The 50,287-nt window shown below is 71.6% G+C and carries 48 protein-coding genes and 3 tRNA genes (1 of these 51 cut by a window edge); 22 read left to right on the plus strand and 29 right to left on the minus strand.

The genetic code is table 11. The annotated features are described in order from the left end of the window. A protein-coding gene (locus B118_RS0114840) for an HRDC domain-containing protein (protein ID WP_018220511.1) crosses the window boundary here: on the minus strand, nt 1–1,289 show its 5' portion. 67 nt of this gene lie to the left of the window's left edge; 1,289 of the gene's 1,356 nt are visible here — the first part of the coding sequence; it begins with the start codon at nt 1,287–1,289; the stop codon falls past the left edge of the window. Between the two features lie 577 nt (nt 1,290–1,866). Between B118_RS0114840 and B118_RS0114845 the strand changes: the two genes are divergently transcribed. Both B118_RS0114845 and B118_RS0114850 read left to right on the plus strand, forming a co-directional pair. Beyond that, nucleotides 1,867–2,625: a S1C family serine protease gene (locus B118_RS0114845; RefSeq protein WP_028192970.1), complete on the plus strand. Its 759-nt coding sequence runs from the start codon at nt 1,867–1,869 to the stop codon at nt 2,623–2,625. Nucleotides 2,626–2,895: 270 nt separating this feature from the next. Continuing rightward, entirely contained in the window at nt 2,896–3,441 is a 546-nt protein-coding gene (locus B118_RS0114850) for a hypothetical protein (RefSeq protein WP_028192971.1), read from the plus strand. A gap of 18 nt (nt 3,442–3,459) precedes the next feature. On the opposite strand, the gene B118_RS0114855 is transcribed toward B118_RS0114850, so the two are convergent. Further along, complete coding sequence (locus B118_RS0114855; RefSeq protein ID WP_018220507.1) at nt 3,460–4,059, minus strand: DUF3000 domain-containing protein; 600 nt, start codon at nt 4,057–4,059, stop codon at nt 3,460–3,462. Between the two features lie 162 nt (nt 4,060–4,221). On the opposite strand from B118_RS0114855, the gene hemE reads away from it, so the two are divergent. Genes hemE through hemQ form a run of 3 tightly spaced genes read left to right on the plus strand, consistent with a single transcriptional unit; the run spans nt 4,222 to nt 7,432 of the window. Further along, the gene (gene hemE / locus B118_RS0114860; RefSeq protein ID WP_028192972.1) at nt 4,222–5,319 is read left to right on the plus strand and encodes a uroporphyrinogen decarboxylase; all 1,098 of its coding nucleotides are present in this window, start codon (nt 4,222–4,224) and stop codon (nt 5,317–5,319) included. 5 nt (nt 5,320–5,324) lie between these two features. After that, on the plus strand, nt 5,325–6,734 hold the full coding sequence (gene hemG, locus B118_RS0114865; RefSeq protein WP_018220505.1) for a protoporphyrinogen oxidase: 1,410 nt from the start codon (nt 5,325–5,327) through the stop codon (nt 6,732–6,734). Then, nucleotides 6,731–7,432, plus strand: coding sequence for a hydrogen peroxide-dependent heme synthase (gene hemQ, locus B118_RS0114870; protein ID WP_018220504.1), 702 nt, complete (start codon nt 6,731–6,733; stop codon nt 7,430–7,432). The genes hemG and hemQ overlap by 4 nt, the downstream gene beginning before the upstream one ends. A gap of 108 nt (nt 7,433–7,540) precedes the next feature. Here hemQ and B118_RS0114875 read toward each other — a convergent pair whose 3' ends face one another. After that, nucleotides 7,541–7,888: a YybH family protein gene (locus B118_RS0114875; RefSeq protein ID WP_028185103.1), complete on the minus strand. Its 348-nt coding sequence runs from the start codon at nt 7,886–7,888 to the stop codon at nt 7,541–7,543. Nucleotides 7,889–8,036: 148 nt separating this feature from the next. On the opposite strand from B118_RS0114875, the gene B118_RS0114880 reads away from it, so the two are divergent. Beyond that, nucleotides 8,037–8,942, plus strand: coding sequence for a LysR family transcriptional regulator (locus B118_RS0114880; protein WP_027648826.1), 906 nt, complete (start codon nt 8,037–8,039; stop codon nt 8,940–8,942). Nucleotides 8,943–8,956: 14 nt separating this feature from the next. Here B118_RS0114880 and B118_RS0114885 read toward each other — a convergent pair whose 3' ends face one another. The 5 genes from B118_RS0114885 to msrB form a co-directional block, all read right to left on the minus strand. Then, the gene (locus tag B118_RS0114885; RefSeq protein ID WP_018811648.1) at nt 8,957–9,409 is read right to left on the minus strand and encodes a GNAT family N-acetyltransferase; all 453 of its coding nucleotides are present in this window, start codon (nt 9,407–9,409) and stop codon (nt 8,957–8,959) included. Further along, nucleotides 9,393–10,376, minus strand: a complete 984-nt coding sequence (locus B118_RS0114890; RefSeq protein ID WP_028192973.1) for a cytochrome c biogenesis CcdA family protein — start codon at nt 10,374–10,376, stop codon at nt 9,393–9,395. The genes B118_RS0114885 and B118_RS0114890 overlap by 17 nt, the downstream gene beginning before the upstream one ends. 1 nt (nt 10,377) lies before the next feature. After that, complete coding sequence (locus B118_RS0114895; RefSeq protein WP_018811646.1) at nt 10,378–10,959, minus strand: TlpA family protein disulfide reductase; 582 nt, start codon at nt 10,957–10,959, stop codon at nt 10,378–10,380. A gap of 141 nt (nt 10,960–11,100) precedes the next feature. Then, a complete protein-coding gene (locus B118_RS0114900) occupies nt 11,101–11,361 on the minus strand; it encodes a hypothetical protein (RefSeq protein WP_018818109.1) in 261 nt (86 codons plus the stop codon). Nucleotides 11,362–11,528: 167 nt separating this feature from the next. Beyond that, nucleotides 11,529–11,939, minus strand: coding sequence for a peptide-methionine (R)-S-oxide reductase MsrB (msrB, locus tag B118_RS0114905; RefSeq protein ID WP_018811644.1), 411 nt, complete (start codon nt 11,937–11,939; stop codon nt 11,529–11,531). 47 nt (nt 11,940–11,986) lie between these two features. Between msrB and ligD the strand changes: the two genes are divergently transcribed. After that, on the plus strand, nt 11,987–13,012 hold the full coding sequence (ligD, locus tag B118_RS0114910; protein ID WP_018220496.1) for a non-homologous end-joining DNA ligase: 1,026 nt from the start codon (nt 11,987–11,989) through the stop codon (nt 13,010–13,012). A 4-nt stretch (nt 13,013–13,016) separates the two neighbouring features. On the opposite strand, the gene B118_RS0114915 is transcribed toward ligD, so the two are convergent. The 5 genes from B118_RS0114915 to B118_RS0114935 form a co-directional block, all read right to left on the minus strand. Next, the gene (locus B118_RS0114915; protein ID WP_018220495.1) at nt 13,017–13,469 is read right to left on the minus strand and encodes a GNAT family N-acetyltransferase; all 453 of its coding nucleotides are present in this window, start codon (nt 13,467–13,469) and stop codon (nt 13,017–13,019) included. A gap of 45 nt (nt 13,470–13,514) precedes the next feature. Next, on the minus strand, nt 13,515–15,086 hold the full coding sequence (locus B118_RS0114920; protein ID WP_018220494.1) for an alpha/beta hydrolase: 1,572 nt from the start codon (nt 15,084–15,086) through the stop codon (nt 13,515–13,517). A 31-nt stretch (nt 15,087–15,117) separates the two neighbouring features. Further along, nucleotides 15,118–16,227, minus strand: coding sequence for an ATP-dependent DNA ligase (locus tag B118_RS0114925; protein WP_018811643.1), 1,110 nt, complete (start codon nt 16,225–16,227; stop codon nt 15,118–15,120). Nucleotides 16,228–16,343: 116 nt separating this feature from the next. Further along, on the minus strand, nt 16,344–16,826 hold the full coding sequence (locus B118_RS0114930) for a GNAT family N-acetyltransferase (protein ID WP_026270745.1): 483 nt from the start codon (nt 16,824–16,826) through the stop codon (nt 16,344–16,346). Nucleotides 16,827–16,977: 151 nt separating this feature from the next. Continuing rightward, nucleotides 16,978–17,898 carry a DNA-3-methyladenine glycosylase family protein gene (locus tag B118_RS0114935; RefSeq protein WP_028192974.1) on the minus strand — a complete coding sequence of 307 codons (921 nt, stop codon included), beginning with the start codon at nt 17,896–17,898 and terminating at the stop codon, nt 16,978–16,980. Between the two features lie 954 nt (nt 17,899–18,852). On the opposite strand from B118_RS0114935, the gene B118_RS32915 reads away from it, so the two are divergent. Continuing rightward, a complete protein-coding gene (locus B118_RS32915; protein ID WP_238323928.1) occupies nt 18,853–19,107 on the plus strand; it encodes a hypothetical protein in 255 nt (84 codons plus the stop codon). 140 nt (nt 19,108–19,247) lie between these two features. On the opposite strand, the gene B118_RS0114945 is transcribed toward B118_RS32915, so the two are convergent. The 6 genes from B118_RS0114945 to B118_RS0114970 form a co-directional block, all read right to left on the minus strand. Further along, complete coding sequence (locus B118_RS0114945; RefSeq protein ID WP_018220489.1) at nt 19,248–19,640, minus strand: VOC family protein; 393 nt, start codon at nt 19,638–19,640, stop codon at nt 19,248–19,250. A gap of 70 nt (nt 19,641–19,710) precedes the next feature. After that, nucleotides 19,711–20,568, minus strand: a complete 858-nt coding sequence (locus B118_RS0114950) for a spermidine synthase (protein ID WP_027645947.1) — start codon at nt 20,566–20,568, stop codon at nt 19,711–19,713. Further along, nucleotides 20,568–21,554, minus strand: a complete 987-nt coding sequence (locus tag B118_RS0114955) for a hypothetical protein (RefSeq protein ID WP_028192975.1) — start codon at nt 21,552–21,554, stop codon at nt 20,568–20,570. The genes B118_RS0114950 and B118_RS0114955 overlap by 1 nt, the downstream gene beginning before the upstream one ends. Before the next feature lie 28 nt (nt 21,555–21,582). After that, nucleotides 21,583–24,057: an AAA family ATPase gene (locus B118_RS0114960; RefSeq protein ID WP_028192976.1), complete on the minus strand. Its 2,475-nt coding sequence runs from the start codon at nt 24,055–24,057 to the stop codon at nt 21,583–21,585. Then, the gene (locus B118_RS0114965) at nt 24,057–25,205 is read right to left on the minus strand and encodes an exonuclease SbcCD subunit D (protein ID WP_018220486.1); all 1,149 of its coding nucleotides are present in this window, start codon (nt 25,203–25,205) and stop codon (nt 24,057–24,059) included. The genes B118_RS0114960 and B118_RS0114965 overlap by 1 nt, the downstream gene beginning before the upstream one ends. A 13-nt stretch (nt 25,206–25,218) precedes the next feature. Continuing rightward, entirely contained in the window at nt 25,219–26,961 is a 1,743-nt protein-coding gene (locus tag B118_RS0114970) for an ATP-binding protein (protein ID WP_018811635.1), read from the minus strand. A gap of 305 nt (nt 26,962–27,266) precedes the next feature. Between B118_RS0114970 and B118_RS0114975 the strand changes: the two genes are divergently transcribed. Beyond that, nucleotides 27,267–28,952, plus strand: coding sequence for an alpha/beta fold hydrolase (locus B118_RS0114975; protein ID WP_028192977.1), 1,686 nt, complete (start codon nt 27,267–27,269; stop codon nt 28,950–28,952). Between the two features lie 197 nt (nt 28,953–29,149). Here B118_RS0114975 and B118_RS0114980 read toward each other — a convergent pair whose 3' ends face one another. Beyond that, nucleotides 29,150–29,896: a pyrimidine reductase family protein gene (locus B118_RS0114980; RefSeq protein WP_028192978.1), complete on the minus strand. Its 747-nt coding sequence runs from the start codon at nt 29,894–29,896 to the stop codon at nt 29,150–29,152. Between the two features lie 150 nt (nt 29,897–30,046). On the opposite strand from B118_RS0114980, the gene B118_RS0114985 reads away from it, so the two are divergent. The 6 genes from B118_RS0114985 (at nt 30,047) to B118_RS0115010 (ending at nt 36,749) form a co-directional block, all read left to right on the plus strand. Then, nucleotides 30,047–30,592, plus strand: a complete 546-nt coding sequence (locus tag B118_RS0114985) for a plasmid pRiA4b ORF-3 family protein (protein ID WP_018220482.1) — start codon at nt 30,047–30,049, stop codon at nt 30,590–30,592. Between the two features lie 268 nt (nt 30,593–30,860). Next, nucleotides 30,861–32,147 (plus strand): ABC transporter substrate-binding protein, encoded by a 1,287-nt coding sequence (locus B118_RS0114990; RefSeq protein WP_018811632.1) that lies wholly within the window; start codon nt 30,861–30,863, stop codon nt 32,145–32,147. Nucleotides 32,148–32,372: 225 nt separating this feature from the next. Next, nucleotides 32,373–33,341, plus strand: a complete 969-nt coding sequence (locus B118_RS0114995) for a carbohydrate ABC transporter permease (protein WP_028192979.1) — start codon at nt 32,373–32,375, stop codon at nt 33,339–33,341. 10 nt (nt 33,342–33,351) lie between these two features. Then, nucleotides 33,352–34,194, plus strand: coding sequence for a carbohydrate ABC transporter permease (locus tag B118_RS0115000; RefSeq protein ID WP_018220479.1), 843 nt, complete (start codon nt 33,352–33,354; stop codon nt 34,192–34,194). Next, complete coding sequence (locus B118_RS0115005; protein WP_028192980.1) at nt 34,191–35,627, plus strand: GH1 family beta-glucosidase; 1,437 nt, start codon at nt 34,191–34,193, stop codon at nt 35,625–35,627. Before B118_RS0115000 ends, B118_RS0115005 begins: the two co-directional genes overlap by 4 nt. 75 nt (nt 35,628–35,702) lie before the next feature. Further along, on the plus strand, nt 35,703–36,749 hold the full coding sequence (locus tag B118_RS0115010) for a LacI family DNA-binding transcriptional regulator (protein ID WP_018811628.1): 1,047 nt from the start codon (nt 35,703–35,705) through the stop codon (nt 36,747–36,749). A 136-nt stretch (nt 36,750–36,885) separates the two neighbouring features. Here B118_RS0115010 and B118_RS0115015 read toward each other — a convergent pair whose 3' ends face one another. Together B118_RS0115015 and B118_RS0115020 are read right to left on the minus strand one after the other, a co-directional pair. Beyond that, entirely contained in the window at nt 36,886–38,097 is a 1,212-nt protein-coding gene (locus B118_RS0115015) for an acyl-CoA dehydrogenase family protein (protein ID WP_018220476.1), read from the minus strand. Next, the gene (locus tag B118_RS0115020; protein ID WP_018220475.1) at nt 38,097–39,167 is read right to left on the minus strand and encodes a phosphotransferase family protein; all 1,071 of its coding nucleotides are present in this window, start codon (nt 39,165–39,167) and stop codon (nt 38,097–38,099) included. The genes B118_RS0115015 and B118_RS0115020 overlap by 1 nt, the downstream gene beginning before the upstream one ends. Nucleotides 39,168–39,368: 201 nt before the next feature. Here B118_RS0115020 and B118_RS0115025 point away from each other — a divergent pair, with 201 nt between their 5' ends. Both B118_RS0115025 and B118_RS0115030 read left to right on the plus strand, forming a co-directional pair. Continuing rightward, nucleotides 39,369–39,989, plus strand: coding sequence for a GNAT family N-acetyltransferase (locus B118_RS0115025; protein WP_026274444.1), 621 nt, complete (start codon nt 39,369–39,371; stop codon nt 39,987–39,989). A gap of 185 nt (nt 39,990–40,174) precedes the next feature. Then, complete coding sequence (locus B118_RS0115030) at nt 40,175–40,444, plus strand: hypothetical protein (protein ID WP_018220473.1); 270 nt, start codon at nt 40,175–40,177, stop codon at nt 40,442–40,444. Between the two features lie 116 nt (nt 40,445–40,560). Here B118_RS0115030 and B118_RS33665 read toward each other — a convergent pair whose 3' ends face one another. From B118_RS33665 to bioB, 4 genes are all read right to left on the minus strand, one after another. Next, nucleotides 40,561–41,469, minus strand: a complete 909-nt coding sequence (locus tag B118_RS33665; protein ID WP_080678060.1) for a hypothetical protein — start codon at nt 41,467–41,469, stop codon at nt 40,561–40,563. A 498-nt stretch (nt 41,470–41,967) separates the two neighbouring features. After that, nucleotides 41,968–43,539, minus strand: coding sequence for an aldehyde dehydrogenase family protein (locus B118_RS0115040; RefSeq protein WP_018220470.1), 1,572 nt, complete (start codon nt 43,537–43,539; stop codon nt 41,968–41,970). A 257-nt stretch (nt 43,540–43,796) separates the two neighbouring features. After that, entirely contained in the window at nt 43,797–44,048 is a 252-nt protein-coding gene (bsaP, locus tag B118_RS0115045) for a biotin synthase auxiliary protein BsaP (RefSeq protein WP_033669771.1), read from the minus strand. Between the two features lie 11 nt (nt 44,049–44,059). Further along, nucleotides 44,060–45,055, minus strand: a complete 996-nt coding sequence (gene bioB / locus B118_RS0115050) for a biotin synthase BioB (protein ID WP_018220468.1) — start codon at nt 45,053–45,055, stop codon at nt 44,060–44,062. 184 nt (nt 45,056–45,239) lie between these two features. Between bioB and B118_RS0115055 the strand changes: the two genes are divergently transcribed. Beyond that, nucleotides 45,240–46,376, plus strand: a complete 1,137-nt coding sequence (locus tag B118_RS0115055) for an 8-amino-7-oxononanoate synthase (protein ID WP_027645943.1) — start codon at nt 45,240–45,242, stop codon at nt 46,374–46,376. Beyond that, on the plus strand, nt 46,364–47,104 hold the full coding sequence (gene bioD, locus B118_RS0115060) for a dethiobiotin synthase (protein WP_018828360.1): 741 nt from the start codon (nt 46,364–46,366) through the stop codon (nt 47,102–47,104). The genes B118_RS0115055 and bioD overlap by 13 nt, the downstream gene beginning before the upstream one ends. A gap of 60 nt (nt 47,105–47,164) precedes the next feature. Here bioD and B118_RS0115065 read toward each other — a convergent pair whose 3' ends face one another. From B118_RS0115065 to B118_RS0115075, 3 genes are all read right to left on the minus strand, one after another. Further along, a complete protein-coding gene (locus B118_RS0115065) occupies nt 47,165–48,358 on the minus strand; it encodes a cytochrome P450 (RefSeq protein ID WP_028192981.1) in 1,194 nt (397 codons plus the stop codon). A 1-nt stretch (nt 48,359) separates the two neighbouring features. Further along, nucleotides 48,360–49,028 (minus strand): class I SAM-dependent methyltransferase, encoded by a 669-nt coding sequence (locus B118_RS0115070; RefSeq protein WP_018828362.1) that lies wholly within the window; start codon nt 49,026–49,028, stop codon nt 48,360–48,362. A 101-nt stretch (nt 49,029–49,129) separates the two neighbouring features. Beyond that, nucleotides 49,130–49,732 (minus strand): TetR/AcrR family transcriptional regulator, encoded by a 603-nt coding sequence (locus B118_RS0115075; protein ID WP_018220463.1) that lies wholly within the window; start codon nt 49,730–49,732, stop codon nt 49,130–49,132. Between the two features lie 271 nt (nt 49,733–50,003). Between B118_RS0115075 and B118_RS0115080 the strand changes: the two genes are divergently transcribed. The 3 genes from B118_RS0115080 to B118_RS0115090 all read left to right on the plus strand — a co-directional run bounded on the left by B118_RS0115080 (nt 50,004) and on the right by B118_RS0115090 (nt 50,268). Beyond that, nucleotides 50,004–50,076: transfer RNA gene (locus B118_RS0115080), tRNA-Gly, on the plus strand. 34 nt (nt 50,077–50,110) lie between these two features. Beyond that, nucleotides 50,111–50,181 (plus strand) — tRNA-Cys (locus B118_RS0115085). Nucleotides 50,182–50,193: 12 nt separating this feature from the next. Continuing rightward, nucleotides 50,194–50,268: transfer RNA gene (locus B118_RS0115090), tRNA-Val, on the plus strand. Nucleotides 50,269–50,287: the final 19 nt, after the last annotated feature.

The following is a 50,287-nucleotide window of genomic DNA, read 5'->3' on the forward strand; positions in this document are numbered from 1 at the left end:
CACTCGCGCGCACCCAGGCCGCGTAGGGTCTCCGCCACGGCGCCCTCGGTGATCTCCTCGGGCGGGACCCAGGCGAGGCGGCGAATCGAGTCCGGGGCGATCAGGTTCTCCGGTGGCAGGGTGTGCGCGCCGGCGGTTCCGACGACCACCTCCCGGCACCGGCTCAGCCGGGCCGCGGCGACCGGGTCCCGCTCGGCCCACCGGTGCGGCGGCGGCGGACCCTCGACCGCCGGCGCGACCGGTAGCGCCTCCGCTGGCAACTCCCGGGCATCGTCCAACGCCGCCAACCAGGTACGGGCCAGCCGGCGTACCGAGCGACCGCCGAAACCCGGCAGGGTCAGTAGCGTCTTCTCGTCCCGTGGATCCAGCTCGGCGGCGGCGACAATCGCCGAGTCCGGCAACACCCGTCCCGGCGCCGCGTCGCGGCGCGCCGCGATCTGGTCCCGGGCGTACCACAGGGACCGTACCCGGGCCTGCGCCCGCGCCCCGCGGACCCGATGGATGCCCGAGGTGCGGCGCCAGGGGTCGGCGCGGACCCGGGGCGCGCGGGCACCATTGCGGACCAGCGCGGCGAACTCCTCGGCCGCCCACTCGGCCTTGCCCTGCCGAGTCAACTCGGCGTCGAGCGCGTCCCGGAGCTCGACCAGCAGCTCCACGTCCAGGGCGGCGTAGGTCAGCCAGGACTCCGGCAGCGGCCGGCTCGACCAGTCCGCCGCCGAGTGGTGTTTCTCCAGGCTGAAGCCGAGCAGGTTCTCGGTCAGCGCGGCGAGCCCGACCCGCTCGAAGCCGGCGAGCCGGGCGGCCAGTTCGGTGTCGAAGAGGCGCCGTGGCCGCAGGCCCAGCTCGGCCAGGCAGGGCAGATCCTGGCTGGCCGCGTGGAGCACCCACTCGGCCGCGCCGATGGCCTCGTCCAGACTGGTCAGTTCCGGCAGCGGCAGCGGGTCGATCAGGGCGGTGCCGGCGCCGGCGCGGCGCAGCTGCACCAGGTACGCCCGCTGGCTGTACCGGTAGCCGGAGGCGCGTTCGGCGTCCAGCGCCACCGGCCCGGTGCCCTGGGCGAAGCGGGCCACGACCTCGGCCAACTCCGCCGGGGTGGTCACCGGCTGAGGGGTGCCCTCGCCGGGCGCGGTCAGCGGGGTGGGGCCGCCCTCGGCGTCGCGCCGGGTGGTAGCTGGGCCACCAGCGGTCGGGTCAACGTCCGTGTCCCCCGACCGGATCGTCGGCGGGTACGGTGTGTCTCCCGTACGGTTTGCGGCAGCCCGACGGGGTAGGGGTGGTTCGTCGGTCATCCGACAACCCTATTGCGCTACCCGATCGGGCGGGGACAGCCGGTCCAGTGCGTGTCGGGAGTCAGCCGTTTCGGTTGAGCAGACCGAGCAGACAAAGGATGCGCGTGCCGGATACGGTCGTAGACCGCGACATTCGTAGCGGTCGAACATTTAGCGGTCAAGGCCGGCGGTTGCCACCACGCGGCAACGGCATCGGCACGGGGAGGGCATGGCAATCATGAATACGGGTGAGGGATTATCCGAGGTGGGAGGCGAGTCTACGCCTGGACCCACCTGGTCCCCGCCGCTCCAGCCCGGCCCGTCCAGCGCGGCATTCGGGGCCCCGGTTCCTCCGGCGGCCCCGGTTCCTCAAACGACCCCGGCTCCTCCGGCTCCTCCGGCTCCTTCAGCGGTCCCGCCTTCTCCGGCGGCTCCGCCGTACGGCGGCTCGGTCGCGTCTGGCCCCACCCAACCGTCGGCTTTCGGGCCGGGCGTTCCACCGCCGTTCGTGCCCCCTCCGGGCGGTCCAACCGGGCGCTGGCCCAGTGCCCAGCCGGCTCCCGCCCCGGCGTCTCGGCGGCTTGTCCTGTTCGGGCGGGTGGCCGTGGTGCTGGTTGTCGCGGCGCTGCTTTCGGTGACCGGTGTTCAGGCCTACCAGATCCATCAGCTCACCGGCCAACTCGCCGACACCGATCGGCGGCTGGGCGCCGAGCAGCAGGAGAGCCAGGCTCGGCTCGATGGGTTGGAGGCGCGGGCGCGGGAACTGGAGTCGGCGATCGGTGCTGCGTTCGATCCGGAGGCGATCGCCGCTGCCGCGTTGCCCAGCGTGTTTCGGATCCGCGCCGGGCAGTACACCGGCAGCGCGTTCGCCGTCGGTGAGCCGGCCGCCGATGGCGGCACCAATCTCTTCACCAACTTCCACGTGGTCGAAGAGGTCTGGGAGGACGGGGACCGGCAGGTCTTCCTGGAACGCACCGACCAGCGCTACCCGGCCACCATCGTCGAGGTTGACGAGGCCAACGACCTCGCCCAGCTTCGCACCACCAGCACCTTTACCGGGCTGGTCGCCGCCCCGTCCGCGGTCAAGTCCGGTCAGCCGGTCGTCGTTGTGGGCGCGCCCCTCGGCCTGGAAGACAGCGTCACCACCGGTGTGGTGAGCGCGTTTCGTGAGGCCAAGGGGGGTGATCCGCCATTCATTCAGTTTGATGCGCCGATCAACCCGGGTAACTCGGGTGGCCCTGTAATCAACGACGAACAGCAGGTGGTCGGGATCGCCACCGCCAAGGCGTGGGACGCCGAGGGGATCAGTCTCGCCGTGCCGATCGCCACCGCCTGCGACGGTTTCGAGATCTGCTAACCCAGTTCCGGTGCCTCGTTTCATATCAGTTCGCTCTGCCCTGACCCGCGGGTGAACTGCCCGAACTGCTCCACAGGAGGAGTCATGTCCCATCCCCCGATCGAGCCGTCTGGAGCTGCGTCGCAGCCCACCGTGCCGGGGCAGCCGAGTTCGGCGCCCACCGTGCCGGGGCAGCCGGTTCCAGCTGCGTCGCAGCCTGCTGTGCCCGGGCAGCCAACCGGCGATCCTGCCCCCGCGCCAGCCCCGTCGGCCGCGCCCTTGGACAGCACCATGCCGCTCCCGACCGTCAACCCCCCGGTCGAGCAGCCGATGGCGGCCCCGCCGTCGATGTCGGGTCCGCCGATGTCGGCCCCGCCGCCGATGTCAGGTCCGCCGATGTCGGGTCCGCCGTTTGGTACGACTGCTGGCAGCGTCCGGCCGGCTCGGGCGACGGTGATTCTGGCCGTGGTGGCGGGACTGCTGTTCCTCGTTGGTGGGGTGATGACCGGTCTGTTCCTGAATACCACCAGTGAGCTGAACCGGGCGGAGGAGCGGATCAGCGAGCAGCACTCGACCATCGAGGCGACCAGTGCCGAGTTGGAGCAGGTCAAGGTCGACCTGCAACGGGCTCAGGAGACGCTGGCGCGTACCCAACAGGATCTCACCGGTACCCAGAACGACCGGGACGAGCAGGCCCGGCAGAAGGAGGTTATCGCCAGCTGCCTGGACAAGCTCAACACCGCGCTCACCGCGGCGGCGTTCGGCGATGCGGAGGCGTTCGAGGAGGCCAACGAGGGCCTGGAAGAGGTGTGCGCAGAGGCCGACGACTATCTCTGACCGGGCGCGCCCCGGCGCTCAGGGTCGTGCCGGCGGTGCGGCGCTCAGGGTCGTGCCGGCGGTGCGGCGCTCAGGGAGCGCCGTCACCCCGGGCGGCGGTAGGCCGGCGGTCGAGGCGAGCAGGGTGCACCAGGCGTGCAGATGCGGCACGAGCGCGTCATCCACCGGCGTCCAGGACGCCCGGATCTCGACATCGCCGGCCGCGGGTGGCCCAGCCAGATCACCGAACCGGGTGGACATGGTCTGCGTGACGGTCCCCCCGATCGCCCGGTGTCGGGCGTTCCGCACCCTGAGGGCGTCGGTCAGCCAGGCCCAGCCCACCTCTGGCAGGAGCGGATCGGCGGCCAGATCCACCTCAAGCTCGGCGGTGACGTAGGTAACCAGTCGGAGCGTGCCCTGCCACGCCTCGTGCCCGGCGGGGTCGTGGAGGAGGATCAGTCGTCCGTTCGCCACCTCGTCGTCGTCCCGGAGGACGGTCGCGGCGAGGGCGAAGGCGAAGGGGGCCAGCCGTTGGGGCGCGCCGACCTCCTCCAACTGGATCTCGGACCGGGTGGCGGCCGATCGCAGCCCGTCAACCGCGCGGGCGAACGTCTCCGGGTGCGCGGTCGGGGGGGTCATTACTGAAGCGTAAGGGTCTTCGGGCCAGCCGATTCGGCGGCACGCCGGGAACCGGGGCGGCTGGCGACCGCGTCCGGACCCGAATGCCGTTTTGTCGGCGCGGATCACACGATGTGACGGTGCCGGCGGGACGGGGCGGGCGGCGTGGCACGATGGGCCACGATGAGCACCGAGACCACGGGCGCCGCCGCCCGAGACGAGGGGCCGCGCCCCGGCGATCCGGCCGATTCTCCCTTCGTTCGCGCGTGCCGGCGCGAGCCCGGCCCGCACACTCCGGTCTGGTTCATGCGGCAGGCGGGCCGCTCACTGCCGGAGTACCGGAAGATCCGCGCGAACGTGGCGATGTTGGAGTCCTGTCGCCGGCCGGAACTGATTACCGAGATCACTCTCCAGCCGGTGCGTCGGCACGGGGTTGACGCGGCGATCCTCTTCAGTGACATCGTGGTGCCGGTCGCCGCCGCCGGGGTGGCGTTGGACATCGTCCCAGGCACCGGCCCGGTGGTGACCGATCCCGTCACCGCCGCGGCGGATGTGGAGCGGATCCGGCCGATCACCCGCGACGATGTTCACTATGTGGACGAAGCGGTCCGGATGCTGGTCGGAGAGCTGGGTGCGACCCCGCTGATCGGCTTCGCCGGCGCACCGTTCACCCTCGCCAGCTACCTCGTCGAGGGGGGCCCGTCGCGTAACCACACGAGGACCAAGGCCCTGATGTACGGCGACCCGGACCTGTGGCACGCCCTGGCCGGCCGGCTCGCCGAGGTGGCGCTGGCGTTCCTGAAGGTGCAGATCGACGCCGGCGTCTCCGCCGTGCAGCTCTTCGACTCCTGGGCTGGCGCCCTCTCCGAGGCCGACTACCGCCGGTACGTGCTGCCGCACTCAGAGACGGTCCTCGCCGGCCTCGCCGACGCCGGCGTTCCGCGGATCCACTTCGGGGTGGGCACCGGGGAACTGCTAGTCGCGATGGGCGAGGCCGGCGCCGACGTGGTCGGCGTTGACTGGCGTACGCCGTTGGATGTCGCCGCCCGCCGGGTCGGCCCGCAGCGGGCGGTGCAGGGAAACCTGGATCCGTGTCTGCTGTTCGCCCCGTGGCCGGTGCTTGAGGCCGAGGTCCGACGGGTGCTGGCGCAGGGGCGTGCCGCCCCCGGACACATCTTCAACCTCGGCCACGGGGTGCTACCGGAGACCGACCCCGACGTCCTGACCCGGCTGGTGGCCCTGGTCCACGACTTGACCGCTCGGGAAAGCGGAAGGAGCTGAGTGGCATGGCGACACCGTGGCGGATCGCGGTGGTCGGCGGTGGCATCGCCGGCCTCGCCGCCGCCGTCCAGTTGAGGGACCACGTTCCCACCGACACCGAGGTGACGGTTTACGAGCGTAGCGACTCCCTCGGTGGCAAGCTGCGCACCGGCGAACTCGCCGGCGCTCCGGTGGAGTTCGGCGCGGAAGCGTTCCTGATGCGCGACGGCGCCGGTGGGGAGTCGGCGGCGGTGACCCTGATCCGCCGGGTGGGGTTGGCCGACAACATCGTCCATCCCACCGTCGGGCAGGCGGCGCTCCTGGTCGGCGGTGAGCTGCACCCGCTGCCCCGGGGCACGCTGATCGGCGTACCCGGGGACCTCGCGGCGGTCGCGGCGGTGGCCCGCCCGACCGCGGAGGCCGATGTGGACACCGGTCGGCCGTTGCTCGCCCCCGACGCCGATGTCACGGTCGGCGAGCTGGTTCGGGCCAGACTGGGGGACGAGGTCGTCGACCGGTTGGTGGAGCCGATGCTCGGGGGCGTCTACGCCGGCCGCGCCGACGACCTCTCCCTGGCCGCCACCATGCCCGCGCTGACCCGAACCGCCCGGATCGAACACACCCTGGTCGGCGCGGTCCGCGCGGCGCAGGCGGCGGCGCCGCGGTCACCCGGTACGCCATTCTTCGGCACCCTGGCCGGTGGTCTCAGCACCCTGGTCGAGGCCGCCGCGTCGACCAGCGGCGCCACGATCCGGCGGAACGCGACGGTCCGGGCGCTGACCCCGGCCGGCGCGGGCTGGCGCCTGACCATCGGCCCGAACGGCGACGCGGAGCAGGTCCACGCCGACGCCGTGGTGCTGGCGGTGCCGGCCCGGCCGGCGGGGCGGCTGCTCGCCGATGTCGCCCCGGCCGCCGCCGAGAACGTCGGTGACCTGGCCTACGCCAGCATCGCCCTGGTCACCCTCGCGTTGCCGGCGACGGAGCTGCCCGGGCTCTCCGGCCTCCTGGTCCCGGTCGGCGAGGGGCTGCTGATGAAGGCGTCCACCTTCTTCACCACCAAGTGGGGGCACCTGCGCCGGCCCGACGGGTTGACCCTGGTCCGGGCCTCGATCGGCCGGTACGGGGACGAGGCGCAGCTGCAGCGCCCCGACGGGGAGCTCGTCGACACCGTGTACCGGGAACTGTCGGCGGTGCTCGGTGCCGAGCTGCCCACCCCCATCGCCACCCACGTGCAGCGCTGGGGTGGGTCACTGCCGCAGTACGCGCCAGGCCACCTGGAGCGGGTGGCGTCGGCGCGGGCGACGCTGCGGGCGCAGCGGCCAACCCTCGCGTTGGCGGGAGCCGGCTACGACGGCGTCGGGATTCCGGTCTGTATCCGTTCCGGCGCGGCGGCGGCCGACGAGATCATCACTGCACTGAAGGGTTCCGGGATATGACCGAGCAGACCAACGCGGCCCGACTGAACGAGCTGAACGCGACGATCCGGTACACCATGTGGTCGGTGTATCGGGCGAACCACGCCCTGCCGTCACTACGCGAGAACGTCACCGCCGAGGCGACCGCCTTCTTCGACGAACTGGCCGGCGAGGACGTGACCATCCGGGGCACGTACGACGTGGCCGGGCTGCGCGCCGACGCCGACCTGATGATCTGGTGGCACTCCTCGTCGAGTGACGCGCTCCAGGACGCGTACCTGCGGTTCCGGCGTACCACGCTGGGGCGGGCGTTGACCCCGGTCTGGTCCCAGCTCGGGCTGCACCGGCCGGCGGAGTTCAACAAGAGCCACGTTCCGGCGTTCCTCGCCGGTGAGCAGGCCCGGGACTACCTCTGCGTGTACCCCTTCGTCCGCTCGTACGAGTGGTATCTGCTGCCGGACGCGGAGCGGCGGGAGCTGCTGGCCGAGCATGGCGGGATGGCCCGCGGCTACCCCGACGTGCGGGCCAACACGGTCTCCTCGTTCGCCCTCGGTGACTACGAGTGGTTGCTCGCCTTCGAAGCCGACGAGTTGCACCGCATCGTTGACCTGATGCGGGACCTGCGGGCGTCCCGCGCCCGCCGGCACGTCCGGGAGGAGATCCCGTTCTACACCGGCCGGCGCCGCGAGATCGCCGACATCATCGCCAGCCTGCCCTGAGCGTGCCGCCCGCCCCACCCGGCGGTACGGCAGCGGCCCGGCCGGCTGCGCCGCTTTGGCAGCCGGGGGGCCTCGGCTGACCGTCGGGTGGGTAGGACGTGCGGGGGGTCAATCCGAGGTGGGCGTGGTGAACTCCGGCTGGTCGAGCACCCGTAGCCAGGACCCGTCGGGTTGGCGGCGGACGACCTGCGCCCGAGCGCCCGCGCCGTCGCTCGGCGGCGTGGAGGTGAGGGCGAGGTCGCCGCAGACCAGCGTGGGCAGCGGCGCTTCCGGGGTGAATTGTGGCCGGTTGGCGAGCACCTCCTCCCACAGGGCCTGGATTGCCGCGCGCCCGACGGTCTGCTGGCCGGGCGGGTAGGCCATGACCGCGTCCGGTTCGTAGAGCGCGGCGACGCCCGCGGCGTCGCCGGCGTTGGAGCGTTCGACGAACAGCCGGGTGAGGTCCTCGGGCTGCATCGCTTTCGTACGGTCCGACATGGTGTTCCTCTCGATGTTTCCGGTGGAGCGAAGCGTTTCGTTCGGCGCTTGCCTCCAGAACCAAGCGTGCCTTCGGTGACATCAGAAGTCCAACAGATAGTTCTTATGCGAGCTAGAATCTCTCGTTATGGAACTGAGGCAGCTGGAATACTTCGTCGCAGTCGCCGAGGAGGCCAGCTTCACCCGTGCCGCCGAGCGGGTGCGGATCAGCCAACCCGGAGTGAGTGCTCAGATCCGCGAGCTCGAACGCGAAGTCGGCGCCACCCTCATCGACCGCTCCACCCGAAGGGCGAGCCTCACCGATGCCGGCCGGGCCGCACTCGAACACGCCCGGGCCGCGCTCGCCTGTTCTGACGCGATGAAGCAGGCGGTCGGCGACGTGGTCGGACTCATCCGCGGTCGGCTCACCGTCGGCATGGTCATCGGGTGCACCATCACCCCGTTCTTCGACGCCCTGGCGGCGTTCCACCACGCGCACCCCGGCGTGGAGATCACCCTGCTCGAGCACCACTCGGCCCGGCTCCTCCAGGACGTCCAGGCCGGTGCTGTCGACCTCGCTCTCATCGGCACCGCCGATCCCACGCCGGCCGGGTCGAACTCCCTCACGATCATCAGCGAGCCACTCGTCGCCCTCGTCCCACCCGGGCATCTCCTCGCCCAGAAAGCGGCCGTGACCGTGGCCGAACTCGCCGACCACCCACTGGTGTGCATGCCCGAGGGCACCGGCATCCGTACCGTCCTCGACCGGGCCTGCACCCAACACCGCGTCCGACCGGCCATCAGCGTCCAGGCCAGCGCCGCGGACGCCATCGCCGACCTCGCCGCCCGCGGGCTGGGCGTGGCCGTCCTCGCCGAGTCCATGTCGTGGGACCACCACGGCCGCCTGATCGCGCTGCCGATCGTCGACATCGACGAGCCAGCCCTGCTGGCCCTGGTCTGGAGCGGCACGCAGAGCCCAGCCCTCGATCGACTGGTCCGACACTGCCGCGACACCTTCGCTACCGGGCCGGGATCCCGGGCGCTGGCCCGGTAGCGATCCGCGGTGTGCTACGCCGCCGGGGCGTTCCGGCGCATCGGCGTGTGTCGAATGCCGTCCTCGAGGTACTCCGGCCCGGTGACCGTGAACCCGTGTCGGGTGTAGAAGTCGACCAGCTGTGACTGCGCTTCGAGGGTGCACGGGCTCTCGCCGACCTCCACGAGGGCCGCGGTCATCAGCTGGCCCGCGTACCCCGCGCCGCGTACCTCCTTCGCCACCACCACCCGGCCGATCTGTCGCTGACCGTCCGGACCGGCCAAGATCCGCAGGTACGCCACCGGCGCCCCGGCCTGCTCCAGCCAGAGATGGCGGGTGCCCGGCTCCACGTCCCGGCCGTCCAGCTCCGGGTACGGGCACTCCTGCTCCACCACGAACACGTCCACGCGTAGCCGGAGCAGGTCATGGAAGGCGCGGGCGGACAGGTCGGCGAAGGAAGCGGTCCGGAGCTCAGTGGTGGGCAGCATCCTGCGATGGTAGATCGCTGCCCGATGCCGATGCCGATGCCGATGCCGATGCCGATGCCGATGCCGATGCCGATGCCGATGCCGATGCCGATGCCGATGCCGGCTGCCGGGCGGCGGAGCGCCGCCGGCGAAGCAGCGTGCCGGCGACCGCCACCGCGAGCAGCGCGGCGACCGCGGCCCCGATCGTCCACGGGCCCAGACCGTCCACCCACCCGCTGATCGTGGCCTGCACCCGACCGGCCGCGTCGATCACCGGGTCGTTGACGTCGCCGCCGGCGAAGAGTCGGATCTCGTACCAGCCGTACCAGGCGACGTAGCCGCCGGTCAGCACCAGGAGCAGGCCGGCGACCCGGCCGAGCAGCGGCCCGGCCCGCCGGGTGCGCCGGACCAGAGACTCCCGGGCCAGCGCGACCGCGAGCGCGGCGGCGCCGACCATCAGCCCCATCCCGACCGCGTACGCGACGAAGAGCCCGGCCCCGGCGAGCGGGCTACCCGCCCGGAATCCAGCGACCACCACGGCCAGGAACGGTCCGATGGTGCAGCCGAGGGAGGCGATCGCGTAGGCCGCACCGAAGAGAACCATCGATCCAAAGCTGCGCCGAACCTCGGGACCGTTGGCGATCCGGGGGGCGAAGGTCGGTAGCGCCCGGCCCGCGGCGAGCCAGCCGCCGGTGGCGACCAGGGCGAGCCCGATCGCGACCGACACCCAGGGCAGGCGGCTGGCCAGGGCGTCGGCGGCGGGGCCGGCGAGGAGCCCGAACCCACCGAAGACGGCGACGAAGCCGAGGGTCATGGCGGCCGTCAGGGCCAACGCCCGACCCACCGGCGCGAGCGGCCCGCGACCGTCCGCCGGGCTGTCCCCCAGCACCAGCATCGACAGGTACGCCGGCAGCAGCGCGAAGCCGCACGGGTTGACGGCGGCGAGCAGCCCGGCGCCGAGCGCGAGACCGTAGGGGGCGTCAACCATCTCAGGTCAGCTCCGCGACCCGCTCGCGTAGGTCGGCCTGGGAGAGCGAACCCTTGTGGACGACCTTGCCGGTGGAGTCCAGCAGCACGTAGTACTGCTGCGAGACCACCTCGAACCGCTGCCACACCTCGCCCGCGTCGTCGGCCAGCTGTGGGAAGCCCTCGATGCCCGTGTCCTGAGCGAATCGGCGCATCGCGTCGTCACCGCTGCCGAGCCCGGCCACCCCGACCACGTTCACCCGGTCGGCGTTCTCCCGCTGCACGGCCGTCACCGAGTCGGCCTCGCCCCGGCACGTGGGGCACCAGGCGGCCCAGAACCAGAAGACGGTGGGCTTGCCGGCGAGGCTGGCCCCCGTGAACGTGTCACCGTCGATGGTGCGGGCGGTGAAGTCGAGGGTCTGCGGCACCTCGGCTGCTGGCTCGCCGGTCGGGCTCGCCGCGGTGCTGGCGGGCGCGCTGCTGGACGCGGTCGTCGGGGCGGGGGTGGGCTCGTCACCCGCGGCGGTGTCCTCGGAGCTCCCGCAGGCGGAGAGCGCCAGAACTATGGTTAGTGCGATCGGGATTGACCGGGTCATGGTGGGCATGTCCGGATGTTAGCCCGGGTGCGGCACCGGGTCTTCTTACCGCTCGCTAACGTCGGCGTCCCAAACGCCACCCGGCTGTCTCCGCCTGGAAGCCGCTACCTGGAGTGATCAGCCGGCCCCTGCCCTGCTGTCCCCGTTCGCTCAGGATGGTCGGGCTCCGACCGAGTCGCGGACCTGGGCGCCCTCGGTTCCCTCCTTGCGCCGGGCACAGTTCGCGCAGCAGAAGAAGCGGCCGGAGACCTCGACGCCGTGGCCTACGATCTTGACCTGGCATTGTTCGCAGATCGGAGCCAGCTTGTGCGCGGCGCACTCGAAGCTGTCAAAGGTGTGCACGTCACCGCTGATCGTACGCACCTCAAAGGTCAACCAGTAATCATTCTCGCAAACCTCACAGGTTGCCATGCTATTCCCCCAGAGTATGGATTCCGGAGATAAGCGTTAAACATCGAATCGGCGCCGGCAACCGGAATCGGTAAACCGGGAGGGCCGATCGACATCCGGGTGCGCGGCCAGCCGGGTGGCTTCGCCCCGACGGCAGCGGTGCGCCCTGCTCCGGTTGGCCGGCGCCGTCAGGACTCGTGGGGCTTCAGCCGGAGGGACACCGAGTTCACACAGTGCCGGGTGTCCTTCGGGGTGAAGCCCTCACCGGTGAAGACGTGCCCCAGGTGGCTGTCGCAGCGGGCACAGCGGATCTCCGTCCGGACCATGCCCATACTCCGGTCCTCGACCTCCCGAACCCGTCCGGGAATGGCGTCGTCGAAGCTCGGCCAGCCGCAGTGGGAGTCGAACTTCGTATCGCTGGCGAACAACTCCTGGTCGCAGGCGCGGCAGTGGTAGACCCCCGGGGTCCTGGTGCTCACGTACTCACCGCTCCCCGGGGCCTCGGTGCCGCGCTCCCGCAGCACCCGGAACTCCTCGGGGCTGAGCCGGACCCGCCACTCGTCCTCGGTGCGGGGCAGTTCGCTGTCGTCGAGACTCACCCGCCAACAGTACGTCGAAGGTCGGAGTCATCGCATATGGTCGCGCAATGGGTGGCACGAGGGCCGCAGCCGAAGAGATCGAGGTCGCCGGGCGGCGGGTCCGGCTGAGCAGCCCCGAGCGGGTGGTTTTCCCACAACGGGGCTACACCAAGGCCGACGTCTTCCACTACTACCTCGCCGTCGGTCCGGGCATCATGCGGGCGCTCGGCGAGCGGCCGACCACCCTGCAACGCTTCCCCGACGGGATCGAGGGGGAGGCCTTCTTCCAGAAGCGGGTGCCGGCGCGCGGGGTGCCACCCTGGGTTCGCACCGCGCAGATCAGCTTCCCCAGCGGCCGGAAGGCGGCCGAGCTCTGCCCGGCTGATCTGGCTCACGTGGCGTGGGCAGCCCAGATGGGCACCGTGGTCTTTCACCCGTGGCCGGTGCGTGCCGGCGACCCGGACCACCCCGACGAGCTGCGGATCGACCTCGACCCGCAGCCCGGCACCGACTTCGCCGACGCGGCGGAAGCGGCGGCCGAGCTCCGCGGGATCCTGGCCGAGCTGGGTGTCCCCGGTTGGCCGAAGACCTCCGGCGGTCGGGGCGTCCACGTCTATCTGCGGATCCAGCCGCGCTGGACCTTCGTCGAGGTCCGCCGGGCGACCATCGCCCTGGCCCGGGAGCTGGAACGGCGCCGCCCCGAGCTGGTCACCACCGCGTGGTGGAAGGAGGAGCGTGGCGCCCGGGTCTTCGTCGACTACAACCAGATGGCCCGGGACCGGACGATCGCGTGCGCGTACTCGCTGCGGGCCAACGCCCGCGCCACCGCCTCCGCGCCGCTGGCCTGGGACGAGTTGGCCGACGCCGAGCCGGACGACTTCGACCTGCGCAGCGTGCCGGCGCGGCTGGCCGAGCGCGGTGACCCGCACGCCGGCATCGATGACGCCCCGTGGGACCTCACGCCGCTGCTGGAGTGGGTCGAGCGGGACGCCGCGAACGGGCAGGGCGACCTGCCCTACCCGCCGGAACACCCCAAGATGCCCGGCGAGCCGAAGCGGGTGCAGCCGTCCAAGGACCGCGACCGCCCCCGCTGAGCCGTCACAGCGGCAGCTTCATGCCCTCGTGGCTGGCGACGAAACCGAGGCCCAGATAGAAGCGGTGCGCCTCCTGCCGGGACTTGTCGGTCGTCAGCTGGACCAGCGCACACCCACGCGCCCGCGCCTGGTCGATCGCCCAGGCCATCAGCTGCCGGCCCAGCCCCCGTCCGCGTTGGTCGGAGCGGACCCGGACCGACTCGATCAACTGTCGCTCGGCGCCGTGCCGGCTGAGCCCAGGAATGTAGGTGAGCTGCATGCAGCCCAGCACCTCGCCGCCGGCCTCGGCGACGACGAGCTGGTTGCGCGGGTCGGCCATGATTGCCGCGAACGCCCGCTCGTAGCGGGCGTCAACCTGCCCCACCTCCCGGGTGCGCCCCAGCCGGTCGTCGGTGAGCAGGTCGAGCACGGCGGGCAGGTCGACCCGGACCGCCTCTCGGAAGATCACGTCGCTCATCCGGGGAGGATGACACAACGGCGGGCGCCCCGGCCACGACCGAGGTCACTGTGGCGGGCAGCTTTTCCCCTCAGCCGGCACGGCAAGGTCAACCAGGTACGCGTCAACCGCCGCGTTGATGCAGTCCGTCTGCGGATAGGCGGTGTGCCCCTCGCCCTCCCAGGTGAGCACCCGACCCACGCCCAGCATCTCGGCCAGCGCCGGGGTCTGCTCGTAGGGGGTCGCCGGATCCCCCGTGGTGCCCACCACCAGGATTGGTGGCGCCCCGTCCGCGGCCCCGGTCGGGTACGGGTCCCGGCCGCCGGGCCACTCGGTGCAGGCGAGCAGGCCGACCGCGAGCGCCGGGCCGAACAGCGGGTACTGCTCACGCCACTGCGACTGGAGCTCCCGGATCTGCTCCCGGCTCGGCCGCTCCGCCTCGTCGGCGCAGTTCACCGCGAGGTTCGCGTCGAACAGGTTCGAGTAGGTGCCGTCGGGCTCCCGACCCGCGTACGCGTCGGCGAGGCGGAACACCCCGGTCGCGTCCCCGCCCGCCAACTCGTCGATCGCCTGGGCCAGCTGCTCCCAGCCGGCCTCGGTGTAGAGCGAGGAGACCACCGCGTAGAAGATCCACCCCGGAGTCGCCTCCCGCCCATCGTCGCCCCGGACCGGGGAGACCCGCGCCTTGTCGATCGCCGAGGTGACCGCCTCCCGCGCGCTGGGGGCGATCGGGCAGCGGTCGGAGTTGGTGGAGCACCACAGGGAGAAGTTGTCGAAGGCCCGCTCGAAGCCCTTGGCCTGGCTCTCCGAGCTGGCCACCTGGTCCAGCCGAGGGTCAACGGCCCCGTCCAGCACCAGCGCCCGCACCCGCTCCGGGTGGAGTTGGGCGTAGACGGCGCCGAGCAGGGTGCCGTACGAGTAGCCGAGATAGGTCAACTTCTCGTCGCCGACGGCAGCCCGGATCGCGTCGATATCGTGGGCCGCCTGCTCCGTGCCGTACAGCGCGAGCTGGTCGCCGTAGCGGTCGCCGCACTCGCGCCCGATCCGCTGGTTCAGCTCGACGAGACCGTCGAAGGACTGCTGGCTCACCGGGTCCGGGTCGTAGCCGAAGCTGGCGTCGAGGCTGGCGTCCGAGACGCACTCCACCGGGCTGGAACGGCCCACCCCACGCGGGTCGAAGCCGATGATGTCGAAGTGCTCGATGATCGGGACAGGTAGATGACCCCTCCATCCGGGGTGGGAGAGGTAGACAGCGGTGTCAATGCCGGAGCCACCCGGTCCACCGGGGTTGATCAGCAGCGAGCCGATCCGGTCCCGTTGGTGCGTGGAACGGATCCGCAGTAGCGCGATCTCGAAGGTCTCCCCGGCACCCGGGCCGGCGGTGGCGGCGGCGCCGTCGGCCCAGTTTCGGGGGACCTTGATCCGGGTGCACTCATAGCTCATGCTCGGGGGAACAGGCCCCACCAACTCCTCGGCCACCTCCGGACAGGCCTGCCAGGTCGGCGTGGTGCCGGACTGCTCCGAGGGCTGGGCCTCGGTGCGCGGCGCGAACGCCGGCAGGGTGCAGCCGGCGGCGAGAAGCGTGCTGGCCACCAGGAGCACAGCCGGGACGAACCGGCGGGCGGGGGTGCGGATCACGGGGTGGACCTTTCGGGGTCGGGGTAGCCGGCTACGCCGGCCCGGACGTGGGGCCGCTGCGCTCCGGGTCGCCCCGGAGCACCTGATCCACGTCGAAGCGGACCGGACGGTCGAGCTGGTCGTAACGGCAGGAACGGGGTTTGCGGTCCGGGCGCCACCGGACGAACTGGGCGGTGTGCCGAAACCGGTCGCCCTCCATCGCGTCGTAGCTCACCTCGACCACCAGCTCCGGTCGCAGTGGCTCCCACTCCAGGTTCTTCGTGCCGGTCCACCGGCTGACCCCGCCCGGGATGCGCTGACCGCGTTGGTGGTCGCCGTGCACCCAGGGATGGTCGGCGCCGGCGCCCCGGTATGGCTCCAACTCGCCCACCAGCGCCTGCCGGCGGGCCATCGGGAACGACGCGCTCACCCCCACATGATGCAGGACGCCGGCGTCGTCGTAGAGCCCGAGCAGGAGTGAGCCGACCACCGGGCCGGACTTGTGCCAGCGGAAACCCGCCACCACGACATCGACCGTGCGCTTGTGCTTGACCTTGAACATCAGGCGCTTGCCCGGCTCGTACGGCAGGTCGGCGGGCTTGGCGATCAGGCCGTCCAGCCCCGCCCCCTCGAACCGGTCGAACCAGCGGCGCGCGGTGGCCGGGTCGGTGGTGATCTGGGTGACGTGCATCGGTGGCGCGACACCGCCCAACGCCGCCTCCAGCCCGGACCGCCGCTGTGGGTACGGCTGGGCCAGGAGGGACTCGTCGCCGAGGGCGAGCAGGTCGAAGGCCACGAAATCCGCGGGGGTGGTCTCGGCGAGCAGGTTCACCCGGGAGGCGGCCGGGTGGATGCGCTGGGCCAGCAGCTCGAAGTTGAGCCGGGGCTGCCCGTCCGGCCGGTCGCGCTGGATTACGATCAACTCGCCGTCGACCACGCAGCGCTCGGGCAACTGCCGGCGGGCCTGCTCGACCACCTCGGGGAAGTAGCGGGTCATCAGCTTGCCGCCCCGGCTGGCCAGCTCGACCTCCCCGCCGTCCCGGAACACGATGCACCGGAAGCCGTCCCACTTCGGCTCGTAAGTCATCCCGGTCGCGGTCGGGATCCGCGGGACGCTCTTGGCGAGCATCGGCTCGACCGGCGGGCTGATCGGCAGCTTCACAGCGACCAGTCAACCAGACGGCACCGACAGCCGTGGGGCGGAACACCAGCCACAGCCGCCCCCCTCCTGGCCGGCGAGCAGCCCGCTGCACCCGGATGGGTGCGGGGCCGCCGGGGTCAGCAGCGGGACGGCACCGTCTTCTCCAGCAGCACCAGCGGCACGCCGTTGGGGTCCTTGTCGTGGCCCACCAACCGGTAGCCGGAGCGCTGGTAGAGCCGCTGACTCCGCACGCTCTCCGCCCCGGTGAACAGGGTGAACCGGCACACCCGTGCGCCCGCCACCGTCTCGACCGCGCGCAACAGACGGCCACCGATGCCCCGACCCTGTTGGTCGGGGGCGACCGCCAACCGGCCGATGGAGGCGATGACGCCGTCGACGCGGACCCGGACCGATCCGACGAGTCGGTGGCCCAGCCGGGCGGTGAGCACCGTCTGCGGGCCGGCGAGCACGGCCCGAATCTCGTCCAGGGTCTCGGTGAGTGGCGGCAGGAACGGGTCCGCGTAGCGCTGCGCCTCGGCCAGGTACGCGGCGAGTTGGACGGTGAGGATCTCCCCGGCGTCGGCCGGGGTCGCGGGAGCGATCAGCGGGCGGGCGGTCACCGGCCCAGCCAACCACAGCGCCACGACCCCGTGGTGCCCGAGTCCCTTGACGACAGTCAGCTACCGGAGCTGGTAAATATCGTTACTACTGGATGTCGCGAATGGTGGTGTCGTGCCGGCTCGGGCCCGCCGCCGTACGTCGGCGAGATGGCTAGAAGCGCGCGAACGAGCGCAGCGGTGCCCGCGGGCCGAACTTCGGCGCCGTGATGCCCGCCGCCGCCAGCAGGGCGCAGACCCGACCCCGATGGCCCCGGAACGGTTCGAGTAGGGCCAGCATCCGGGTGTCGTCGCCACGTGCCTCGCCGGCGAGGGCCCAGGCCACCATGTTCGGTAGGTGGTAGTCGCCGACGCTCACCGCGTCCGGATCGCCGTACGCGACCCGGACCACCTCGGCCGCGGTCCACGGGCCGATCCCCGGGACGGCGGTGAGCCGGCGGGTGGCCTCGGCCGAGTCGGCGCACCGCTCCAGCCGGTCGGCCACCGCGGCGGCCCGGCGCAGCGTGTCGGCGCGGCGCTGTTCGATCCCGAGGGGGTGGAAGGCCCAGTACGGGGTGGCCGCCACCGCCGCCGGCTCCGGCGGCAACAGCAGCGGCTGCATCGGCCCGGGGGCCACCGCCCGGAAGTGGCGGACGGTGGCGGCGTACGCCCGGTACGCCTCCTTGCCGGTCACGCGCTGTTCGAGGATGGCCCGGAACACCCGGGGAAAGACCTGGCCGCTGGTCGGCAGCCGCAGCCCCCGGTGCCGGGCGGCCAGGTCGGCCACCACCGGGTGCGCGGCGGCGAGCTCGGCGAAGCCGGTCAGGTTGTCCCGGAGGCCGGCGAGGGCGTCGGCCTGGTGCACCACCCAGTCGGCGCCGGGGCCGTACCCCTCGGCGACCAGGTGGCCGGCGTCGGGGCGTAGGGCGAGGGTGGCGGGTCCGTCCGGGGTCCGGGTGGCCCACCAGAGCGTCCCGGCGACGATCCGCGCGCAGGGGTCGTACGGGCTGAAGGTGAGGGGCCGGACCGACGCGGCCAGCCGGTACCCGGCCGGCGGGTGCAGCAACCGGCGGGCGGTGGGTTCGGTCCCGGGCATCCCGACATGCTGTCACCAGGCACCGCGACCTGCTGTCGGCGGGTACGCCGACTGTGGTCCGGTCTGCTTTCCGCCCCGACCGGTCCACCGGTGGTGCTGGTGGTAAGCGCCGAATTCACGGGAACTGGGCCGAGTGTTAGGACGCCGTGCGGGTTGTCAGGGCCTCGGCGTGGCGGACGCGGCAGCGTCGCAGTAGCTGGCCGGACCCGGCAAGCCTCTGAGGGATGCGTAATTGGTGGGGTGCCCGGCGTCGACAGTTGGCGGCTGCCAGAGGATCGGTCCGGCCAGGGAAGCACTTTGCGCAGGTTGGCCGGGACGGCTGCTAACTGGTCATAACATGCTGGGCTTACCAAAAATGGTGGGTTTCTTAATGTTATCTATGGAAATTCAAATTCATCCAGCATTTGTCAGATCGCACTGCATTCATGTGGGTTTGAGATTTCGAGAGACCGCTCATTTCGGTCGTGTGTGTTGCGCATCGCACTTCGTGAGGGGTACCTTCGTTGATTGCCGGTTGGCGTGTTTGTGCAGGCCGAGCCGATGAAGATCGACGGTCCGCTAGTTCTTGAATTCCCTCCAATGTGGAACAGCGCGCTCGCGCGTTGGGTTACTTTGCCTCTCCCTGCTGTTTGTCAGCAGCTTGCGACGATGCATCATAGTTATGTGGACGAAGGAGTGCGGTTACAGCGGAACACAGCCAAGATTCGGCGGAACTACGCTTTCGTGGCCCTGGTTGGGGCTTGCGGGTGGGGTGCGGCATGGCATTCTGCGGCGGACCCGGGCTCAGTCTTCACCAACACCAGGATATTCGCGTACGCCGGCGCGGCAATATGCCTCCTTGCCGCCTGCGCTCTTGTGTCTCTCTGCTGGCCGTTTGTCATCCATGTTGACGACACTGGGATGACTGTTCGGGCGAATGGTGCCACGACGTGGTTGCCCTGGAGCTCGGTCGAGATGATGACGGCGGTGAAGCGAGGTGCGGACTGGAGCGATCCGATGTTAAAAATTCGGGTGACGCCAGGGGCGCGCGTCAAGGGTCGCCTCGGTAGGGTGCACGAGGGACGGCGGGTGTACCAGCTGCTGCCGCTCGAGAGCTTCATCTGCCCACCTGAACAGACGGTCGCCATTCTGCATAGATACAGTGGTGGAAAGGTCGACGCGAAAGCGTACCTCACCTATAGGGCGGGGAAGCAGGCCGTCGCCCGTTGAACCGAGCGCTGCCACCCCGCGAAGATCCCGCCGCACAGTCCTTCAACCGCACCCGAACCAGACTCCGCCCATCCGCACACCGCAGCCCAACCCGATGACAACGCAGATATGCAACATGCCAGAAGATCTAACAAAGTAGACTATTGTCTGGGGAACTGCTCGAACATGAGCTCGTAGCCGTCCGGGTCCAGGCCGTAGAAGATGCGCGCCCATCCGACGTCTTCCGGATCGAGGGTCACAGTCAGGCCCTCCTCCCGCCATAGCCGCCACGTCGCGTCGAGATCCGTGGTCGGTACGACGAGGACGAAGCCGAGCCCGGCCGGGCCCTGCCTGGTCTGCTGACCGCGCTCGGCGTGGTGATAGCCGTGCTGGTGCAGATCCGACAGGATGAGCCAGGTGTGCCCGTAGGTCAGGTAGCGCAGCCGCGTCTGCTCGGGCTGCGGAAGGTGCCGGAAGCCGAGCCGTCGGTAGAGATCGAATGACCGGTCCAGATCGCGTACCCGCAGGCCAACCTTCAGCTGTTTCGTCGGCATTTCCGTCATCGTACGGACGCTGTGGACCAGTCGAAAGTGGCCGGCTGGTCGGCATCGGGTGGGCGGCGGCTCAACGTCCGACCGAGAAGATCCCCGCTGGGGGTGGTGCGGAGTCGGTGGCGTCGGTGTCGTGGACAACCGGGGCGCCGCCGCTGAACCGGACCAACTCCCCGCCGGCGAGCAGCCGGCCCGGGAACCAGTCACCGGAGACCCGCCGGGTCAGCTCGGGCACCGGCGGGGTGGTACGGCCGGCGAGCAGCACGAGGTTGCCGAAGCGGCGGCCCCGCAGCACCGCGGCGTCGCCAACCAGCGCCGCCTGTGGCAGCACCGACCGGACGGTGGCGACCTGTCGGCGGGCGTGCCGCAGCGGCGGGCCGTCGGCGATGTTCGCCAGGTACCAGCCGGTGGGTCGGAGGACGCGGGCCACCTCGGCGGCGAACTCCACCGAGGTCAGGTGGGCGGGGGTACGGGCGCCGGCGAAGACGTCGGCGACCACGATGTCGAGGCTGGCGTCCCGGAGGCCGGTGAGGGCTTCCCGAGCGTCGGCGACGCGTACCCGTAGTCGTGGGTTGGGGGGCCAGGGCAGCTTCTGGCGGACCAGCTCGACCAGCGCGCCGTCCACCTCGCAGACCCGTTGGGTCGAGCCGGGACGGGTGGCGGCGACATACCGGGGCAGGGTCAGCGCGCCGCCACCGAGGTGCAGCAGGCGCAGCGGGGCGCCGGCCGGGGCGAGTAGGTCGATCGCGGCGCCGAGCCGGCGCACGTACTCGAACTCCAGATGGGTGGGGTCGGTGAGGTCCACGTGGGACTGCGGGGCGCCGTCGAGCAGCAGCGTCCAGGAGCCCGCCCGGTCCGGGTCGGGGACCAGCTCGGCCACCCCGGTGTCCACCTCGGCGGCGGCCCGGTCGGTGGAGCGCCGGCGCCCCATCAGCCCGCACCGCCGGGTGGCTGCGCGGCGGCGGGCGCGGCGCTGCGCGCGGCGGCGACCAGGGCGCGGTGCAGCAGCCGGGAGTCGCCGATCATCCGTCGCAGCCGGCGTTCCAGGCCGGCGATGGGGATCAGGTTCTGCGGCGCCCGCGGGTCCTTGTACGGGGTGGAGGCGAAGCGGGGCAGGGTCACCACGGACAGGTCCGCCAACGCGACCGCCGCCGCGATGTCCAACTCGGTGGAGCACTCCACCCGGACGATGCCCGCCCACGGGGCGCCGCCGGTAACCGGCAGCCGCAGGTACCACGACCAGCCGCCCCACGCGGTGCCGAGCCGGAACACCGGGGAGCGCTGCCCGGCTGTCAGCCCGGTGACCACGGCGGTGAGCCGCGCGTCGAGGTATTGGCTGTGCTGGGTCTTCACGTAGCCGAGGGTGCGGGGCAGGAGCCGCCGGTTACGCAGCGGCCCGTCCACCACCAGCAGATCATCGTCGCTGCGGGCGGCGCCGGAGACGGCCACCTCCAGCGCGGTCAGCGGTCCCTGCACCGCCGCCGGCAACTTGGCCAACTCGCCGCTGCCGCCAACCCGGTGCACCGGGTAGTGGACGTTGCCGGCGTGCACGTCCACCGCGGACGGGCTGGCGGTGAAGAGCCCCCGCTCCACCCGGGCACCAGCCAGCTGGGCCGAGCCGCGCTCCAGGTCGCAGCGGACCACCCCGGCCGCGTACGAGGCGGCCAGCCCCGGGTACGAGACCCCGTCGGGCTCGGTCAACCACAGGCTGGCGTCGTTTCGGCGTACCCCGTCGACGAGGAGCACCACGGCCGGGGCGTGTACGCCGGGCCGGGGCCCGACCGCCCGCCACTCGGCCGCGGGCAGCTCGTGGCCGGCCTCGACCTGGGCGTTGCTGGGCGCGGCCGGTCCGCCGGCGGCGGCCTCGAACGAGGCCCCGTACGCCGGGTCCCACGCGTCGACGAAGAAGCGGGTCACCCGGGTCGCCCCCGCCCGCTGTCGGCGTTCACCGGCCGGTCCGTTCGATCCGGGCCGACCGGGCGTCCTTGCGGACCTCGAAGCGGACCGGAATGCGCTCGGCCAACGCCGGCACGTGGGTGACCACGCCCACCATCCGGTCCCCCCGCGCGGCCAGGTTCTCCAACGTGGCGGCCACCGTGTCGAGGGTGGCCGTGTCGAGGGTGCCGAACCCCTCGTCCAGCACGATGGACTCCAGGCTGGCCGCGGTGGTCGACATCCCGGCGAGCTGTTCGGCCAGGGCCAGTGCGAGCGCCAGTGATGCCTGGAAGGTCTCCCCGCCGGAGAGGGTGCGCACGCCCCGGCGCAGGCCGGCGTCGTGGTGGTCCACGACGAAGAACTCCCCCTTGTCGTGGACCAGGTCGTACTGGTCACCGGAGAGTTCGCGCAGGATTGTCGACGCCCCGTCCACCAGCAGGTCGAGCGCCTCGGCGAGTAGCCACCGTTCGAAGTTGTTCGCCCGCAGATGCCCGGCGAGCGCGCGGGCCACCTGCGCCTCACGCTCGTAGGTGGCGCGCTGCTCGCGTAGCTCACCGGCCTGCTCCCGGCGGCGGGTCACTTCCCGCAGCTGCGCCTCGGCCCGTTCGAGGGCGACCGCGGCGGCGCGGCCCGGGTCGTCGGTGGCCGGCACCCCGGCCGCCGCGAGTAGCCCGCCGATCCGCGCCTGGACCGCGGCCACCTGCGCCTCGGCCGCGCTCACCGCCGCCACCCGGTCGGGGCGCTCGGAGCGCCGTCGCGTCACCTCGGCGGTGGCCCAGTCGGTCAGCGTCGCCCAGGCCGTCGCCACGTCCTCCCGGTCGGTGGCCGGCGGGCCGAAGCGGGCCAGTCCGTCCCGGGTCGCGTCGAAGGCCCGCCAGGTCGTGCGGAGCCGCTCCTGCGCGGTGTCCACCGCGGCCCGTGCCCGACGGGCCTCGTCCCGGCCGGCGCGCACCGCGGCCGCCGACTCCTCCAGCTCCTGCCGCAGCCGCCCATGCTCGGCCAACGCCTGGTGCAGCGCCGCCGGTTCCGGGGCGTCGGCCAGCTGGGTGTGCACCGCGGCCAACCGCGCGTCGAGCTGTTCCTGCTGGACCCGGGCCGTGACCAGTTCCCGTTCCCGGTCGCGGACGGTGCTGTCCCGCTGCGCCACGGTGGCCTTGGCCGCCTCGCTGGCCGCCCGCGCCGCCTTACCGGCCGCGACCGCCGCCGGCACCGCCGACGTGGCCGGGATCGCCGGCACCTGGGCGACGGTCTGCTCGCAGACCGGGCAGGTGGACCCGTCGTGCAGCGGCGCCCGCAGCGCCACCGCCAGGTCGGTCGCCTTGGCCTGCTCATGCGCCTGGAAGGCCGCCGCCAGGTCGGCCTCGGCCTGCTCGGCCGCCGCCTGTGCCGCGGTCAGCTCCGCCGTCGCCGCCGCGTGCCCGGCCTGGGCCGCCGCTACCGCCGCCCGGACCGTCTCGGCCTCGCCGGCCAGCTCCGCCCGGTCGTCGTACGCCCGCAGCAGCAGGCGCAGCGCGCTCTCGTCGCCGGCCGCGGTCAACTCGCCGCGGAGCTTCTCCTCCCGCTCCTCGGCGAGCGCCACCACGGTCGTGGCCTCGTCCGCGCCCGTCTGCGCGGTCGCCACCGACCGGGCGACCTCGGCCACCCCGCCGGGGGCGCGTACGGCGTCGAGGACGGCCAGGTCGGCGTCGAGGGCGGTCAGCGCCGCGCCCGCCTCCCGCGCCGCGGTGTGCGCCGCGTCCCGTTCGGGAACGGCGGCGGTGACGGCGGTGGCCAGCTCCCGCATCTGCTCGACGCGGGCCGACACCGCTTCGAGGGCGGTGTCGTCGATGTCGGTGAGGCCGGCGAGGGTCTGGCTGACCACCTCGAACTTCGCCTCGGCCTGGCTGGCCCGGGTCCCCGCCTTCTCCCGCACCTGCTCGTAGACGCCGAGGCCGAGCAGGTTGACCAGGATCTCCTGCCGTTTCGCCGGTCGGGCGTGCAGGAAGTCGGCGAACTGCCCCTGCGGCAGCAGCACACAGCTGGTGAACTGCTCATACGGCAGCCCGACCGCCGTCAGCACCGCGTCTTCCATCTCGGCGACCGTGCCGGCGAGTACCTCGCCCAGGTCCTCCGGGCTCAGCCCGGTGTCGAGCTTGGCCGGGTCGAAGCCGGGCGGCATGAGCTGGAGGCCGGCGCCGGAGGTCTTGACGTTGCCCCGGCTGTCCCGCCGGACCACCCGGGTGGCCACGTAGCGGTCGCCGGCGGACTCGAAGACCAGCCGGACCCGCGCCTCGGCCGCCGACGGGGCGAGGGCGTTCGCCAACCCGCGGGTGCCGCCCCACCGGGGTACGGTGCCGTAGAGCGCGAAGCAGATGGCGTCCAACACGGTGGACTTGCCGGAGCCGGTCGGCCCGACCAGCGCGAAGAAGTCGGCGTCGGTGAAGTCGATCGTTGTCGCCGCCCGGAAGACGGTGAAGCCGTCGAGATCCAGTCGCATCGGCCGCATCAGTGTTCGACCTCCTCGAACAGCTCGTCGAAGAGCCCCCGGACGTCGTCGTCGGCGTGCCCCCGGTCGTCCAGGTAGTCGCCGAACAGCTCCCGCGGCGACCGGCCGGCGCGCTGGGCGACGCGGGCACCGCCGCCGGGCGCGGACACCAGCTCCGGATCGATCCTGATCTCCAGCGCGCGGGGGAGAAGCTCCTGCACCTCCTCACGGAGGCCGGCCCGGGGCTGCTCCCGGACGAAGACCCGTAGCCAGGCGTCCGGCGCCTCGACCTCGGCGAGCTGCGCGAGCGTGCCCCGGACGGTCCGTAGGGTGGCGGCGGCGGGGATGGGCACCTCGCGCACCTGGGCCGCCGTGGTGGCGGTCACCTCGACCACGGTCACCGACGGGACGTTCTCCTGCTCGCCGAAGTCGACCGCCAGCGGGCTGCCGCTGTAGCGGATCGGGCACCCGCCGTCGACCCGTTGGGCGCGGTGCAGGTGACCGAGGGCGACGTAGTGTGCGGTGCCGGGGAAGACCGTCGCCGGCACCGCGTAGCCGAGAACGGTGTGGGCGTCGCGCTCGCCGCCGCCGGTCGCCGCCCCGACCACGGTCAGGTGGGCGGTGACCAGGTGCACCCGGTTCGGCTCGGTGAAGCCCTCGGTCAACCGCGCGACGATCCGCCCCAGGTGGTCGGCGTACGTCTGGTTCGCCTCGGCGGCGGTCAGCTCATACATCTCCACGGCCCGGACCGCGTACCGCTGGGACAGAAACGGCAGCGCGGCGAGCTGCCAGCGTTCGCCGCCGCCGGTCGTACCGTCGATGATGTGCTCGTCGGGGTCTTCGCGCACGCTGCCCCGCAGCGTGATCCCGGCGGCGTCGGCCCACGGCCGCAGCGCGTCCAGCGCCGCGCCGTTGTCGTGGTTGCCGCCGATCGCGACGACATCGGCGCCGGTACGGCGCAGCGCGGTCAGCGCGCGGGTGACCAACCGGGTCGCCTCGGGGGTGGGGGCGGCGGTGTCGTAGAGGTCGCCGGCGATGATGATCAGGTCCGGCGCCTCCCGCCGGGCCACCTCGATCACCCCGGCGAGGACGGCCTTCTGCTCCTCGGCCCGGGACTGCCCCTTGAGGACCTTGCCGACGTGCCAGTCGGAGGTGTGCAGGATCTTCACGACTCAAACCACCTCAGAACGGGATGTCGTCGTCGCCGGAGCCCACCACGGCGAACGGGTCGGCCGACTGAGTGATCGACCGGAGTGTCTGGGAGGGCACCGCGCCCGCCTCCGCGACCCGGGTCGCCCAGGCGGGAAACGGAAACTCCAGGCAGAGGGGGACCGGGATGTCGGGCTGGTTGACGAACATCGTGCCCGGTTTGGCCAGCAGCGCCCGTTGCCGTTGCGCCGGCGGGAGGAACCCGTACTCGGGGCGGGACGCCTCGGCCGGGTCGAGCCGACCCACCACCCGGACCGCCGAGTTGGTGACGATGCGCCGCTCCACCTCGCTCGCGGTCTGCTGCGCGCCGACCAGGATCACCCCGAGGGAGCGGCCCCGCTCGGCGATGTCCAGCAGCACCTCCTTGATCGGGGAGGAGCCCTCGCGGGGGGCGTACTTGTTCAGCTCGTCGAGGACGACGAAGAGCAGCGGCTTGGCCGTGCCGGTCTTCTCCTTGCGCTCGAACTCACTTTTGAGCGTCACCCCGACCACGAACCGCTGCGCCCGGTCCGGCAGGTTGTGCAGGTCGACCACGGTGACCTGCGCCGACTCGGCGGTGTTGATCCGGTGCGGGCGCCGGGTGGCCAGATCGCCCCGGATCAGCCGGGACAGGTCCTTCTTACTGCCGATCAACCGGCGGGCGAAGGCGTTGACGGTGCCGAGGCCGACCGCGCTGCCGGCCCAGTCGCCCCGGGTCTCGTCGTCGTTGAGCTGCTCGACGATGTGATCGACCAGGTCGGCGTAGCTGCCGAGGCGGACCCCGTCGATGCTCACCCCGCCGTCGGCGGGCTGCGCGTACCGGGCCAGGTGGGCGGTGACCGAGTGCACCACCATCGTGTACTGCTGGCGTTCGTCGTCGGCGTCGGCGAAGACGTACGGCAGGAGGCGGTCGGCACAGAACTCGTCGAGCGTCCAGTAGAAGCTGTCCACCCCGCTGAGCCGGCTGCTCACATCCGGCGTGCCGGTGGCGTCACCGGCCCGGGGCGGAGCGTGGACCCGTACGTCCGGGAAGGCCGCGGCCGCCAGACCGAGCCGGGCGTACGCCGTGCGGGTGGACTCGTCCAGCCGGGTGTTGGGGTGGTCGAGGAAGAGCAGGTCCTCGCCCTTGACGTTGAAGATCAACGCCTTGGCGTTGACCGCGTCCCCGCCGAGGACACCGGAGCGGAATACCGAGTAGAGCAGGAAGGTGGCGAAGCTCGTCTTGGTGGCGACGCCGGAGATACCGGAGATGGAGACGTGCGCGCCCCGGGTGCCGTCGAGGAAGTCGGCGTTGAGGTAGACCGGCACGCCGTCGCGGCCGGTGCCCATCGGGATCCGCCGCTCCATCCGGTCGAAGTGCAGCGCCCGGGCCCGGGCGTCCCCCTCGGCCCGGTGCACGACGGCGCCCGGCGACGGCGGAACGTAGAGCTCCGGGTCGACCCGGGTGGTGGTGATCTCGGCGGCCTCCTGCACCTGGGCGGGGAGCATGCCGTCGGCGATCGCGAAGACGTCGGAGTCGAACTGGGCGCCCTCGTGTCGGGCGCGCACCTGGGTGACCACCCCGGCGATCGTCACCGGCTCCCGGTCCGGCAGCTCGCGGCGGGTGGCCACGACGTCGTCGAGCTGCAAGTAGCTGGTGGGGGAGACCGCCGTCCAGAACTGCAGCGGGGTGGCGTCGGCGGTGCCGAGCACCCGGCCGACCAGCTCGCCCGGGCCATCCACGGCGTCGTCGGTCATCGGGTCACTCCGTGGGGCTGGGGGGCGAGGTCGGCAGACACGCCCTGCATCCTGCCCGAGACCTACGACCGGCCGCCACGTGACGCGGCGGAGACCACGCCCTGCCTGCCGCCCACCTCCGCCCTGGGCCGGTGCGTGACGGGCGTGCTGGGCGGTGCGCGATGGGCGGTGCACGAGACGAGCGGATTGGGCGGTGCGTGACGGGTGTGACGGCTGTGGTGGGCGGTGCGCCTCGGGTGTCGCGGCCGGGGAGCTGTCGGCGAATTCCCCACGAGTCGGGCGGGAGCTGGGCGATGCTATAGCAGATGAAGCTGCGGGAGAGGTGGCTGCGGGAGGAGTGGCTGCGGACGCCCCGCGGTCGGTTCAAGGCGCTGGTCGCACTGGCGGCGGTGCTACCGGCGGTGGAGGCGACGATCATTGCGGTGCTCGGATTCCAGGCTGTTCGCGGGCTGTCCCCGCAGGTGAGCGCGGTCTGGCCGTACGGCACCTTCCATGAGCTGCGCTGGCTGTTCGTCTACCACCGGACCATCCCCGGGTTCTTCCTCGCCTTGGTGGGGATATCGGCGCTGCGGGGACTCCTCACCACCGTCATGGCGAACCTGGCCTGGCCGGAGGGAGCCCCCCATCCGTCGTGGCGCTGGCTGCTGCGACGCAACATCTGGGTCACCATCCTGACCGCGGTGCTCCTCTCACCCTGGGTGGCACTGGCGATGGCCTTCGCCACGACCGGGCTCTCCTGGTATCTGATCGCCTCGCTGCTGCCGTTGCTGCTGTTCGCCCCGTTCCTGCTGCGGGCCGGGCTGACCGCGGACTGGTGGCGGGGTCTGCCGCGGCTCAAGGTGGTGGGCTGGGCGTGGCTGAACTTCGCCGTGCTCACCATCGTCGGTGCGGTGCTGTCGGCGGTGCCCATCTGGTGGGGCATCCCGTTGGCCGCCATCGGTGGCGCGCTCAACGCGCTGCTCTGGCGCAAGAGCGTCGCCGCCGTTCTGGCCCCCGGCCGGGTTCGCTTCCGGATTGTGCCGGTGGTGCCGCTGTTGGTGGCGCTCATCCTGCTCAGCTTCCCGGCGATGCCGCTGGCGGCCGAGCGGACCCAGGGCGGGCGCGGCGGGTGGCGACCGCCGATCATGACGGAGCCGTTGCCGGACTCGGTCCCGTACGCGGTGATCGCCCTCGGCGGGCACGACTCCGAGTACGACGGTGAACCGGCGGTGGATCCGCGGGTGGAGCGGTTCTCCTACCTCGGACTGGATGAACAGAACCGGCCGTTGCCGTACACGGCGGTGGCCACCCACCGGTCGTTGGGTGACAGCGCGGCCCTGCTGGCGGAGCAGGTCGAGATCCTGCACGAGCGGACCAACCGGCCGATCGCCCTGCTCGGGCACAGTGAGGGGGCCATGGTGGCCCGGACCTACCTGGAGCGGTGGCCGATGACGGACGTGGAGGCGGTGCTGCTGTTCAGCCCGCTGGTGATGCCGGGCCGGGTGTACTACCCGCCGGCGGAGATCAGGCGGGGGTGGGGCGTGGTGGCCGGTTGGGAACTGCGCGTGCTGCAGTCGCTCTGGAACCTCACCGACACCTCGGACGAGGTGCCGGACCAGGAATTCATCCGCTCGTTGCTGGCCGATGCCCCGTTCTACCGAAACCGTACGCTCTGCCCGGTGGCGGGGGTGCGGATGGTGGCCTTCCTGCCGACGGTCACCGCGATCGAGGCACCGCCCGGTCAGTACCACCGGATCCCGGTGTACGAGCTGCCCGCGTTCCACGGTGAGCTGGTCGGCCGCGCCGACGTCGCGGACCTGGTGCTCGACTTCCTCTCCGGCGATTCGGTGCAGCGGTCCGAGATGCAGTACGAGGTGCTCCAGCGCATCGGCTCGGCCTGGCAGCCGCCGCCGTTGGCTCTGCGGATCAACCCGGTGTGGTCGGCGGGGCGGGAGGCGGACCCCGCCTTCACCGGCCGGATCTGCGAGGCCCGCGACGCCGGGCCGCGATAGGTCCGGCCCGCGACGCCGGGCCGCGATAGGTCCGGCGTCGCGGGCGCCGCGCCGAGATAGCGACGCCGCGCCGAGATAGCTCCGGGCGCGACAGCGCGTCGCGAAAGGTCCGCGGTTGCTGACCGCGGTGGTCGCCGACGGCGACCACCGCCCGGTGGCGCCCGCGCCCCGGGTGGCGCCCGCGGGCGGGATGGGGGTCAGTCGCGGGCGTAGCGAAGCAGCAGCCCGCCGTCGGCGGCGGCGAGCACGTGCCGCAGCGGCAGGTGCCGCACCGGGCTGGCCTCCCCGGCGGTGATCCGGCCCGGCCCGGCGCCGGCCAACAGCGGGGCGACGGTCAGGCAGACCTCGTCCACCAGGTCGGCGGCGGTGAGCGCGCCGAAAAGTTGCGGTCCGCCCTCGCAGAGCAGCTGGTCGAGCCCGCGGCGACGTAGCTCGGCCAGGCCGGCGGCGAGGTCCACCCGGTCGTCGCCGCAAGCGACGAGGTCGGCGACGTCGGCCAGGCCCGGTGGGGCGGTGGCGGCGGCGTGCGTGAGCACGATCGGGCGTACCGGTGCGTCGGCGAGGGCGGGATGGGTCGGGTCGAGGTTGGCCGAGCCGGAGACCACGACGAGGGTCGGGTACTCCGGTAGGCCGTGCTCCCGGCGCCAGGCGCGGCGTCGCTCGTCCAGCCGGAGCGGCCGGTACCGCTCGTGGCGCATCGTGCCGCCGGCGACCACGAGACCGTCGCAGAGCATCCGCAGCAGGCGGAAGACCCGCTTGTCCGGCTCGCCGGAGAGCCCGGCCGAATAGCCGTCAACGGTGACCGCGCCGTCCACGCTGGTGACGAAGTTCACCCGCAGGCGTGATCGATCGGTCCGGCCGTAGCAGGCGGTGAGCGCGGAGTCGTCGAGCGGCATGCTGGACGGCGCCGGCCAGAGGGTGGTAATCGGCGTTTCGGTGGTCATTCGCTGGCCGGACCGGTGACCGGAGGGGGTGGCGGAAGGGTACGGTGCTGGCAGTCACACCAGTTTTGGCCGCGACAGTCGTCGTGCCGCCTCGCCCGGCACGCTCGGCAGATCATGGTCGCAGCCTATGCTGCGGGAGGACGGGATAGCATGCCGCGTCAGATCTTCCAGCTGAGGATTTCTCTGGCCGGGGTTCGGCCGCTGGTCTGGCGCCGGGTGCTGGTCCCGGGCGGCTTCACCCTCGACCGGGTGCACCGGGTGGTGCAGCACGCGATGGGTTGGCGGGATTGCCACCTGCACTCGTTCGAGGTCGACGGTGAGCAGTATGGGGAGCCCGACCCGGACGGCGAGCTGTTGCTCCGCGACGAGTTGGAGGTACGGCTGGACGCGGTGGTCGGTAAGGGTAGCCGGTTCCACTACACCTACGACTTCGGCAACTGGTGGGAGCACGATCTGGTGGTGGAGGACGTCCTCCTGGCCGATCCGGGTGAGCGCTATCCCGACTGTCTGGATGGGGAACGGGCGTGCCCGCCGGAGGATGTCGGTGGTCCGGCCGGCTATCTGGAGCTGCTGGCCGCGTTCGCTGATCCGGGCCATCCCGAGCATCACACGTTGCGGGACTGGGCAGGGGACCGCTTTGACCCGGCCGTCTTCGATTCCGGTCGGGCGGGCACGCTGCTTCGTCGATTCTGCTGACCTATTCCGCCGCCTCGGGTCGCTGATCCGGGAAGAGCGTCATTTCGCGGCGGGGCTCGCGGGCGCGCGGTAACGATCCGGGATTCACTCCCATCGGCCTATTGACACGTCTGACACCTCCCGGCAACCTCATGGGAGCGTTCCCAGACATGTGGTACGGCTCATTTGTCCACTCCGGACCGTCGTCGAATCCATTATCGTCGGTCGATGTCCTGTACCGCATCCCCCATCACGACAGACGCAGCCTCACATCGAAAGAGGGGTCAGGATGAGCCTCACCACGCGGCGTTCCCGCCTGGCGGCCAGCGCCCTTGCCGCGATCACCGCCCTCGGCGGCCTCGCGGCCTGCGGCAACGACGACGAGCCGGTGGCGGGCGAGAAGCCCAGCAAGCTGATCGTCGATACGTTCGGCGAGTTCGGCTACGAAGAACTCATCAAACAGTATGAGAAGGACACCGGCATCAAGATCGAGCTGCGCAAGACCGCGCAGCTGGGCGAGTACCGGCCCAAGCTGGTGCGCTACCTGGCCACCGGCAAGGGCGCGGGGGACGTGGTCGCGCTGGAGGAGGGCATCCTCAACGAGTTCAAGTCCAACCCGCGCAACTGGGTGGATCTCGCCCCGCTGGTCGACGACCACTCCGAGGACTACCTGCCCTGGAAGTGGGAGCTGGGCAAGGCACCGGACGGCCGGCTGATGGGCCTGCCGACCGACGTCGGCAGCCTCGCCGTCTGCTACCGCAAGGACCTCTTCGAGGCGGCCGGGCTACCCACCGACCGGGATGCGGTGTCGGCGCTCTGGCCGGACTGGGACAGCTTCCTGGAGACCGGCCGCGCGTACAAGGAGGGCAGCGGCGGCAAGGCCCTCATCGACTCGATCACCGCCGTCTCCGACGCGTCGCTCTTCCAGCAGGGTGACGACCTCTTCTACGACAAGGAGAACAACATCATCGCGGACACCAGCCCCGCGGTGAAGGCGGCCTGGGACACCGCGATCTCGATGGTTGACATCTCCGCCAAGGCCGCCACCTGGTCACCGGAGTGGTCCACCGGCTTCAAGCGGGGCAGTTTCGCGGCCACCTTCTGCCCGTCCTGGATGCTCGGCATCGTCGCGGAGAACTCCGGCGAGGCGAACAAGGGCAAGTGGGACGTGGCGGCGGTGCCCGGCGGCGGCGGCAACTGGGGCGGCTCCTGGCTGGCCGTGCCGGCGCAGAGCTCCTACCACGAGGAGGCGGCGAAGCTCGCCGAGTTCCTGACCAGCGCCACCAGCCAGGTCGAGGCCTTCAAGGCCAAGGGACCGCTCCCCACCCACCTGGAGGCGCTGCAGGACGAGGTGTTCCTCAGCTACACCAACGAGTACTTCAGCGACGCCCCGACCGGCAAGATCTTCGGTGCGAGCGTGAGCAAGATCGAGCCGATCCACCTGGGGCCGAAGCACCAGGCGGTGAAGGAGAACGCCTTCGGGCTGGCGCTGCGGGCGTTCGAGAACGGGCAGGCCAGTGAGGACGAGGCCTGGCAGCAGTTCACCAAGGATGCCCAGACTCAGGGCGCCTTCTGAGTGAATCCGACCTGGTGGCGTTCGGAAACCGTTCCGGGCGCCACCGGTCGGATCCCGGACCGGGGTGCGGCCACCTGCTGGTACTGCGCGGTGCGTCGCGCCCCCGCGCGAGGGCACCAACCCTGCCAGGAAAGGAAGCCCCATGAGCCACCGCAAGCGAGCCGCCCCCGGTCGACCTGACCTGCCAGCATCGCGGGTCGGCACGGAATGCAGCGGAGCGCTGACATGAGCCACTCGACCACCGCGGCCCCGCCGACACCCACCGCACCGCCCCCGCCCGGCGACACCCCCAAGCGCTGGCGGCTCTCCCTGGCCCGCCTGGACCTCAGGTACTCGCCGTACCTCTACATCGCGCCGTTCTTTCTGGTCTTCGGCATTTTCGGGCTCTATCCGATGCTGCGTACCGCCTGGATGTCGCTGCACGACTGGGACCTGATCGGCGATCGCACCTTCATCGGGTTGGACAACTACACCCGGCTGCTCTCCGACGAGTACTTCTGGAACGCGCTGATCAACACGTTCGGTATCTTCGCGCTGTCGACCGTCCCGCAGCTGTTGCTGGCGCTCTTTCTGGCGAACCTGCTCAACCGCACCCTGCTGCGGGCCAAGACCTTCTTCCGGATGGCCATCTTCATCCCGAACGTCGTCTCGGTCGCCGCGGTCGCGATCGTCTTCGGCATGCTGTACCAGCGGGAGTATGGGCTGGTCAACTGGCTGCTCGGGTTCGTCGGGATCGACCAGATCGACTGGGACGGGCAGACCTGGAGCTCCTGGACGGCGATCGCGTCCATGGTCAACTGGCGGTGGACGGGTTACAACACCCTGATCCTGCTCGCCGGCATGCAGGCGATCCCCCGGGACCTCTACGAGGCGGCGGAGATCGACGGCGCCGGCCAGTGGCGGCAGTTCTGGCGGATCACCCTGCCGCTGCTCCGGCCGACGTTCATCTTCGTGGTCATCCTCTCCACGATCGGCGGCATGCAGCTCTTCACCGAGCCGCTGCTCTTCGCCAACGGCAACATCATCGGCGGCGCCCAGCGCGAATTCCAGACCCTGGCCATGTACATGTACGAGATGGGTATTACGAATTTGAACAGCGCCGGTTACGGGGCGGCTGTCGCCTGGGCCCTCTTCATGGTCATCGGCCTGATGTCGCTGCTCAACTTCGTCCTCGTCCGCCGCGCGGCCAAGTGAGGAGCCCTCGATGATCTCCGCGTCCAAGCGCCTCTGGCGCACCAGCCCGTTGACCTACCTGGCCCTCGTCCTGGCGACCCTACTGTCGATCTACCCCTTCTACTACATGGTCGTGATCGGTACCCGAACCCTGGACTCGATCAACGACGTGCCGCCGCCGGTCACCCCCGGTGGTGCCTTCACCGACAACTTCGGTCGAGTGCTCGACAACGAGGCGGCCAACTTCCTCACCGGCATGATGAACTCGATCATCGTCGCCTCGGTGGTCACCGTGTCGGTGGTCCTCACCGGCTCGCTGGCCGGCTTCGCCTTCGCGAAGCTGCGCTTCCGGGGCCGCAACGTCCTGCTGCTCTCCATCATCGTGACGATGATGATCCCTACCCAGCTGGGCATCCTCCCGCTCTGGGGCATGATGCAGACGCTGGGGTGGTACGACACGCTCTACGCGGTCACCGTGCCGTTCCTGGTTACCGCCTTCGGTGTCTTCATGATGCGGCAGTACGCCAGCCAGGCGGTCTCCGACGAGCTGATCGAGGCCGGCCGGATCGACGGCGCCAGCACCCTGCGGATCTACTGGAACATCGTGCTGCCCGCGCTGCGCCCGGCCGCCGGTGTCCTGGGGTTGCTGACCTTCATGGAGACCTGGAACTCCTTCCTCTGGCCGTACGCGGTGCTGACCCCGGAGAACCCGACGCTGCAGGTCTCCCTCTCCTTCCTGTCGTACGCGTACTACACCGACTACTCCCAGGTCTTCGCCGCCACCGCCGTCGGCACCCTGCCGCTGGTCATCGTCTTCCTCCTGTTCGGCCGCCAGATCATCGGCGGGATCATGGAAGGTGCCGTCAAGTCGTGAGTAATCCGGCGAGCCCACCCGCCGCGCGCGTTCTCGCCGAACGCCCGCCGCTGACCTTCCCGCCCGGCTTCCTCTGGGGCGCCGCCACCGCGGCCTACCAGGTCGAGGGCGCGGCGGCCGTCGGCGGCCGGACGCCGTCGATCTGGGACACCTTCAGCCACACCCCGGGGCGGGTGGTGGCCGGGCACACCGGTGACGTGGCGTGCGACCACTACCACCGGCTCGACTGGGATGTCGCCCTCATGGCCGAGCTGGGGCTGAAGTCGTACCGGTTCTCGGTCTCCTGGCCCCGGGTGCAGCCCGGCGGCACCGGCCCGATCAACCAGGAGGGACTCGACCTCTACCGGCGGCTGGTGGACCAGCTGCTGGCCAACGGCATCGAACCGTGGCTGACGCTCTACCACTGGGACCTGCCACAGCCACTGGAGGACGCGGGCGGCTGGCCGGCCCGGGACACCGCCGCCCGGTTCGCCGACTACGCCACCCTGGTCGCCGGCGCGCTCGGCGACCGGGTGCGGTACTGGACCACGCTCAACGAGCCGTGGTGCTCGGCCTTCCTCGGGTACGGCTCCGGGGCGCACGCCCCGGGTCGGTCCGATCCCGCCGACGCGGTGCGCGCCGGTCACCACCTGCTACTCGGCCACGGGCTGGCCGTCCCGGCAGTGCGGGCAGCGGCCCGGTCCGACGTCGAGGTCGGGGTGACCCTCAACCTGTACCCGGTCACCCCGGCCACCGACTCGCCCGGCGACGCCGACGCGGCACGCCGGATCGACGCGCTGGCGAACCGGTTCTTCCTCGACCCACTGCTGCGCGGGTCGTACCCGGCGGATCTGATCTCCGACCTCAGCCGGGTCACCGACTTCGGGCACGTGCGCGCGGAGGACCTGACCGCCATCGCCGCCCCGCTGGAGCTGGTCGGAATCAACTACTACAGCCGGCACGTGGTCGCCGCGCCGGCGGCAGCGGCCCCGCCGGAGCCGTACTGGCGTAAACCGTCGTGCTGGCCCGGCAGCGAAGGCGTTCGTTTCGTCACCCGGGGCATGCCGGTCACCGACATGGACTGGGAGATCGACCCTCCGGGGCTGGTCGAGACGTTGCGGCGGGTGCACGAGGAGTACACCGACCTGCCGCTCTACATCACCGAGAACGGTTCGGCCTTCGTGGACGTGGTCGTTGACGGTCAGGTGGACGACCCGGACCGGACCGCCTACTTCGACGCGCATCTGCGCGCCGCACACCAGGCGATCGCCGCGGGTGTCCCGCTGCGGGGCTATTTCGCCTGGTCGTTGCTGGACAACTTCGAGTGGGCCTGGGGCTACACAAAGCGGTTCGGCATGATCCACGTCGACTACCGCAGCCAGGCTCGCACCCTGAAAGCCAGCGGTCGGTGGTACGCCGAGACAATCCGACGCAACGGTCTGGCTGCAGAATAGGCTCGAACCAGCTATCCGGGTGGTCCCGGTGCCACCGGTGGGCACCGGGGCCTTCCGCCGTCGGAGGAGCAGACGATGACAACGCAGCGCACCCGCTCGCTCGGGCGCCCGACTCTCGATGCGGTCGCCGCACGTGCCGGCGTTGGCCGGGGCACGGTCTCCCGCGTCGTAAACGGTTCACCCCAGGTCAGTCCCGAGGCCCGCGCCGCGGTGCAGCGGGCGATCGCGGAACTGGGGTACGTGCCGAACCGGGCCGCTCGCGCCCTCGTTACCCAGCGGACCGACTCGATCGCCCTGGTGGTGTCAGAATCCGGGGACCGGGTGTTCGCCGAGCCGTTCTTCGCCGGCATCGTCCGGGGCGTCAGCTCCGGCCTGCTGGGGACCCCGTTCCAGCTCTGGCTCGTCATGGTCCAGTCCCCGAGCGAGCGGGAGCGGGTCGAGCACCACCTGACCAACCAGCACGTTGACGGCGTCCTACTGTTGTCGCTGCACGATGCCGACCCGCTGCCCACGCTGCTGGCAGAACGGGGCCTGCCCACCGTGCTCGGGGGTCGGCCAGCCCAGATGCTGCCCTCCGCCGCGGAGCCGGCCTGGCTCGTGGACGCGGACAACGTCGGCGGGGCCCGGCGCGCGGTGGAGTACCTCGTCGGACGGGGACGGCGGCAGATCGCGACCATCACCGGCCCTCAGGACATGGGCGCCGGCCTGGGGCGGCTGACCGGCTACCAGGAGGCGGTCGCGGAGACGCCGAGCGGGGGCAGACCAGACCTGATCGCGTACGGGGATTTCAGCGAGGACAGCGGGGAGGCCGCGATGCGGCAACTGCTGGCCGCCTGCCCGGACCTGGATGCGGTCTTCGCCGCCTCGGACCTGATGGCGTTCGGTGCGCTCCGGGCGTTGCGGGAGGCCGGTCGGCGGGTGCCCGAGGACGTGGCCGTGGTGGGCTTCGACGACGCGCCGATCGCCCGCCAGTCGGACCCGCCGCTGACCACGGTCTTCCAGCCGATCGAGGAGATGGGACGGCAGATGGCCCAGTTGTTGGTGTCCCGGATCCGTGGCGAGCACCTGGCCACCACGAACATCCTCCTGGACACCGAGTTGATCGAGCGTGCCAGCACCTGACCGCCGCCGGGCCCTGCACCGGAGCCGTCGCTGGCCGTGAGCGGCCTCGGTGTGACCCGGTGCCTGGTGCTCGGCGGCCGGCGTCCGTCCGGTGCCTGGCGCAGCGGTTCAGGTGTAGCGACCCGGGTGTGGCGACTCAGGCGTAGCGGCGGAGTTCGCGACGGGCCAGAGCGGCCTTGTGGACCTCGTCCGGCCCGTCGGCGAGGCGTAGGGTGCGGGCTTGGGCCCAGAGCGCCGCCAGCGGGGTGTCCTGGCTGACGCCGGCACCCCCGTGCGCCTGGATGGCCTTGTCGATCACCCACTCCGCCATCGATGGTGTGTCGATCTTGATGGCCTGGATCTCGGCGTGCGCGCCCCTGTTACCGACCGTGTCCATCAGCCAGGCCGTCTTCAGCACCAGGAGCCGGGACTGCTCGATGCGGACCCGCGCCTCGGCGATCCACTCCCGCACCACCCCCTGCTCGGCGATCGGCCGGCCGAACGCCACCCGGTCGAGGGCACGACGGCAGAGCAACTCCAGCGCTCGCTCCGCCATGCCGACCAGCCGCATGCAGTGGTGGATCCGGCCGGGACCGAGCCGGGCCTGGGCGATGGCGAAGCCGGCCCCCTCCGCGCCGATCAGGTTCTCCACCGGTACCCGGACATCGTCGAAGTCGATCTCGGCATGGCCACCGTGTGGACCGTCGTGGTAGCCGAAGACATGTAGCCCACGCCGGACGGTGACCCCCGGTGTGTCCCGCGGGACCAGGATCATGCTCTGCTGCCGGTGCCGTTCGGCCGACGGGTCGGTCCGGCCCATCACCACGAAGATCTGACAGGCCGGATCCATGGCGCCGGACGACCACCACTTGCGGCCGTTGATCACGTAGTGGTCGCCGTCGCGGATGATCCGGGTGGCGATGTTGGTGGCGTCGGAGGAGGCGACCTCCGGCTCGGTCATGCAGAACGCCGAGCGGATCTCCGCCGCCAACAGCGGGCGCAGCCACTGCTGGCGCTGGGTTTCGGTGCCGAACTCGGCGAGCAGCTCCATGTTGCCGGTGTCCGGTGCCGCACAGTTGAGCGCCTCCGGGGCGAGGTGCGGACTCCGGCCGGTCAGCTCGGCGAGCGGAGCGTACTGCAGGTTGGTCAGCCCGGCGCCGTGGTGGGGATCGGGGAGGAAGAGATTCCACAGGCCCCGCCGGCGGGCCGCCGCCCGCAACTCGGCCAGCACCGGCGGCCGAGCCCACTGGTCCGCGGCGGCCGCGACCTGCTCGGCGTAGACCGCCTCGGCCGGGTAGATCTGCTGCTCCAGGAAGTCGGTCAGCTCGGCGCGCAGCCGTTCGGTGTGGGCGTCGTGGGTGAAGTCCATCAGCTCCTCCTCGAGACGGCAGTCAGTCCGTACGCGACCAGCGGAGCGACCATCTCGCCGATCTGGTCGAAGCCCGCGCCGAGGGTCTGCCCCTGGCGGTGCCGGTAGTGGATGCCCTCGCAGATCACCGCGAGTTTGAAGCACCCCAGGGCCACATGCCAGTCCAGCGGGCCGACATCGATCCCGCTGCGGCTGGCGTACCGCTCGATCAGCTCGGCACCGGCGGGGAAGCCGGCCCGGGGCCCCAGTCCGTCGGCTACGGGATTGCTCGGGACCGCAGCACCGCCCATCGCATCCCAGTAGGTCAGCAGGAGGCCCAGGTCGGCCAGCGGGTCACCGAGGGTGGCCATCTCCCAGTCGAGCACCGCCTGGACAGCGACTGGGCTGACGGTGGCGAGCAGGTTGTCCAGCCGGTAGTCGCCGTGCACGATCCGCCCCGGGCCGGAACTCTCCGGAGCGGTGCTGGCCAGTCGGTCGCGTAGCTCGTCGATGCCGGGCAGCGGCCGGCTCCGAGAGCTGTCGAGCTGCCCGGACCAGCGGCGGACCTGGCGGGCGAGAAAACCCCGCGGGCGGCCGAAGTCGGCCAGGCCGACGTCCGCCGGGTCCACGGTGTGTAGCGCGGCGAGGGTGTCCATCATCGCCATCGCCAGCTCCCGTCGCTGCCCGCGGGGGAGTGGGTCGGTCTGCGCCCGGGAGCGGAACACCGTGCCGGGCACGCGGTCCATCAGATAGAACGGCGCCCCGATCACCTCCGGTTCGGTGCAGAGCAGCAGCGCCTTCGGCACCGGCACCTCGGTCGGGGCGAGCGCCGAGATGACCCGAAACTCCCGCGCCATGTCGTGTGCGGTCGCCAGCACGTGGCCCAGCGGCGGCCGGCGCAGCACGAAAGCCCGCCCGCCCGCCCCGAGCAGGTACGTCAGGTTGGACCGGCCGCCGGCGATCAGCTGGGCGCTCAGTGGCCCGTCGCCCAGGTCCGGCCGATGCTCGGCGAGGTGGCCGGCGAGCCGGCCCAGGTCCAGACCCGGCGGGGAGCCGGTCGGTGCGGAATCGTCGATGGCCGGCTCGGTCATCCGAACAGTTGATGGCAGCTGACTTCTGATGTCAAGGCCGGTATCCGGCCGAGGAGAGCTTCGGGGCGTTGACCGTCCCCAGTGGGGGCGGCCCACCTCAGGAAACGACCCCTTCGCGGCTCCGAAACCGACCTGTCACCCTGGGTTACGGGTTCCGCAACAGCCGTCGGGGAGGGTCGTACCAGGGGAAGGGAGTAGCGCATGACACGGCGGGGAAGACAAACTCTGGTGGCGGACCGGCCCACCCGTCGGGCGGTTCGGGGGGTGGCCGACCCGGTCGCCCTGGGCCTGTCGGACGGCACTGAGCTGGGCGTACGCTCAGCGGTCGGCGACGACCTGCCCGGCGTGGTCGACCTGCACGAGCGGTGTTCGGCGCGCAGCCGCAACCGCCGCTACCACGGTGGGTCGGCTCGGCCCGCCCCGGCTCGGATGCGCCGGCTGTTGGAGCCAGCTCGGGGGGTCACCCTGCTGGCCACGCCGACCGTTTCCCACTCGCCAACCGCGCCGGTGGTGGCGATGGCCAATCTGCTCGGCGAGGGAGACACGGCCGAAGTGGCCTTGCTGGTACGCGACGACTGGCAGCGCCGCGGGCTCGGATCGGCGCTGCTGCGTCGGCTCGTGTGGCAGGCGGAGCGGTGTGGATACGCCGCGCTGGGTCTGCACATCCAGGCGGAGAACACCCCGATGCTGCGGGCCGTCGACCGGTTGGAGCGGCCGGCGACGACTGACCGGGATGGCTCGCTGCTCACCCTGACGGTGCCGTTGACCGCGGCCGTCTCTCCGACCAGGGCGCCGCTCGCCCTCTCCGCCATAATGCGGTGATCGATATTTGGGCCGCTGTCGCTATCCAGCTCCTGTCGCTGTAGGACATTTTCGGGCTGTACGGCAAGCCACTCGCGTTTCGAGTGTCGCCGCGCGCAAATGGCGATGATTTTGTGTGGCGCACCCGAACGCATTCCCTCGTATTGTTAAAGGAGCACCACCTCACACCTCGAGGGGGCACTCCTATGTTCAATGATTTTCTGATCTCTGTCATCCGCACCGCTGTCCCGGTCGCTGTCGGTGCCGTACTGGCCTGGCTCGCCTCCAGAGCGGGAATCATCCTCGACGCCGACTCCTCCGCCGCGTTGACCACCAGCGCGGTCGCCGTCGCCGTCGCCGTCTACTATGCCCTCGCCCGTGCCCTGGAGACCCGCTGGCCCTGGCTCGGTGTGCTGCTGGGGCGGCGGGCGAAGCCGGTCTACGAGGTGTCGCGTACCAGTAAGAGCGAAGGCTGAGGCGCTCGTTCGTCCCGCTGCCTGTCGTGGCGGGTCAGTGGTGGTGGGTGACCCCGAAAAGTCACCCACCACCATCACCGGTGCGTCCACCGTTCCTTATCCGGGAGCTGTTCCGTTCAGGACGGCGTTGTCAGCTGCACCCAGGGGTTGTTGCAGGTGAAGTTCTGCCCCTGCGTGGCGCATTCGGTTTCCCACACCTCGCCATCGGTGGTCAGCACCTTTACCCAGGCGTCATTGCCGGCGGCGGAGATGGCGACCCCGCAGACGGATTCTCCCGGATAGTTGGCGTTTCCGCTGAGGTCGGTCCAGGTGTAGGGCCCCGGCGGTGCTGGCGTGAGCCTTCTGCGGCCGGCGTAGGTGACCCCATCCGAAACCACCGCACTGAACTCTTCGGAGGCGGACGGGGCGAGGCTGTCAATGTCAGCACACGGTCCGGGTGGGCCGGTGGGGCCGGGTGGGCCTGTTGGTCCGGGTGGGCCTGTTGGTCCGGGTGGCCCGGTGGGTCCGGGTGGGCCTGTTGGGCCGGTGGGGCCGGGTGGGCCTGTTGGTCCGGGCGGTCCGGTGGGTCCGGGTGGGCCTGTTGGGCCGGTGGGGCCGGGTGGGCCTGTTGGTCCGGGTGGGCCGGTGGGGCCGGGTGGGCCGGTGGGGCCGGGTGGGCCGGTGGGTCCGGGTGGGCCGGTGGGGCCGGGTGGGCCGGTGGGGCCGGGTGGGCCCGTTGGTCCGGGCGGTCCGGAGGGGCATGTGTGTCCACACTTGTCGTCCCAGTATTCGCGGTCCCAGTCTTCCTGGCCCCAGCCGCCCCGGTCCCAGTGTCCGTGGTCCCAGTCGCCCTGGTCCCATCCCCGTTCCTCGTCCGGGTAGGCGACCGTGCTAGTGCTCGTGCCGCCGCCCCAGACGTGGCCGAAGGCGGGGGCGGTCAGGCCGACGAACGCGAAGGTGAGTGGTGTCATGACGCCAATGGCCACCCACCGTTTGCGACCCGCCAGCAGACCTGCTCTCAGCCCCTGGTGATGATGGCGATTCATGACCCTCCTTGGCTCTGATTGATTCCGAAATAACTTCCCACCCTTCATAACTGACAATTTGTCGCAATGCAGTAGTTTTGCGAAACTTATCCGCTTTGTCCCTCTTTGGGGCCGTGCGTGGGTGTTGTAGAGATATCCCGTGCTCTGACCGAGGGCTTGGCGTACAAGCAGCTTGGCGTTGATCGGCCGGGACTCGTCGGTGGGGTCGCGGGAGGTCGCCGGGCACGAGGGCCGGGCCGGGTAGTGAGCTGCGGCCGACGCGGCGGCGGTTGTCGGTGTAGGCCGAAGACGTGGGCGCTCCAGCGGGGCGCCGGGTTCGTGGGAGGTGGTACGCGAGCATCTGTGGCCGGACTGGGCGCCAGCGTCGGGGTGGGCGCCGACTGATGCTGTTGGGGCGGTGGATGGCACCCTGTTGGGGCCATCCACCGCCCGTCCGCGTGGCGCGGCTTTGTCAAGGCGACGGAGCCGGCTCGTCTGCCGACGGAGCCGGTCGAAGCGTCAGACGTTCGGCGGCAGCGCCGTCCGGTCCGGGAAGTTGCCGTAGAGGCGATCGTCGGCGCCGCCGACGGTGACCGCCTGGACCAGCAGGTCGCCACCGACGAAGGCGCCCTTCCAGGAGGCGCCCCGCCCACCGAACGGCTCCTGGCGGTCGCCCCGGGAACGGGGCTTGTTGATGCCGACCTTGAACGCCTGCACGTCCATGGCGAGCTTCGCCGCCTCGTCCTCATCGTCGCAGGCGAGGGAGGCGACCAGCGCGCCGTTGGAGGCGTTCATCGCGGCGAGGAGTTCGTCGGTGGTGTCCACCACCACGATCGTGTCGACCGGACCGAACGGCTCGGCGTGCATCAGCCGGGATCGACCGGGTGGCGCGAGCAGTACCGACGGCGCCACGTAGGCGGTGGTGTCCTGACCGTCGAGGAACGGCGCCCCGTCGAGCCGGCCCCGGTGTAGCGGGACCGCCCCGCCCCGCACCGCCTCGTCGACCTTGCGGCGCAGTTCGTCGGCCTTGGCGGCGCTGATCAGGGGCCCGAAGTCCAGTTCGGGCAGGGGGTCACCGGCGGACCATCCGTCGCCGACGGCCAGCGGGTGTCCGAACCGTACGGATCGCACCACCGGCAGGTACATGTCGAGGAACTGGTCAACCAGGTTCCGTTGTACGACGAAGCGCGGGTAGGCGGTGCAGCGCTGCTTGCCGTACTCGAAGCCCTTCTTCAGGTGCGCGGCGAGCTGATCCCATCGGGAGAAGTCCCAGATCCCCCAGGCGTTGAGCCCTTCCTGCTCGATGAAGTGCCGTTTGTCGGTGTCCAGCAGCGCCGCCGCCACCTTTCCGCCGTTGGAGCGCCCGCCGACGAACGCCACCGCGCCGACCTCCGGGGCGCGGACAAGCACCTCGGAGAGCTCCTCGCCGCTGCCGGAGATCAGCGTGGCGGGCAGGCCGGCGCGGTGCAGCAACGCGTGCGCGACGGTGAGGCAGACCGCGCCCCCCTGCGACGGGGTCTTGGCGATCACGGCGTTTCCGGCGAGGAGTTGCACCAGTTCGGCGTGGACCAGGACGCTCATCGGGTAGTTCCACGAGGCGATGTTGCTCACCGGCCCGGGAAGTGGTTCCCGGCCGTCGGCGAGCATCCGGTCGATCTCGTCGACGTACCACCGGACCCCGTCCAGGGCCCGGTCGACGTCGGCGGCGGCGAGCCGCCACGGCTTGCCGATCTCCCAGACGAGCAGGAGGGCGAGGAGGTCGCGGTGGGCGGTCAGGGCGTCCAGGGCCTCGACGACCCGCGCCTTCCGGTCGGCGAGCGGGGTGTCGGCCCAGTCCCGGTGGACGGCGGCGGCGTGGGCGACCGCGGCCCGGGCGGCCGTCGCGTCCAGTCGGGGGAGGCGGACCAGGGCGGTGTTGTCGACCGGCGTGCGGACGGTGGCCGGGGTGCCGACCGTTCGCCAGTCGCCCTCGATCAGGTTGTGCAGCGTTCGGAGGCCGTCGGTCGGGGCGGAAAAGGCTTCGGGGGCGGCGGCCACCGCGCGGTCGAGGACCTCGGACCAGGCGGTCCCGTCGGCGAGTCGTAGAGCCATCGCGTTCTCCTCAGGGTTGTCCGGGGAGCGGCGGCGTCGATGGCACCGCTGGTGTGGCGTACTGTCGCCCGTCGCGAGTGGGGGCGGCAACAGTACGTTCGTATGTCAGGACGGCGGGCTGGCTCCGGTCCGCTTGTTCAGCGGTTGTCGAGTCGCCCTGTCACCGTCCTGACCTGGCCGAATAACCAGACTAAATCGAAAATCATAAATATTGTGAGGAATCTCCGGACGTGGTCAGGCCCGTGCCTCGCCGTGGCCTAGGCCCGTGTCTCGCCGTGCTCGACACAGACCGCCGCCCAACCGACCGGCAGCACCTGCACCTTCATCCGTCGCCGGCAGTGCCCGCAGTAGCGGGGTGGCTCCAGTTGCCGGGCGGCCCGGCAGGCGGTGTGGTCCCCCTCGCCGGTCGGCGTGCCGCACCGGTCGCACCAGGAGGCGCCGGCCCCCGCCGGGCCGCCGAACCCTGTCGACGTACCAAGCGGGGCCGGTCCCGTCGTGTCGCCACTCATCCCGGCCGGGCTCACAGCGTCGCGGAGAGCGCCTTGACCGGCATCTTCAGGTCCTGGAGCAGCTCCAGGTCCGTGGTGGCCGGGCGACCCAGCGTGGTCAGGTAGTTGCCGACGATCACCGCGTTGATGCCGCCGAGCAGGCCGCTGCGGGTACCCAGATCGCCGAGCGTGAGCTCGCGACCGCCGGCGTACCGGAGGATCGTGCGGGGCATGGCGAGCCGGAACGCGGCGATGGCGCGCAGCGCGTCCTTCCCCTCGACCACCGAGCGGTCCCCGAGCGGGGTGCCGGGCCGCGGGTTGAGGAAGTTCAGCGGGACCTCGTGCGGGTCCAGCTCGGCGAGCTGGGCGGCGAACTCGGCGCGCTGCTCAACGCTCTCCCCGAGGCCGAGGATGCCGCCGCAGCACACCTCCATGCCGGACTCGCGGACCATCCGCAGCGTCTCCCAGCGCTCCTCCCAGGAGTGGGTGGTGACCACGTTCGGGAAGTACGAACGGCAGGTTTCCAGATTGTGGTTGTAGCGGTGTACGCCCATCTCGACCAGCTCGTCGACCTGCTCCTGGGTGAGCATGCCGACCGAGGCCGCCACCTGGATGTCGACCTCCGCCTGGATCGCGGCGACGCCCTCCCGTAGCTGCCGCATCAGCCGGTCGTCCGGGCCGCGCACGGCGGCCACGATGCAGAACTCGGTCGCGCCGGTCTTCGCGGTCTGCTTCGCGGCCTCCACAAGCGACGGAATGTCCAGCCACACCGCGCGGACCGGCGAGGTGAACAGGCCGGACTGCGAGCAGAAGTGACAGTCTTCCGGACAGCCGCCGGTCTTCAGCGAGACGATTCCCTCGACCTCGACCTCCGGCCCACACCAGCGCATGCGTACCTCGTGCGCGAGCTGGAGAGCGGCGGGCAGGTGCTCGTCGGGGAGGTTCAGCACGGCGAGGACGCCGGCCTCGTCGAGGCCGACGCCGTTCTCCAGTACCTGGGTGCGGGCCTGGTCGAGGATCTCTGGCATGGCCGTACCCTACAAGGCCGCCGCCGTGGGAAGGGGCGCCCGGTGCGGCGCGGGCCAACCACCAGCGGGACCGGAGCGCGGCGCGCCGGGGCTGGCGCGCGGCACGCCGGAGCGGGGTCCGGCCAGGTGGTACGTTCGCCCCGGCGAAGGCGCCCGGCGAGCGGGAGCCGGGGAAGGAGCGGCGGTGTCGGACTGGCTTGCGGCCCTGGACCGCCGAGCCGAGCTGCGCGCCAAGGCGGGGCTGACCCGCACCCTCCGCCCCCGGGCCGCCGCCGACGACATCGTTGACCTGGCCGGCAACGACTACCTCGGTCTGTCGAGACACCCCGCGGTGACCGCGGCGGCCAGCGCGGCGCTCGACGAGTACGGGCTGGGCGCCACCGGGTCCCGGCTGGTGCGCGGCTCCACCGCACCGCACCACGCTCTCGAAGAGGACCTCGCCGGTTGGCTCGGGGCCGAACGCGCCCTGCTCTTCTCCTCCGGCTACCTGGCCAACGTCGGCGCGGTCCGAGGCCTGGTGCGACCGCGGACGCTCCTGGTCTCCGATGCGCACAACCACGCGTCGCTGATCGACGGGTGTCGGATCTCCGGTGCCGAGACCATGGTGACCCCGCACGCCGACGTGGACGCGGTCCGGGCCGCGCTCGCCGCCGCGCCGGGTCGCCCGGCGGTGGTGGTGACCGAGTCGGTGTTCTCGGTTGACGGGGACCTCGCTCCTCTTGCCGAGCTGCACACGGTGGCCCGGGAGCACAACGCGTTGCTGCTGGTTGACGACGCCCACGGGCTCGGCGTGGTCGGGCCCGGTGGTGCCGGGGGAGCGACCGCGGCCGGTCTGGCCGGGGAACCCGACGTGATCATCACCGCGACCCTCTCCAAAGCGTTGGGTGGAGCCGGCGGTGTCGTCGCCGCTCCGGCGGAGTTTGTCCGGCACCTGGTCGAGACCGGGCGGACGTTCATCTTCGACACCGCCCCGCCGCCGGCGGTGGCGGCCGGGGTACGGGCCGCCGTGGGGCTCGCCTGGAGGGGCGAGCAGCTGCGGGTGGAGCTCGGCGACCGGGTTGCGTACGCCGTTCGGCGGTTGCGAGCTGCCGGGCTGACCGGGTCGGCGCCGAAGGGGGCCGTCGTGTCGGTGACCGCCCCCGGACCGGAGGCGGCCATCGCCTGGGCCACCGACTGCCGGGACCGGGGCGTCGCGGTCGGTTGCTTCCGTCCCCCCTCCACCCCGGACAGCCGCTCCCGGCTCCGGCTGACCGTCAACGTCGGTGTCCCCCGGGCGGACTTCGAGCGGGCCCTGGAGGTCATCGTGGAGTGCGCGCCGTGAGTGCGACGCCGTGGCGGGGGCCGGTACTGGTGACCGGCACCGACACCGGGGTCGGCAAGACCGTGGCGACCGCGGCGGTCACCGCGGCGGCGCAGGCCGCCGGGCTACGGGTCGCGGTGGTCAAGCCAGGCCAGACTGGTACGGCCACCGGCGACCCGGTCGACATCGACGAAGTCACCCGGCTCGCCGCGCCGTTGACCGGGCGGACGCTGGCGAACTTCCCCGATCCGCTGGCCCCGCTGGCCGCGGCCCGGGTCGCCGAGTTGCCGCCACTGGAGCTGTACACGGCGGTTGACGCCGTCCGCGCGGAGGCCGACAAGCACGACCTGGTCCTGGTCGAGGGGGCCGGCGGACTGCTCGTGCCGATGGGGCTACGCCCGTCGGGTGAGCCGTGGACGATGGCCGATCTCGCGGTGTCGCTGGGCTGCCCGGCCGTGGTGGTGGCGCGGGCCGGTCTGGGCACCCTCAACCACACCGCGCTCACCCTGGAGGCGTTGGGACGCCGGGCGGTGCCGGCGGGGGTGCTGCTCGGTGCCTGGCCGGCCGAGCCGGAACTGGTCCACTGGGCGAACCTGAGCGACCTGGTGCCGTACCTGGTCGGGGCGTTGCCGGCCGGGGCCGGGGCGATCGATCCGGGCGTGTTCCGGCGGTCCGCGCCGGGATGGCTCACCCCGGCGCTGTACGGGGTGCTCGACGACTGGCGGGCCTGGGCCGAGGAGGTCCGCTGAGCGGGCTGGCCACTGCTCCGCTGAGCCGGCTGCTGGCCACTGCCGCTGGGCTAGGTGGCGTCAGCGCTCCGCTGCGCCGGCTGGTCCGCGGCGGATCACGAAGGCGTCGGGCATCCGGAAGGTGAGGTTGTCCGGATACCACGGAGCGCGCACCACGGTTACCCCGTCGAGTAGCGGGGAGACCTGTTCGACCACCACCGCCGCCTCCATCCGCGCCAATTGGTCGCCGAGGCAACGGTGGGCGCCCGCCCCGAAGGCCAAATGCCGGCGCGACCCCTGTTGGCCGGGCCGGAACTCGTCGGGCGCCGACACGACGGCCGGGTCACGGCCGGCCCGGGCCAGCCACAGCAGCACGCTGGTGCCCGCCGGCACGGCGGTCCCGCCCAGCGTGCTGTCCACGGCGGCGACCCGACGCCAGGTGACGATCGGTGGCTCCAGCCGCAGCCCCTCCTCGACCACGTTCGGCACCGAGACGCTGCCGTCCCGCAGCGCGGCGCGAACCGTCGGCTCGCCGGCCAGCCGGTGCAAAAGCAGGGTGAGGAACTGCGACGTGGTCTCCTGGCCGGCTACCAGTAGGAAGAACAGCGCCCCGACGAGCACATCCGGCGGGTGTCCGGTGGCCCGCAGGGCGGCGGCCAGCCCACCGCCGGTGTCCGCGAACTCCCGCAGCACCTGGTGGAACCGGCCGACCTCGTCGGCCAGGGCCAGCTGGCGGTCGGCGTCCAGCGGGGCCCAGAACAACTCCAACGCCGCACGGGCGAACTGCTTCACCGCGGAGACCGGGGCGTCCGGGAGCTCGACCAGGCGGGCCAGGACCAGCAGCGGTAGGTCGGCGCTGAGCTCGGCGTGCAGATCGGCGGAGCCACCAGAGTCGAGAGTGGCGCGGATCGCGGCTACCCGCTCCGCCACCAGCTCGGTCAGCCAGGGCCGTTGGGCGGCGACCTTCGCCGGGTGGAGTGCGTCGGCGACGAGAGCGCGGATCGCCGGGTGGCTCACGCCACCGTTGTTGGCCAGGGTTGGGGGGAGGCGGAAGCGGTGTCCGGCGAGCACCCGCAGGGCAGCTACCGGGATCGGGGTGACGGCGTCCAGGGCATTGTCCGGACGGTAGGTCACCTGGTCGGTGAGCACCTGCCGCACCAGCGCGTGCTCGGTCACCACCAGGTGTTCGGTGCCCTGCTGGTCAGCCACCCGGGTGACGGCCGGCCAGTGGGTGCCGGCGGTCTTCGTCCAGCTCCGGAACAGCACGGCGGACACGCTAGCGGGCCGTTCCGGGCAGCCCGGCCCGGAGCCGCCACACCGTGGCACGCTTCACGCGTACGCTCTCCAACGTCTCGGGCACCGGCACCTCGTAGCTGGCCAGCGGGTCGAAGCGGTCGCGGGGCAGGAACGCGCGTTCCGGGTCGCCGACCAACACCGTGGCCCCCGCGCGGGCGGCGGTGAGCAGGAAGCGAAGCATCCGCCGCGCCATCGCCGCGCTGTAGAACACGTCTCCGGCGAGTACGACCTCGGCGTCGCCCGCGTCGCCGTCGAGGATGTCGGCCAACTCGGCGTCGAGGCGTACCCCGTTGGCCTCGGCGTTGACGGCGACGGCGGCGACGGCCAGCGGGTCGACCTCGACCGCGCGGACGGCGGTGGCGCCGGCCCGGGCCGCGGCGATGGCCACCAGCCCCGAACCGGCGGCGAGGTCGAGTACCCGCCGACCGGCGACCAGGTCCGGATGGTCGGTGACGTATCGGGCGACGGCCTGCCCACCGGCCCAGGCGAAGGCCCAGAAGGGGGGTGGCTGGTCGCTGCGGAACTCACCCTCGGTCAGTTCCCAGAGCCCGACCGCGTCGTCGGCCTGGTGGAGTCGCACCTCGGGGACGAAGGGGACCGGCGCGAGACGGGCGTGCAGTCGGACGAAGGCGCTGGCGAGTTCGGACACCGAGTGATTCTCCCGCAGCCGGACCGCCGGGGTCGCGGCCCGGTCCGGCTCATCCTCCGCTGCGTCGACTCGGGTCCCGCGTCGGCCCGCTCCGTCCGCGTTCAGTCCAGCTGCGCCGGGTCGAGTCCAAGCTCCCGGGCGGTCACCAGGCGTACCCACTCGGTGAACTGGCGTCGGGAGATCACCCGGTCGTGCACCGCGAGCTGAACGGCGAGACCGTCCATCACGGCACTGATCCGCCACGCGGCGCCAGCCGGATCGGCGCACTCGAAGGTGTGGTCGGCTACCCCGTCCGCGATCACCGTCGCCAGGTCCTGCCGCCAGCGCAGGTCCAGCCGGCGGGAGGTCTTCTCCAACTCCGGGGTACGCAACGACTCGGCCCAGCCGTCGATCCACATTGCCCACGACGTGGGGCGGCCGGCGGGGGTGTAGAGCCGCACCAGTCGGCGGAGCTTGGCCAGCGGCGGGGCGCTGGAGCGCAGCACCGCGTCCAGCCGGGCCAGATCCTGCTCGACGGCGTACGCGAACGCCTCGGCGAGTAGCCGATCCTTGGTGGCGAAATGGTAGAAGACCAGTGCCTGACTCACCCCGGCCGCCTGGGCCACGTCCGCGGTGCGGGTGTTCGCCAACCCGCGTTCCACGATCACGTCGCAGGCGGTGCGCAGCAGGGCATCCAGGCGGACCTCGGCCGCACGTCTCGTCACGACCGCTACCGTAGTGCACCCGAACGGGTACGAGCTGTTACCACCCAGGGTGAATTCGCCCCACCGTAGTCGGAAGTAGGACAGTTCTCTCGGGTGCTGCTCCGCGTGCGCTTCGGTGCTGCACCACGGGGCACTGCGGTGGTGCGGCTCGACCGGTCCCGGGTGGGTCCTGGCCCTGCGAGATGTGACGGGGGCGCGCCGAGGGGGGCGAGTTGGCAACTGCTCGCCGACTCGGCTAAAGTTCTCATCCGTCACCGGGAAGCCGGGACGTGCGGACGTAGCGCAGCTGGTAGCGCATCACCTTGCCAAGGTGAGGGTCGCGGGTTCGAATCCCGTCGTCCGCTCGGAGATGCCGCCACGTGTGACCGGGGGCAACCCGGTGGGGTGGCCGAGAGGCGAGGCAACGGCCTGCAAAGCCGTGTACGCGGGTTCAAATCCCGTCCCCACCTCAGCATTATCGAGGGCGATTGGCGCAGTGGGAGCGCGCTTCCTTGACACGGAAGAGGTCACTGGTTCAAACCCAGTATCGCCCACCAGTTGAGTCGGGCCCGACGC

The organism is Salinispora pacifica CNR114, assembly GCF_000514775.1.
Classification (GTDB): domain Bacteria; phylum Actinomycetota; class Actinomycetes; order Mycobacteriales; family Micromonosporaceae; genus Micromonospora; species Micromonospora pacifica.

Excerpts from the sequence above, each read along its gene's own strand:
- B118_RS0114885 (WP_018811648.1), bottom strand. The coding sequence starts at position 9,409 with ATGCTGCCCACCACTGAGCTCCGGACCGCTTCCTTCGCCGACCTGTCC.
- B118_RS0114985 (WP_018220482.1), top strand. The coding sequence starts at position 30,047 with ATGCCGCGTCAGATCTTCCAGCTGAGGATTTCTCTGGCCGGGGTTCGG.
- B118_RS0114895 (WP_018811646.1), bottom strand. The coding sequence starts at position 10,959 with ATGCCCACCATGACCCGGTCAATCCCGATCGCACTAACCATAGTTCTG.
- B118_RS0115030 (WP_018220473.1), top strand. The coding sequence starts at position 40,175 with ATGTTCAATGATTTTCTGATCTCTGTCATCCGCACCGCTGTCCCGGTC.
- B118_RS0115010 (WP_018811628.1), top strand. The coding sequence starts at position 35,703 with ATGACAACGCAGCGCACCCGCTCGCTCGGGCGCCCGACTCTCGATGCG.
- B118_RS0115015 (WP_018220476.1), bottom strand. The coding sequence starts at position 38,097 with ATGGACTTCACCCACGACGCCCACACCGAACGGCTGCGCGCCGAGCTG.
- B118_RS0114960 (WP_028192976.1), bottom strand. The coding sequence starts at position 24,057 with ATGCGGCCGATGCGACTGGATCTCGACGGCTTCACCGTCTTCCGGGCG.
- B118_RS0114935 (WP_028192974.1), bottom strand. The coding sequence starts at position 17,898 with ATGCCCGGGACCGAACCCACCGCCCGCCGGTTGCTGCACCCGCCGGCC.
- hemQ (WP_018220504.1), top strand. The coding sequence starts at position 6,731 with ATGACCGAGCAGACCAACGCGGCCCGACTGAACGAGCTGAACGCGACG.
- B118_RS0114890 (WP_028192973.1), bottom strand. The coding sequence starts at position 10,376 with ATGGTTGACGCCCCCTACGGTCTCGCGCTCGGCGCCGGGCTGCTCGCC.
- hemG (WP_018220505.1), top strand. The coding sequence starts at position 5,325 with ATGGCGACACCGTGGCGGATCGCGGTGGTCGGCGGTGGCATCGCCGGC.
- B118_RS0114915 (WP_018220495.1), bottom strand. The coding sequence starts at position 13,469 with ATGAGCGACGTGATCTTCCGAGAGGCGGTCCGGGTCGACCTGCCCGCC.
- B118_RS0115040 (WP_018220470.1), bottom strand. The coding sequence starts at position 43,539 with ATGGCTCTACGACTCGCCGACGGGACCGCCTGGTCCGAGGTCCTCGAC.
- B118_RS0114900 (WP_018818109.1), bottom strand. The coding sequence starts at position 11,361 with ATGGCAACCTGTGAGGTTTGCGAGAATGATTACTGGTTGACCTTTGAG.
- B118_RS32915 (WP_238323928.1), top strand. The coding sequence starts at position 18,853 with ATGATGACGGCGGTGAAGCGAGGTGCGGACTGGAGCGATCCGATGTTA.
- B118_RS0114855 (WP_018220507.1), bottom strand. The coding sequence starts at position 4,059 with ATGACCCCCCCGACCGCGCACCCGGAGACGTTCGCCCGCGCGGTTGAC.
- B118_RS33665 (WP_080678060.1), bottom strand. The coding sequence starts at position 41,469 with ATGAATCGCCATCATCACCAGGGGCTGAGAGCAGGTCTGCTGGCGGGT.
- B118_RS0114850 (WP_028192971.1), top strand. The coding sequence starts at position 2,896 with ATGCCGCTCCCGACCGTCAACCCCCCGGTCGAGCAGCCGATGGCGGCC.
- B118_RS0114975 (WP_028192977.1), top strand. The coding sequence starts at position 27,267 with ATGAAGCTGCGGGAGAGGTGGCTGCGGGAGGAGTGGCTGCGGACGCCC.
- B118_RS0114945 (WP_018220489.1), bottom strand. The coding sequence starts at position 19,640 with ATGCCGACGAAACAGCTGAAGGTTGGCCTGCGGGTACGCGATCTGGAC.
- B118_RS0114970 (WP_018811635.1), bottom strand. The coding sequence starts at position 26,961 with ATGACCGACGACGCCGTGGATGGCCCGGGCGAGCTGGTCGGCCGGGTG.
- B118_RS0114995 (WP_028192979.1), top strand. The coding sequence starts at position 32,373 with ATGAGCCACTCGACCACCGCGGCCCCGCCGACACCCACCGCACCGCCC.
- B118_RS0114990 (WP_018811632.1), top strand. The coding sequence starts at position 30,861 with ATGAGCCTCACCACGCGGCGTTCCCGCCTGGCGGCCAGCGCCCTTGCC.
- bioB (WP_018220468.1), bottom strand. The coding sequence starts at position 45,055 with ATGCCAGAGATCCTCGACCAGGCCCGCACCCAGGTACTGGAGAACGGC.
- B118_RS0114950 (WP_027645947.1), bottom strand. The coding sequence starts at position 20,568 with ATGGGGCGCCGGCGCTCCACCGACCGGGCCGCCGCCGAGGTGGACACC.
- bsaP (WP_033669771.1), bottom strand. The coding sequence starts at position 44,048 with ATGAGTGGCGACACGACGGGACCGGCCCCGCTTGGTACGTCGACAGGG.
- B118_RS0115025 (WP_026274444.1), top strand. The coding sequence starts at position 39,369 with ATGACACGGCGGGGAAGACAAACTCTGGTGGCGGACCGGCCCACCCGT.
- B118_RS0114980 (WP_028192978.1), bottom strand. The coding sequence starts at position 29,896 with ATGACCACCGAAACGCCGATTACCACCCTCTGGCCGGCGCCGTCCAGC.
- B118_RS0115000 (WP_018220479.1), top strand. The coding sequence starts at position 33,352 with ATGATCTCCGCGTCCAAGCGCCTCTGGCGCACCAGCCCGTTGACCTAC.
- ligD (WP_018220496.1), top strand. The coding sequence starts at position 11,987 with ATGGGTGGCACGAGGGCCGCAGCCGAAGAGATCGAGGTCGCCGGGCGG.
- hemE (WP_028192972.1), top strand. The coding sequence starts at position 4,222 with ATGAGCACCGAGACCACGGGCGCCGCCGCCCGAGACGAGGGGCCGCGC.
- B118_RS0115020 (WP_018220475.1), bottom strand. The coding sequence starts at position 39,167 with ATGACCGAGCCGGCCATCGACGATTCCGCACCGACCGGCTCCCCGCCG.
- B118_RS0114875 (WP_028185103.1), bottom strand. The coding sequence starts at position 7,888 with ATGCAGCCCGAGGACCTCACCCGGCTGTTCGTCGAACGCTCCAACGCC.
- B118_RS0114880 (WP_027648826.1), top strand. The coding sequence starts at position 8,037 with ATGGAACTGAGGCAGCTGGAATACTTCGTCGCAGTCGCCGAGGAGGCC.